The sequence below is a fragment of the Pseudomonas sp. WC2 genome (assembly GCF_050586545.1).
Taxonomy (GTDB): Bacteria; Pseudomonadota; Gammaproteobacteria; order Pseudomonadales; family Pseudomonadaceae; genus Aquipseudomonas.
The window spans coordinates 229856-284870 of record NZ_JBOBDR010000004.1; the positions used below are offsets into that span (position 1 = coordinate 229856).

A 55015-nucleotide genomic window follows, 5' to 3' on the forward strand; every position below is an offset into this window, starting at 1 on the left:
GCTGGCTCGATGAAAACACTGCATTGTTTGAATCCTGACAAGCGCTTCGGCGCTTTTCTTTTGAGTGAAAAACCGAGTCGTGTCCAAGGATCCGACTCGCCCCCAACAAGGAGCAACCATGAGCCTGCCAAATCCCGCCGATCTGATCAGCCAGATGGCAACCCGCCTCAAGGCGCACCTTGCCCAGCGTGAAATCACTGAACCGCGTTACATCGGCATCCGCACTGGCGGCATCTGGGTCGCGCAGGCTCTGCTCAAGGAATTGGGCAGCGATGCGCCACTGGGCACGCTCGACGTGTCCTTCTACCGCGACGACTTCAGCCAGAACGGCCTGCACCCGCAAGTGCGCCCGTCCGCCCTGCCCTTCGAGATCGAAGGCCAGCATCTGGTGCTGATAGACGACGTCCTGATGAGCGGTCGCACCATCCGCGCCGCCATGAACGAATTGTTCGACTACGGCCGCCCGGCCAGCGTGACCCTGGTCTGCCTGCTCGACCTGGACGCCGGCGAGCTGCCGATCCGCCCCAACGTGGTCGGCGCGACGCTGTCGCTGGCCGCTCACGAACGGGTGAAGCTGTCCGGCCCCGAGCCGCTGACGCTCGAACTGCAAGACTTCAACCTTTAATCCGCCCTATTGAGAGTCCCCTTCGCGATGACGCCTCTAGATACCAAGCGCCCGCTGCAGCTCAATGATCAGGGCCAGCTGCGCCACTTCCTCTCGCTCGACGGCCTGCGCCGCGAGTTGTTGACGGAAATCCTCGACACTGCCGACTCGTTCCTCGAAGTCGGTGCCCGGGCGGTGAAGAAGGTCCCGTTGCTGCGCGGCAAGACCGTGTGCAACGTGTTCTTCGAAAACTCCACACGCACCCGCACCACCTTCGAACTGGCGGCCCAGCGGTTGTCGGCGGACGTGATCACCCTGAACGTGTCGACGTCGTCGGCGAGCAAGGGTGAAACGCTGCTCGACACCCTGCGCAACCTCGAAGCCATGGCCGCCGACATGTTCGTCGTGCGCCACGGTGATTCCGGTGCCGCGCACTTCATCGCCGAACATGTTTGCCCGCAAGTGGCGATCATCAACGGCGGCGACGGCCGTCACGCGCACCCGACGCAAGGCATGCTCGACATGCTCACGATCCGTCGGCACAAGGGCGGTTTTGAAAACCTCTCGGTGGCCATCGTTGGCGACATCCTGCACTCGCGGGTTGCACGCTCGAACATGCTCGCGCTGAAAACCCTCGGTTGCCCGGACATCCGCGTGATCGCGCCGAAAACCCTGCTGCCGATCGGCATCGAGCAATACGGCGTTAAGGTGTACACCGACATGACCGAAGGCCTGAAAGACGTCGACGTGGTGATCATGTTGCGCTTGCAGCGTGAACGCATGACCGGCGGTCTGCTGCCGAGCGAGGGCGAGTTCTACCGCCTGTTCGGCCTGACCACCGCGCGCCTGGCCGGGGCCAAACCCGATTGCATCGTCATGCACCCGGGGCCGATCAACCGTGGCGTGGAGATCGAGTCGGCAGTGGCCGACGGCCCGCACTCGGTAATTCTCAACCAGGTCACCTACGGCATCGCGATTCGTATGGCGGTGTTGTCCATGGCCATGAGCGGACAGACCGCGCAGCGTCAATTCGAGCAGGAGAACGCCCAGTGAAGCTCAGCATTCTCGGCGCACGCGTCATCGACCCAAGCAGCGGCCTGGATCAAATCACCGACATTCACGTTGAAGCCTGCAAGATCGTCGCCCTCGGCGCCGCTCCAGCGGGTTTCACGGCAGTGGAAACCATCGACGCCCAAGGCCTTGTCGCCGCTCCGGGCCTCGTCGACCTCAACGTTGCCCTGCGCGAGCCGGGCTACAGCCGCAAAGGCTCGATCATCAGCGAAACCCGTGCCGCCGCCGCCGGCGGTGTGACCAGCCTGTGCTGCCCGCCGAAAACCAAACCGGTGCTCGACACCTCCGCCGTGGCCGAGCTGATCCTCGACCGCGCTCGCGAAGCCGGCAACACCAAAGTCTTCCCGATTGGCGCACTGAGCAAAGGTCTGGACGGCGAGCAACTGGCTGAACTGGTGGCGTTGCGCGACGCCGGTTGTGTGGCGTTCGGCAATGGTCTGGAGAGCTTCCGCAACACCCGCACCCTGTGCCGGGCGCTGGAATACGCGGCGACGTTTGATCTGACGGTGATTTTCAACTCGCAGGATCACGATCTGGCTGAAGGTGGTTTGGCCCACGAAGGCGCGGTTGCCAGCTTCCTCGGTCTGCCGGGCATTCCGGAAACCGCGGAAACTGTGGCGCTGGCCCGGGATCTGCTGCTGGTCGAACAGACCGGCGTGCGGGCGCACTTCAGCCAGTTGACCAGCGCTCGCGGCGTTGCCCTGATCGCTCAGGCCCAGGCTCGCGGTTTGAAGGTAACGGCGGATGTCGCGTTGTATCAGCTGATTCTGACCGACGAAGCGCTGATCGATTTCAGCAGCCTTTATCACGTGCAGCCGCCGCTGCGCACCCGCGCGGATCGCGATGGTCTGCGTGAAGCGGTGAAGTCCGGTGTAGTGTCGGCGATTTCCAGCCATCACCAGCCACACGAACGCGATGCCAAACTGGCACCGTTCGGCGCGACCGAGCCGGGCATCAGCAGTGTTGAACTGCTGCTGCCATTGGCGATGACGCTGGTGGAGGACGGTTTGCTCGATCTGCCGACCTTGCTCGCGCGTCTGAGTGCCGGGCCGGCTGAGGCGCTGCGCTTGCCGGCGGGCAAACTGGCGGTGGGTGGCGCTGCGGATATCGTCCTGTTCGATCCGAAGGCATCGACGGTGGCCGGTGAAAACTGGTTGTCGAAGGGTGAGAACTGCCCGTTCCTGGGGCACAGTTTGCCGGGTGTGGTTCGCTATACCCTGGTGGATGGGCGGATCAGTCACCAGGCTTGATACCGCGTCGCCCCATTCGCGAGCAAGCTCGCTCCCACAAGGATCACCGCGAACCCTGTGGGAGCGAGCTTGCTCGCGAAGCTTTACTGGAAGGCGCCCCTGCCTTCGGCATTGCGCACGGACACCTGATCATTCAGCGTCCAGAAGTCATACAGCACCCCCAGAAAGAACAACCCGCCCGTCAGCAGATAGATCAACCCACTGATCCACTTGCCCTGATACATCCGGTGCACGCCCAGAGCGCCGAGGAACGTCAGCAGAATCCACGCCACGTTGTATTCGATCGGCCCGGCGGTAAAACGCAGATCCGCCTCGCGATCCATTGCCGGGATCAGGAACAGGTCGATCAACCAGCCAATGCCCAGCAGACCGAAGGTGAAGAACCAGATCGTCCCGGTCACCGGTTTGCCGTAATAGAAGCGGTGAGCGCCGGTAAATCCGAAAATCCACAGCAGATAACCGATGATTTTGCTGTGTGTATCTTGCGGCTGACCAATTTGTTGATAGCGGTTCATGAAGACCTCGATTCACACGATAGATAAATATTCTTGAATTCTTTGTGACTTTTTTACAGGTAGCCGACGTACGGCAAATGTTACCGTTGCCACCGTCAAAGCCTTATAGCACCTGACTTCTGTCCGACAATTGCGTCCATTTCCCGCTTATTTGGTTCCGTTGGCTGCCAACTGAATCGACCAACGGACTCGGAATGAAAAAAAACTCTGTTATAAAGTTGCGCGCTATCACTGAAGAGCCACGCCTAATGCGACCATTTTTCAAGACATGGCTGACCATCTGCCTATTAATGCCACTGGCCGCCCACGCCACCAATCGTGAGCAACGTCTTCCTAACGTTAACGGCTTTACCCCTAAATCCCATGCTTCGGCTCCGTCGAGCAAAAGCAGCAAAAGCAAAACCACCACGCTGAGCAGCAAGAGCCACAGCAAGCTGGTGCCACCGATGGCGAGCAAGGAAAGCAGCAATGTGCTGAGCCGTGCGGTGAACGTCCTCGGTACTCCTTATCGTTGGGGCGGCAGCAGCCCAAGTAAAGGCTTCGATTGCAGCGGTCTGGTGAAATACGCCTTCAACGACGCCACGTTCGACCTGCCACGCACCTCGAATGCCATGGCCAGCGGCCACGGCGAGAAAGTCGAGCGCAAGGATCTGAAGCCGGGCGACTTGATCTTTTTCAACATCAAGAGCCGTCGGGTCAACCACGTTGCCATCTACCTGGGCAACGACCGCTTCATCCACGCACCGCGTCGTGGCAAAGCGGTGAGCATCGACACGCTGAACAAGCCGTATTGGGAACAGCATTACGTGGTTGCCAAGCGTGTGTTGCCTAAAGAGCCTGCGGGCAAGCAGCTGCGCGTGGTTCAGCGCTAACAGCGCCGACCGATCGTTCCCACGCTCTGCGTGGGAACGATCAAACACAACTCCCCCTCAGAAGTTATCCGGCGTCCGCGCCTTCTCCCGCGCATGCTCGCGACTGATCAAACCCTTGGTCACCAGATCCTTCAGACACATGTCCAGTGTCTGCATGCCCAACGACCCACCCGTCTGAATCGCTGAATACATCTGCGCCACCTTGTCCTCGCGGATCAGGTTACGGATCGCCGACGTGCCCAGCATGATCTCGTGCGCCGCCACCCGCCCGCCTCCGATCTTCTTGATCAACGTCTGCGAGACCACCGCCAGCAACGACTCCGACAACATCGAACGCACCATCGACTTCTCGTCACCCGGGAACACATCCACGACACGGTCGATGGTTTTCGCCGCTGAAGTGGTGTGCAGCGTGCCGAACACCAGATGCCCGGTTTCCGCCGCGGTCAGTGCCAGGCGAATGGTTTCCAGATCGCGCATCTCGCCCACCAGAATCACGTCCGGGTCTTCACGCAGCGCCGAGCGCAACGCGGTGGCGAAACTGCGAGTATCACGGTGAACTTCACGCTGATTGATCAGGCATTTGCGCGATTCGTGCACAAACTCGATCGGATCCTCGATGGTGAGGATGTGGTGATGGCGATGGGTATTGAGGTAATCGATCATCGCCGCCAGCGTGGTCGACTTGCCTGAACCGGTCGGCCCGGTGACCAGCACCAGCCCGCGCGGGGCATCGGTAATCTTGCGGAAGACATCACCCATGCCGAGGTCTTCCATGCTCAGCACTTTCGACGGAATGGTACGAAAAACCGCCCCTGCACCACGGTTCTGGTTAAACGCGTTAACCCGAAACCGCGCGACACCGGGGACTTCGAAGGAAAAGTCGGTTTCCAGATGTTTCTCGAAGTCGACCCGCTGGGTGTCGTTCATGATGTCGTAGATCAGTTCGTGCACTTGCTTGTGATCCAGCGCCGGCAGATTGATCCGCCGCACATCGCCGTCGACGCGGATCATTGGCGGCAGACCGGCCGACAGGTGCAGGTCGGAAGCGCCTTGTTTGGCGCTGAAGGCCAGCAGTTCAGTGATATCCATAGCGTTCCTCAATTCCAGTAGAATGCCGCGAACCTTCAGACCGCCGGCGCCTCTTGATGTCCACGATAGCAGACAACATTTTCCACGTTGGTTCGCGCATCCAGACCGCGACCCAGGCCGCACACCGTCCTGAAAACAGTGTCCAGTTGCTCGCCGTGAGCAAGACCAAGCCCGCCGAGGCCCTGCGCGAAGCGTATGCAGCCGGCCTGCGTGACTTTGGCGAGAATTACCTGCAGGAAGCCTTGGGCAAACAGCTCGAACTGGCCGACCTGCCCTTGATCTGGCACTTCATCGGCCCCATTCAATCGAACAAGACTCGCGCGATTGCCGAGCATTTCGACTGGGTGCACTCCGTGGATCGCCTGAAAATCGCTCAACGTCTGTCCGAACAGCGCCCGGCCGAGCTGCCGCCGCTGAATATCTGCATTCAGGTCAACGTCAGCGGGGAAGCCAGTAAATCCGGCTGCACGCCTGACGATCTGCCGGCGCTGGCCGCTGCGATCAGCGCTTTGCCGCGTTTGAAACTGCGCGGCTTGATGGCAATTCCCGAGCCGACCGACGATCGTACCGAGCAAGACGCGGCGTTCGCTGCCGTGCAGAAGTTGCAGGCGAGCCTCGATCTGCCGCTCGACACACTGTCCATGGGCATGAGCCACGACCTCGAGTCGGCCATTGCCCAAGGCGCCACTTGGGTGCGTATCGGTACGGCCCTGTTTGGCGCCCGCGATTATTCCCAATCTTGAACGTTTCCAGATAAGGACCACACATGAGCAACACACGTATTGCGTTTATCGGTGCGGGCAACATGGCGGCCAGTTTGATCGGCGGCTTGCGCGCCAAGGGTCTGGAAGCGGCGCAGATCCGCGCCAGCGACCCGGGTGAAGAAACCCGCGCCAAGGTCAGCGCCGAACACGGCATAGAAACCTTTGCCGACAACGCTCAGGCCATCGACGGCGTCGATGTCATCGTACTGGCGGTCAAACCGCAGGCGATGAAAGCCGTGTGCGAAGCGATTCGCCCAAGCCTGAAACCGAATCAACTGGTGGTCTCCATCGCAGCGGGCATCACTTGCGCCAGCATGACCGCCTGGCTCGGCGAGCAGCCAATCGTGCGCTGCATGCCGAACACCCCGGCGCTGCTGCGTCAGGGTGTCAGCGGTCTGTATGCAACCAGCGAAGTGACCGCCGAACAGCGTCAGCAAGCCGAAGAACTGCTGTCCGCCGTCGGCATTGCCCTGTGGCTCAACGAAGAACAGCAACTGGACGCGGTGACCGCCGTTTCCGGCTCTGGCCCGGCGTATTTCTTCCTGTTGATCGAAGCCATGACCGCCGCTGGCGTCAAACTCGGTCTGCCGAAGGACATCGCTGAACAACTGACCCTGCAAACCGCACTGGGCGCCGCGCACATGGCCGTCTCCAGCGATGTCGACGCCGCCGAACTGCGCCGCCGCGTGACGTCGCCAAACGGCACCACGGAAGCTGCAATCAAATCATTCCAGGCCAATGGCTTCGAAGCCCTGGTCGAAACCGCACTCGGCGCCGCCGCGCACCGCTCGGCCGAAATGGCCGAACAACTGGGCAAATAAGGAGCCTTACATGATTGGATTGAACACCGCAGCGGTTTACGTGCTGCAAACCCTCGGCAGTCTGTACCTGCTGATCGTGCTGCTGCGCTTCGTCCTGCAACTGGTACGGGCAAACTTCTACAATCCGCTGTGCCAGTTCATCGTCAAAGCGACCCAGCCACTGCTCAAGCCGCTGCGCCGGATTATCCCGAGCGTGTTCGGTCTGGACATGTCGTCGCTGGTGCTGGCGATTCTGGTGCAACTGGCGCTGATGGCGCTGACCCTGCTGCTGACTTACGGCACCACCGGTAACCCGCTGCAACTGTTTATCTGGTCGCTGATCGGCGTGACCGCGCTGTTCCTGAAGATCTTCTTCTTCGCTCTGATCATCAGCGTGATTCTGTCGTGGGTCGCACCGGGCAGCCACAACCCGGGCGCTGAGCTGGTTAATCAGATCTGCGAGCCGGCACTGGCGCCGTTCCGCAAAATCCTGCCAAACCTCGGCGGCCTGGACCTGTCGCCGGTCTTCGCCTTCCTCGCGCTGAAGCTGATCGACATGCTGGTGATCAACAATCTGGCGGCGATGACGATGATGCCGGAAATCCTCCGTTTGCTGATGTGAGCTGGTTTCGATGGGACGGTGACGACTTGATCCTCGAGTGTCACCTGCAACCGGCAGCCCGTAGCGATGATTTCGCCGGGCTGCACGGTGATCGTTTGAAGATTCGCCTGACCGCACCGCCGGTCGAGGGCAAGGCCAATGCTTATCTGATGGGCTTTCTGGCCAAGGCGTTTGGAGTTTCCAAGAGTCAGGTCAGTTTGCTCAGTGGCGAGTTGAGCCGGCAGAAGCGGGTGAAGATTTGCTCGCCGAAGAAGTTGCCGGATTTGCCCGGACTAGTGCGCTGATCGTTCCCACGCTCCGCGTGGGAATGCATCCCGGGACGCTCCGCGCCCCCCGCCGAAGCGGACGCGGAGCGTCCAATGAGGCGTTCCCACGCAGAGCGTGGGAACGAGCGCAGGTAGTTGCTTGCCGCTAACCCCCCTGGTCTTTAGACTTACGCCTCATTTCAACGAGAGCAGGGTCGATGCCAACTGCCTTTCCCCCCGATTCTGTTGGTCTGGTGACGCCGCAAACCGCGCACTTCAGCGAACCGCTGGCGCTGGCCTGCGGCCGGTCGCTGGTCGCCTATGACCTGATCTACGAAACCTACGGCACGCTGAACGCGCAAGCGAGCAACGCCGTGCTGATTTGCCACGCCTTGTCCGGCCATCACCACGCTGCCGGCTATCACAGCGTCGACGACCGTAAACCCGGTTGGTGGGACAGCTGCATCGGCCCCGGCAAACCGATCGACACCAACAAATTCTTCGTAGTCAGCCTGAATAATCTCGGCGGCTGCAACGGCTCCACCGGCCCGAGCAGCATCAACCCGGAGACCGGCAAACCGTTCGGCGCCGACTTTCCGGTACTCACCGTGGAAGATTGGGTGCACAGCCAGGCGCGTTTGGCTGACCTGCTCGGCATCGGCCAGTGGGCGGCAGTGATCGGCGGCAGCCTCGGCGGCATGCAAGCACTGCAATGGACCATCACTTACCCGGACCGCGTGCGTCACTGTCTGGCCATCGCCTCGGCACCAAAACTGTCGGCGCAGAACATCGCCTTCAACGAAGTCGCGCGCCAGGCAATCCTGACCGATCCGGAATTCCACGGCGGTTCGTTCCAGGAAGCGGGCGTGATCCCCAAGCGCGGGCTGATGCTGGCGCGGATGGTCGGGCACATCACTTACCTGTCCGACGACTCCATGGGCGAGAAATTCGGCCGGGGCCTGAAGAGCGAAAAGCTCAACTACGACTTCCACAGCGTGGAGTTCCAGGTCGAAAGCTACCTGCGTTATCAGGGCGAAGAGTTCTCCGGACGCTTCGATGCCAACACCTATCTGTTGATGACCAAGGCGCTGGATTATTTCGATCCGGCGGCGAACTTCGACGATAACCTGGCGAAAACCTTTGAAAACGCCACGGCCAAGTTCTGCGTGATGTCGTTCACCACCGACTGGCGCTTCTCCCCGGCCCGCTCGCGGGAACTGGTGGATGCGTTGATGGCGGCGCGTAAAGACGTCAGCTATCTGGAAATCGATGCACCGCAGGGCCACGACGCCTTCCTGATTCCGATCCCGCGCTACTTGCAGGCGTTCGGCAATTACATGAACCGCATCACGTTGTGAGAAAGCCATGAGAGCTGATCTGGAAATCATCCAGGAATGGATCCCCGCCGGCAGCCGCGTCCTCGACCTCGGTTGCGGTGACGGCGAGCTGCTGACCTGGCTGCGCGACAACAAGAACGTCACAGGTTATGGCCTGGAGAACGACGCCGACAACATCGCCCAGTGCGTGGCCAAAGGCGTCAACGTTATCGAGCAGGATCTGGACAAGGGGCTGGGCAACTTCGCCAGCAACAGTTTCGACATCGTCGTCATGACCCAGGCCCTGCAAGCTGTGCACTACCCGGACAAGATCCTCGACGAAATGCTGCGGGTAGGCCGTCAGTGCATCATCACCTTCCCGAACTTCGGTCACTGGCGCTGCCGCTGGTACCTGGCGAGCAAGGGACGCATGCCGGTCTCCGAGTTTCTGCCGTACACCTGGTACAACACGCCGAACATCCACTTCTGCACCTTCGAAGATTTTGAAGAACTGTGTCGCGAACGTGATGCGAAGGTCATTGATCGGCTTGCCGTGGATCAACAGCACCGTCACGGGTGGGCCAGTAAGCTATGGCCTAATCTGTTAGGTGAGATCGGTATCTACCGCGTCAGCAGCCCGCAGCTTGCAGACCACAAAGTCGCGGTCTGAATCCCGTCATTTCGAGGAGACGATCATGGGTCGTTTAGCGTTGTTGTTATTGACTGCCTGCCTGAGCGCCAGCGCTCTGGCGGCCGACGTCATCAAAGGTGAGCGCAAGGAAACCTTTGGCGACGTGACGGTGCACTACAACACTTTCAACTCGACGTACCTGCAACCGGACATCGCCAAGGCCGCGGAGCTGATCCGCAGCAAGAACCAAGGCGTGATCAATGTCTCGGTGATCAAGGACGGCAAACCGCTGATTGCCAACGTCACCGGCACGGTCAAAGACCTGACCAGCCAGAGCGTGCCGCTGAATTTCCGTCAGGTTACTGAACAAGGCGCGATCTACTACATCGCCCAGTACCCGGTGGAACAGCAGGAGACCCGCACCTTTGAAATCAAGGTGCAGAACGGCGACAAGATCAACACCATCAATTTCAACCAAGAACTCTTTCCCGGCGAATGATGAACATCAAGCAGCTCGTACTGGCCAGCCATAACGCCGGCAAACTCAAAGAACTCCAGGCCATGCTCGGCGAATCGGTGCAACTGCGCTCGATTGGCGAGTGGAGCAAGGTCGAGCCGGAAGAAACCGGCCTGTCGTTCGTCGAGAACGCGATTCTCAAGGCACGTAATGCCGCGCGCATTTCCGGTTTGCCGGCACTGGCCGATGATTCCGGTCTGGCAGTGGATTTCCTCGGCGGTGCGCCGGGCATCTATTCGGCGCGTTACGCCGACGGCAAGGGCGATGCGGCGAATAACGCCAAACTGCTCGACGCCTTGAAAGACGTACCGGAAGCCGAACGCGGTGCGCAATTCGTTTGTGTGCTGGCGCTGGTGCGTCATGCCGACGATCCGTTGCCGATCCTCTGCGAAGGTCTGTGGCACGGACGCATCCTCACCGCTGCCAGCGGCGAGCACGGTTTCGGTTATGACCCGTTGTTCTGGGTGCCGGAGCGTGACGTGTCCAGCGCCGAACTGAGCCCGGCCGACAAGAACCAGATCAGCCACCGCGCCCGCGCAATGGATCTGCTGCGCCAGCGTCTGGGCTTGAAATGACCCGTGACTCTTCTGAGTCGTCGCTGATCGTCGGCGGCGCCGCTTCTTCGCCTCGGGCACCGCTGCCAACGCTGCCGCCCCTGGCGCTGTACATCCACATCCCGTGGTGTGTGCGCAAATGCCCGTATTGCGACTTCAACTCGCACACCGCCAGCCCGGTTTTGCCGGAGCAGGAATACGTCGACGCCCTGCTGGCCGATCTCGATCAGGATCTGCACGCGGTTTACGGGCGCGAAATCAGCTCGATCTTCTTCGGTGGCGGTACGCCGAGTCTGTTCAGCGCCGAGGCCCTTGGGCGGCTGCTTGAAGGCGTCGAGCAGCGTATCCCGTTCGCCCACGACATCGAAATCACTCTGGAAGCCAATCCGGGCACGTTCGAACAAGAGAAGTTCGTCGCCTACCGCAAGCTGGGGATCAATCGCCTGTCGATCGGCATCCAGAGCTTTCAGCAGGAAAAGCTCAAGGCCCTGGGCCGCATTCACAACGGTGACGAAGCGGTGCGCGCGGCCGGTATGGCGCGGCAGGCCGGGTTCGATAACTTCAACCTCGACTTGATGCACGGTTTGCCCGATCAGTCGCTGGACGATGCCTTGAGCGATCTGCGCCAGGCCATCGCGCTGAATCCGACGCACATCTCCTGGTATCAGCTGACGCTGGAGCCGAACACCGTGTTCTGGAATCAGCCGCCAGTGCTGCCGGAAGACGACACGCTGTGGGATATTCAAGAGGCCGGGCAGGCGCTGCTGGCCGAGCATGGTTACGCGCAATACGAAGTGTCAGCGTATGCACAGGCTGGGCGACCGGCGCGGCATAACCTCAATTACTGGAGTTTCGGCGACTTCATCGGGATTGGTGCGGGTGCGCATGGCAAGTTGAGTCATCCTGACGGACGCATCGTTCGTACTTGGAAAACCCGTTTGCCGAAGGACTATCTCAACCCGGCGAAAAGCTTTCAGGCCGGCGAGAAAGCGCTGACTAACGACGAGATGCCGTTCGAGTTTCTGATGAATGCGCTGCGCCTCACCGAAGGCGTCGAATCGCGTCTGTATCCGGAGCGTACCGGCCTGTCGCTGGAAAGCCTCGCCGAAGGCCGGGCAGCGGCAGAACAAAGCGGTCTGTTGCAGGTCGAACCGTCACGTCTGGCGGCCACCGAGCGCGGACAGCTGTTTCTCAACGACTTGCTGCAACAATTTCTGAACTGATTTCAGTGCTAAGGGAAAACGCATGGATTTGATACTCGACCTGCTCGCTACCGTCTCCCGCTGGAGCCGCAGCAACCTCTCGGAAATCGCCCTGGCGCTGGTCGGTTGCCTGCTGGTGCTGTTCGGCGCCGACTTCAAAGGCTGGGTCGAGCAACGCCTGGGCAGCATCGCAGGCGCCTTGCGCGTGCCGCTGATGTCGCTGCTGTGCGTGATCGGCAGCGGCGCGGCGCTGATCTACGCCACACCGTGGGTGGTCAAGGGTTTGAGCCAGTTCAACAACTACAGTTTGGCGCCGGTGCTGTTGGTGGTTCTCGTGCTCATCGGCGTAGTTGCCGATCGTCGCTGATCCCGCAAACACACCAAAACAAATGTGGGAGCGGGCCTGCTCGCGAATACGGTGTGTCAGTCAACATCAGTGTTGAATGAACATCCGCTTTCGCGAGCAGGCTCGTTCCCACAGTTTTTTATTGCGTGATGCTTAAGCCTGTTTTTCGAACTTCAGATCCCACACGCCATGGCCAAGACGTTCGCCGCGGCGTTCGAACTTGGTGATCGGGCGTTCGGCCGGGCGTGGGACGCACTTGCCGTCTTCGGCGAGGTTGCGATAGCCCGGGGCGACGTTCATCACTTCCAGCATGTATTCGGCATACGGTTCCCAGTCGGTGGCCATGTGCAGAATACCGCCGACCTTCAACTTGCTGCGCACCAGTTCAGCGAACGACGCCTGAACGATGCGACGCTTGTGGTGACGGCTCTTGTGCCACGGATCCGGGAAAAACAGCATCAGGCGATCGAGGCTGTTATCGGCGATGCAGCGGTTGAGCACTTCGATCGCATCGCAATCGTAGACGCGCAGGTTGGTCAGGCCCTGGGTCAGCACGCCATTGAGCAGCGCACCAACACCCGGACGGTGAACTTCCACGCCGATGAAGTCCTGATCCGGCGCGGCTGCGGCCATTTCCAGCAGCGAGTGGCCCATGCCGAAACCGATCTCCAGCGAGCGCGGTGCCGAACGGCCGAACACTTGATCGTAATCCACCGGTGCGTCAGCCAAGGGCAGCACATACAGCGGCGCACCCTGATCCAGACCGCGCTGCTGGCCTTCGGTCATGCGCCCGGCGCGCATCACGAAACTCTTGATGCGGCGGTGTTGGCGCTCATCGCCTTCTTCCGTCTGGATAGGCGTGTCGTTCGATTCAGTCATCAATGGCTCTTACTTGATCAGACCATCCAGCGGCGAAGAGGCGCTGGCATAGAGTTTTTTCGGCATACGGCCAGCGAGGTAGGCCAGACGGCCTGCGACGATGGCGTGTTTCATGGCTTCGGCCATCATCACTGGCTGCTGGGCGTGGGCGATGGCCGAGTTCATCAGCACCGCATCGCAACCCAGTTCCATGGCGATGGTTGCGTCGGACGCAGTGCCGACACCGGCATCGACCAACACAGGAATCTTGGCTTCTTCAAGGATGATCTGCAGGTTGTACGGATTGCAGATCCCCAGACCGGAACCGATCAGACCGGCCAGCGGCATCACCGCGATGCAGCCGATTTCCGCCAGTTGACGGGCGATGATCGGGTCATCGCTGGTGTAGACCATCACGTCGAAACCTTCCTTGACCAGCGTTTCGGCGGCCTTGAGGGTTTCAATCACGTTAGGAAACAGGGTCTTCTGGTCGGCCAGCACTTCCAGCTTCACCAGGTTGTGGCCGTCGAGCAGCTCACGGGCCAGGCGACAGGTGCGCACGGCTTCGATGGCGTCGTAGCAGCCAGCGGTGTTCGGCAGAAAGGTGTAGCGCTCCGGCGACAGCACGTCGAGCAGGTTCGGCTCGCCTTCGATCTGGCCCAGGTTGGTGCGGCGCACGGCGAAGGTGACGATTTCGGCACCCGAGGCTTCGATGGCCTGACGGGTTTCTTCCATGTCACGGTACTTGCCGGTACCGACCAGCAAACGCGACTGGTAAGTACGACCGGCCAGCACAAAAGGCTTGTCGCTACGAACGATGCTCATGGGGAATCCTCTTTAGGGGTGAGGGTCTTGCAGAATTCTGTGCCCTCGCGGGCCGGGCGATCAGCCGCCGCCGATGGCGTGCACCACTTCAACGTTGTCGCCATCGTTGAGGGTGGTGTCGGCATGCTGGCTGCGCGGGACGATATCCAGATTGAGTTCGACTGCCACCCGGCGTCCGGTCAGTTCCAGACGGGTGATCAGGGCCGCAACGGTCTCGCCGTCGGGCAGTTCAAGGGATTCACCGTTCAACTGAATGCGCATGCGCAACGCCGCCATCATTTTTAGGGGCTGGCATTCTAGCCCGATCATGACCTAAAGGTCAGCACCAAGCGTCAAGCGGTTGGTTGCAAGCGCCAGGCGGCCAGGCCCAGGCACACCCATCCGACCAGAAACGCCAGGCCACCGAACGGCGTGATGATGCCGAGCTTGCTGATGCCGGTGGTGGTCAGCACGTACAGGCTGCCGGAGAACAACAGGATGCCGACCACGAAAGAAACGCCGGCCCACGCGACCAGTCGACCTTGAATCTGCGTGGCCAACAACGCAACACCGAACAACGCCAGGGTGTGCACCAGTTGATAAGTGACGCCGGTATGGAAAATCGCCAGATACTCCGGCGTCAGACGGTTTTTCAAGCCGTGGGCAGCGAAGGCGCCCAACGCGACACCGGTGAAACCAAAGAAAGCGGCCAGCATTAGAAAGCCACGCAACATGAAGAACTCCAGTCAGACTCGATCGGCAGGGTCTGTATAATGGCCCGCTCCACGGGTTCGGCCAAGCCATCTCTATGCTGCGTACTATTTTCCGTCGTCTCACGAAGGCCCTGCTCTGGTTCGCGGGCGGCAGCGTTTTGCTGGTGCTGGTGTTTCGCTTCGTGCCGCCGCCGGGCACGGCGCTGATGGTCGAACGCAAGGTCGAATCCTGGATCGACGGCGAGCCGATTGACCTGCAGCGCACGTGGAAACCGTGGGATGAAATCTCCGATGACCTCAAAGTGGCGGTCATGGCCGGTGAGGATCAGAAATTCCCGGAGCACTGGGGCTTTGACTTCAGTGCGATTCAGGCAGCGCTCGCCCATAACGAACTCGGCGGATCGATTCGCGGCGCCAGCACCCTGAGCCAACAGGTGTCGAAGAACCTGTTTCTGTGGGCCGGTCGCAGCTATCTACGTAAAGGCCTGGAGGCGTGGTTCACCGCGTTGATCGAGGTGTTCTGGCCCAAGCAGCGAATTCTTGAGGTGTACCTGAACAGCGTCGAGTGGGATGACGGGGTGTTTGGCGCCGAGGCTGCGGCCCGTCATCACTTTGGTGTGAGCGCGAAGTCGTTGTCGCGGCAGCAGGCCAGTTATCTGGCGGCTGTGTTGCCCAATCCGCGGGTATGGAGTGCGAGCCATCCGACCGCTTATGTGTCGCGCCGGGCCGGGTGGATTCGGCAGCAGATGAGTCAGTTGGGTGGGACGAGTTATCTGACGGGACTGAATGATTCGCGCCGGGCGCCGTGGGCTCGATAATTGGGCACGAGTCTTCCAAACCCTGAAGATCAAAGGTGGGACCGAGCCTGCTCGCGAAAGCGGTGTACCAGAAACATCAATACAAACTGACATTCAGCCTTCGCGAGCAGGCTCGCTCCCACAGGAAAGCTGTGTTGAAGTACAAATGAAAACGCCCCGATCATCGCTGATCGGGGCGTTTTTTATTGCCTGCTCGCCGGTTACGCGGCGATCGACAACTTGAGCTTGTTCATCGCGCTCTTCTCGAGCTGACGGATTCGCTCGGCCGACACGTTGTACTTCTGCGCCAGGTCGTGCAGCGTGGCTTTTTCTTCTGCCAGCCAGCGCTGGTAGAGGATGTCGCGGCTGCGTTCGTCCAGCACTTCCAGTGCTTCGTGCAGGTTGTTGTTGGAGTTGTCGCTCCAGTCGGCATCTTCCAGTTGACGCGCCGGGTCGTACCGGTGGTCTTCCAGGTAGTTGGCCGGCGACTGGAAAGCGCTGTCGTCGTCGGCTTCAGCAGCCGGGTCGAAGGCCATGTCATGGCCGGTCAGGCGACTTTCCATCTCGCGCACTTCACGCGGTTCAACGCCGAGGCTTTCCGCCACGCGGTGGACTTCCTCGTTGTTCAGCCACGCCAGACGTTTCTTCTGGCTGCGCAGGTTGAAGAACAGCTTGCGCTGGGCCTTGGTGGTCGCGACTTTCACAATGCGCCAGTTGCGCAGGATGAACTCGTGAATTTCCGCCTTGATCCAGTGCACGGCGAACGACACCAGACGCACACCCATTTCCGGGTTGAAGCGCTTCACGGCCTTCATCAGGCCGACGTTACCTTCCTGGATCAGGTCAGCCTGAGCCAGACCGTAGCCGGAATAGCTACGGGCAATGTGTACGACAAAACGCAGGTGGGCGAGCACCATCTGCCGAGCCGCCCCCAAATCCTGCTCATAGTAGAGACTCTCGGCCAGTTCACGCTCCTGCTCCGGCGTCAGCAATGGAATGCTGTTGACGGTGTGCACATAGGCTTCCAGGTTCGCACCCGGAACCAACGCATACGCAGGTTGCAAAGAATTGGTCATACGAAAAAACCTCCCACTTACATACTCGTGCTTCTCAGCACTGCGAAAAATTGACCGGGAACTCAAATACAAGTTCCCAAAAAACCGCGAGGTCAATCACGCGCAAAAAAGATTCTACTTCGGCGCCAGCTCCCTGAGATGGCGTGCGACTGCAATCCATGCACCGATATAACCCAACAGCACCGCGCCAAGCAAGAGCGACAGACCGTCGGCAACTGGCACTCCGGCCAGCGCGAAATCACTGCCGTACAAGCCGGCCAGCCCAACCACCGCATCGTTCAGCCAGTTCAGGCCGAACGCCAATACACCCCAGGACAGAAGCCCCGCACCGAAGCCATACAAAGCGCCCATATAAAGGAAGGGGCGACGCACATAACTGTCAGTGCCGCCGACGAGTTTAATCACTTCTATCTCTGTGCGGCGGTTTTCAATATGAAGACGGATGGTATTGCCTATCACCAAAAGTAATGCAGAAACCAGCAGCACCGTCAGACCGAAGACAAAACGGTCACCGAGCTTGAGGATGGCGGCCAGACGCTCGACCCAGACTAGATCAAGTTGCGCCTGTTGTACCTTGGGCAGCTCGGAAAGTTTTTGTCTTAATGCTTCCAGGGTCGGCTTGTCGACTTCGTTCGGGGTGACCAGCACCACGCCCGGCAACGGGTTTTCCGGCAGCTCGCGCAGGGCTTCGCCCAGTCCGGACTGCTGCTGGAACTCCTCCAGCGCCTGATCACGGCCGACATATTCAGCATCAGCTACGCCGGGCATGCCTTTGATCTGCTCGCGCAACGCCTCGCCCTGCTCCGGGCTGGCATCGAGTTGCAGATACAACGAGATCTGCGCCGCGCGCTGCCACGAACCGCCCAGACGTTCGACGTTGTTGAGCAACAGCGAAAGGCCCATTGGCAGGCTCAGTGCCACCGCCATCACCATGCAGGTGAAGAAGCTGCCGATCGGCTGTTTGCCCAAACGACGAAGGCTGTCGAGCAGACTGGCGCGATGGCTTTCGACCCAGGCACGGAACAGCGTGGCGAAATCCGGGCCATCGTCATCGTCGTGCTTTTTCTTCTTCGGCGGCTGCGGATCGGCGGCCTTCGGGGCCACGCGTTCGGAAACCTTTGGGCTACGTGTCGCACTCATACCCCGGCCTCCCCGTCGCCGATCAAGCGGCCACGTTGCAGGGTCAGCATGCGATGGCGCATGCGCGCGATCAGCGCCAGGTCGTGACTGGCGATCAGCACGCTGGTGCCGAGACGATTGATATCTTCAAACACGCCCATGATCTCAGCCGCCAGACGCGGGTCGAGGTTACCGGTCGGTTCGTCCGCCAGCAGCAAGGCCGGGCGGTGCACGATGGCGCGGGCAATGCCGACGCGCTGTTGCTGACCGGTGGACAGGTCGCCCGGGTACAGATCGGTTTTATCCGACAGCGCCACGCGCTCCAGTGCTGAATCGACACGCTTGGCGATTTCGGCCTTGGACAGCCCGAGAATCTGCAGCGGCAAGGCGACGTTGTTGAACACCGTGCGATCGAACAGCAACTGGTGATTCTGGAACACCACGCCGATCTGCCGGCGCAGGAACGGAATCTGCGCGTTGCTGATGGTGCTCAGGTCTTGCCCGGCCAGCAGCAACTTGCCGCTGGTCGGACGTTCCATCGCCAACAACAGGCGCAACAAGGTGGATTTACCGGCACCGGAGTGGCCGGTAACAAACAAGAACTCGCCACGACGGACTCGAAAGCTCAGCTCATGCAAGCCGACGTGACCGTTCGGGTAGCGTTTACCGACCTGTTCGAAACGAATCATGAACGCTCCCGCTCGGCAAACAGTGCCTGGACAAAGGGTTCGGCTTCAAAGGTGCGCAAATCGTCGATGCCTTCACCGACGCCGATGTAGCGGATCGGCAGACCAAACTGCTTGGCCAAGGCGAAGATGACCCCGCCCTTGGCAGTGCCGTCGAGCTTGGTCAGCGCCAGACCGGTCAGTTCGACGGTCTGGTTGAATTGCTTGGCCTGGTTGATGGCGTTCTGGCCAGTACCGGCGTCGAGCACCAGCAATACTTCGTGCGGCGCGTCGGCGTCGAGCTTGCCAATCACCCGGCGAACCTTCTTCAGTTCTTCCATCAGGTTGTCTTTGGTGTGCAGACGACCGGCGGTGTCGGCGATCAACACGTCGATGCCACGGGCCTTGGCGGCCTGCACGGCGTCAAAAATCACCGAAGCCGAGTCGGCGCCGGTGTGCTGGGCGATCACCGGGATCTTGTTGCGCTCGCCCCAGACCTGCAATTGCTCCACGGCAGCGGCGCGGAAGGTGTCACCGGCGGCGAGCATGACTTTCTTGCCTTCCAGTTGCAGCTTCTTCGCCAGTTTGCCGATGGTGGTGGTTTTGCCGGCGCCGTTGACGCCAACCACGAGAATCACGAACGGCTTGTTCTGCGAAGCGATTTTCAGCGGTTGTTCAACCGGTTTGAGCATCGCGGCCAGTTCGGCCTGCAGGGATTTGTACAGCGCATCGGCGTCGGCCAGTTCCTTGCGGGCGACCTTCTGAGTCAGGCGCTGGATGATCTGCGTGGTGGCTTCGACACCCACGTCGGCGGTGAGCAGACGGGTTTCGAGGTCGTCGAGCAAATCGTCGTCAATGGTTTTGCGGCCGAGGAACAGACTGGCCATGCCCTCGCCGATGCTGGCGCTGGTTTTCGACAGGCCTTGCTTGAGACGGGCGAAGAAGCCGGCTTTGGTTTCTTCGGTGCGCGGGGCTTCAACGGGGGTTTCGGCGATCACTTCAACCGGCAGGGCTGGAGCTGCAACAACGGGAGCAGGTGCCGGTGTTGGTTCGGGCGGTTGCACGACTGGAGCAACAGGCGCAACAACGACCGGAGCAACAGGCTCAGGAACAATAATTTCAGGAGCGGCTTCAGCAACAACCGGCACAGGCTCGATGACCGGCTCAACCACCGGCGCTGGAGCCATCTCTGGAACGAACGCAGCAGGCGCAGGAATCTCTGGGGTGATGTGCGGCGCGGCCTCTTCAACCAGTGCCACCGGCTCTTCCGCCACCGGCAAGGTCAGCCACGGCTCGACCGCCGGGGTCAGCGGCAATTCTGCAGCCACTGGCGCTTCCGGCTCTGGTTCCGGCTCAACCGGTTGCAACACCGGTTCGGCAATCGGCAGAACGATCGGTGCCGGCTCTTCTTCTATAACCGGAGCAGGTTGCGGCGCAGGCTCAGGAATCGCGGGCGGCTGTTCGACGACGGGTTCCTGCGGTTTCTTACGCAGCCATCCGAACAGGCTTTTCTTCTCGCCAGCCGCAGCTGGGGTCTTCTTGTCGTCGTTGGAACCAAACATGGAGGACGGCTATCTCACGGTAGCGACGCGCCATAAGGGCGCCCCGGCAAATAAATATTCGATGCAGAACAGACTGTGTTTCATCCAGCTTGTTCACGCGCAACATTTTGTCGAGGCGCCAGAGACACCTCAAAGGTCGATTAATACGAAGGACTGGAACGGCATCTTCGGCGAAAACGCAGAGTTTAGCTGACAAACTCAAAGCTTCTGCCGGGAACCCATACAACCTATCGACCGATCAGTGGCTTGATAGGCGTGGCCGCCAGTAAAACGGATCAGTATCCTAGCACCTCCTCGCCCGCCTAGGCTAAGACCAAGCGGGCAGCCCAACAGGTTAAAAAACGAATGAATGCTCTAGCCCGCCGCGCTGCAGGCCTGCTGCTCAGCACAGTCTGCCTGCCCCTTTCGGCCCTGGCGGCCGACCCGCAACCGACCCACGAATTCACCCTCGACAACGGCCTCAAGGTCGTCGTGCGCGAAGACCATCGCGCGCCCGTGGTGGTCTCGCAGGTCTGGTACAAGGTCGGGTCCAGCTACGAAACCCCGGGCCTGACCGGTCTGTCCCACGCGCTTGAGCACATGATGTTCAAAGGCAGCGAGAAAGTCGGCCCCGGCGAAGCGTCGTTGATCCTGCGTGATCTGGGCGCCGAAGAGAACGCTTTCACCAGCGACGACTTCACCGCTTATTACCAGGTTCTGGCGCGCGACCGCTTGGGCGTAGCCTTTGAACTGGAAGCCGACCGCATGGCCAATCTGCGCCTGCCGGCCGACGAGTTCGCCAAGGAAATCGAAGTCATCAAGGAAGAGCGCCGCTTGCGCACCGATGACAAGCCGATGTCCAAGGCCTACGAGCGCTACAAAGCCATGGCCTACCCGGCCAGCGGCTACCACACGCCGACCATCGGCTGGATGGCCGACCTCGACCGCATGAAAGTCGAAGAGCTGCGCCACTGGTACCAATCCTGGTACGTCCCGAACAACGCCACGCTGGTGGTGGTCGGCGACGTTACTCCGGACGAAGTGAAAACCCTCGCCCAGCGCTATTTCGGCCCGATCGCCAAACGCGACGTGCCACCGGCGAAAAAGCCGCTGGAACTGGCCGAACCCGGTGAACGCCAAATCACCCTGCGTGTGCAGACGCAATTGCCTAGCCTGATGCTCGGTTTCAACGTGCCAAGCATCGCCACCGCTGAAGACAAGCGCTCGGTCAACGCGCTGCGGCTTATCTCCGCGCTGCTCGACGGCGGTTACAGCGGTCGCATCCCGACACAACTGGAGCGCGGCGAAGAGCTGGTCTCCGGTGGTTCGTCGAACTACGACGCCTACACCCGTGGCGACAGCCTGTTCACCCTGTCGGCAACCCCGAATACTCAGAAGAAAAAGACCATTGCGCAAGCCGAGGCCGGTCTGTGGAAACTGCTGGAACAGCTGAAGACCACCGCGCCGTCCGCTGAAGAACTGGAGCGCGTGCGTGCGCAAGTGATTGCCGGTCTGGTCTTCGAACGTGATTCGATCACCAGCCAGGCCACCGCCATTGGCCAACTGGAAACCGTCGGCCTGTCGTGGAAACTGATGGACACCGAACTTGCCGATCTGGAAAGCGTGACCCCGCAAGACATCCAGAACGCCGCCAAGCTGTATTTCACCCGCGAACGTCTCAGCGTCGCCCACGTCCTGCCACTGGAGACGACCCATGAGTGAGCGCAAAACCCCACGCCTGTTGCTCGGCCTGATCGCCATTGCGGTGATCGGCTCTGCCGCGTTCTACCTGACGCCAAGCGCTGACAGCAAGGCCAGTGAAGCCCTCGACAACGCTAAAACCAGCCAGAAGCTGCAATCGCTGGCCGAACTCGACGGCAAGGCCCCGGCCAGCCGCAAGCTCGACGTACAAACCTGGACCACTGCCGAAGGCGCCAAGGTGCTGTTCGTCGAAGCCCACGAGCTGCCGATGTTCGACATGCGCCTGATCTTCGCCGCCGGCAGCAGCCAGGACGGCAGCGCGTCGGGTCTGGCGGTGCTGACCAACGCGATGCTCAACGAAGGTGTCGCCGGCAAAGACGTCGGCGCCATCGCCCAGGGTTTCGAAGGCCTGGGTGCGGATTTCGGCAACGGTGCTTTCAAGGACATGGCGCTGGCCTCGCTGCGCAGTCTGAGCGCGCCTGAGCAACGTGAACCGGCGCTGAAGCTGTTCTCGGAAGTGGTCGGCAAACCGACCTTCCCGGCCGATTCCTTCGCGCGCATCAAAAATCAGATGCTCGCCGGTTTCGAGTACCAGAAACAGAACCCCGGCAAACTCGCCAGCCTCGAGCTGATGAAGCGTTTGTATGGCGATCACCCGTACGCGCATTCGAGCGACGGCAATCCGCAAAGCGTGCCGAAGATCACCCTCGCGCAATTGCGTGAATTCCACGCCAAGGCTTACGCCGCTGGCAACGCGGTGATCGCGCTGGTCGGCGATTTGTCCCGCGCCGAAGCCGAGGCGATTGCCAATCAGGTGTCCTCTGCCCTGCCGAAAGGCCCGGCGTTGGCGAAGATTGCTCAGCCGCAGGAACCGAAGGCCAGCGTCAACCACATCGAGTTCCCGTCGAAGCAGACCAACCTGATGCTCGCGCAACTGGGCATCGACCGTGACGACCCGGATTATGCGGCGCTGTCGATGGGCAACCAGATCCTCGGTGGCGGTGGTTTTGGCACGCGCCTGATGAGCGAAGTGCGCGAGAAGCGGGGCCTGACCTACGGCGTGTATTCGGCATTCAGCCCGATGCAGGCCCGTGGCCCGTTCATGATCAACTTGCAGACCCGCGCGGAAATGAGCGAAGGCACCTTGAAACTGGTGCAGGACGTGCTCGCCGACTACCTGAAAACCGGGCCGACACAGAAAGAACTCGACGACGCCAAACGCGAGCTGGCCGGCAGCTTCCCGCTGTCCACCGCGAGCAATGCCGATATCGTCGGCCAACTCGGCGCCATGGGCTTCTATAATCTGCCGCTGAGCTATCTGGACGATTTCATGCGTCAGTCGCAAAGCCTGACCGTGGAACAAGTCCGCGATGCCCTGAACAAACACCTGAGCACGGACAAAATGGTCATCGTCACCGCTGGCCCGACCGTGCCGCAAAAGCCGTTACCGGCCCCATCTGATAAACCTGCCGAGCAACCGCTCGGGGTTCCGGAGCATTAATGGCGACTCGATCCCCCAAAAAACCTGCGCATAACGTCCACAACGGTGTGAACCAGTTGCGCATCATTGGCGGCCAATGGCGCAGCCGCAAGCTGAGTTTCCCCGACGCTCCGGGCCTGCGCCCGACGCCGGATCGCGTGCGTGAAACCCTGTTCAACTGGCTCGCGCCGTATGTTGAAGGGGCCAAAGTGCTCGATCCGTTCGCCGGCAGCGGCGCGCTGTTTCTCGAAGCGCTGTCCCGTGGTGCGGCCATGGGCCAGGCGCTGGATGCCAGCAACATCGCGGTCTCGAGCCTGAAAGAACATCTCGGCACGCTGCGTTGCACCAACGGTCAGGTGCAGACCGCTGACGCGCTGCGCTACCTGGAAACCCAGACCGCGACGCCGTTCGATCTGGTGTTCCTCGACCCGCCGTTCAACCAGAACCTGTTGCCTGCCGTGTGCACGTTGCTCGAAGAGCGCCAATGGCTGGCGCCAGACTCGTGGATCTACACGGAAAGCGAAACCGCACCGTCGATCCTCGGCCTGCCGGGCAACTGGCGCCTGCACCGCGAGCAGAAATCCGGGCGCGTGCACTATGCGTTGTGGCAACGTATGGCAGAGATCGCCGGTTAACCGACCGGCCTGAACACGCGGCGCGCTTCACAAGAGGCGCCGCCGCGCTGCATCGAGAACCATCGTGTCCGCCTCTTCAGAACGCTTCACCCCCGCCCTCGGCCTCGGCAATCCGCACCTGCAAACCTTGTGGGGGCCGCTGTGGCGCAAAACCGTGCACATCGAACGCGAGCGCGAGCGCTTGTGGCTTGAGGACGGTGACTTTCTCGATCTTGACTGGCATGGCCCGCACACGGCCGATGCGCCGTTGGTGCTGGTCTTGCACGGCCTGACCGGTTCGTCCAATTCACCCTATGTGGCCGGCGTACAAAAGGCGTTGGCCGACCAAGGTTGGGCCAGCGTGGCGCTGAACTGGCGCGGTTGTTCGGGCGAGCCGAATCTGCTGCCGCGCAGCTATCACTCCGGCGCCAGCGAAGACCTTGCGGAAACCATCAAGCATCTGCGCGCCAAGCGTCCGTTGGCGCCGTTGTATGCCGTCGGCTATTCGTTGGGCGGCAACGTGCTGCTCAAGCATCTGGGCGAAACCGGTAGCGCCAGTGGCGTACTGGGTGCGGTGGCGGTGTCGGTGCCGTTCCGTCTCGACCAATGCGCCGACCGTATCGGCCAGGGCTTTTCCAAGGTCTATCAGGCGCACTTCATGCGCGAGATGGTCGCCTACATCAAGAACAAGCAGCGGCAGTTTGAGCACGACGGGCGTGAAGACGGTCTGGCGGCACTGGCGGCGCTCGGCTCGCTGGAGAACATGCGCACATTCTGGGACTTCGATGGCCGGGTAACCGCGCCGCTGCACGGCTTTACCGATGCCGAGGATTACTACCGTCGCGCGTCGAGTCGTTATTATCTCGGTGAAATCCGTACGCCGACCCTGATCATTCAAGCGGCGGACGACCCGTTTGTGTTCCCGCACAGTTTGCCTCTGGCGAGCGAACTGTCGGACTCAACCACCTTTGAATTGCAGGCACGCGGCGGGCACGTAGGCTTCGTCGATGGCTCTGTGCGTCAACCCGGTTACTACCTCGAACGCCGCATCCCGCAATGGCTGGCCAGCGTGTCCGCATGAGCGCTCAGGGCGAATCGATCCATTTCTGGCAATCGGCGCCGTTGCCCGGTGTCGAGCTGTTGTCGGCACGCTACATCGAACAGCGTTTCGCCCCGCATGTGCACGACGGTTTTGTGATTGGGATGATCATGGCCGGCGCCCAGCGTTATCGCTATCGCGGCGCCGAGCATCTGGCCGGCAGCGGCACGCTGGTGCTGATCAACCCGGATGAGCTGCACACCGGGCACAAAGGCACCGAGGACGGTTGGCTGTATCGAGCGTTCTATCCGGACACTGGCAAGATTCTTTCATTGCTGGAGGAGCTGGAACTGTCCACCAGTAACCTGCCAGCGTTCGGCGCTACGCTTTACCGCGACCCGGATCTGGTCAGCGGCTTTGCACAATTGCATCGCTTGCTCGAAAGCCCCGCCACCGCGCTGCAACAGCAAACGGTCTGGCGCGAGATGATGTTGCTGCTGTTGCAGCGCCACGCGGCAGTGCGAGAAATCGGCAACCCCGGCAAGGAGCACCGCGCAGTGCTGACCGCCAAGGATCTGCTGCATACACACCTGGCAGCGCCGCCGTCGCTGGAGGAACTGGCGGCGGCGGTCAATCTGTCGCCGTTCCATTTCGCCCGGGTGTTCCGCCGTGCGACGGGCATGCCGCCGCACACCTGGCTGATGCAGCAACGCATCGCCCAGGCGCGGGCGCTGTTGCAACACGGCTGCCTGCCCGTGGAAGTCGCCACGCAGTTGGGTTTTGCCGATCAGAGCCATTTGAGCCGGCAGTTCAAACAGGCTTATGGCGTTGGCCCCGCTGCGTACCGTAGCGCCCGACAATTTCCTTCTGACAACGAATAACCAATCGTGGGAGCGAGCCTGCTCGCTCCCACAGGGTGGTACTTGTGGGGATTATTCGCCCGTGGCGATACCGCGAGAAGGCTCGTTGATCCACTCACTCCACGATCCGGCATACAACGAAGCCAACGGATAACCCGCCAGGCACAACGCAAACAGGTTATGGCACGCGGTCACCCCGGAGCCGCAGTAGGCGACCAGTTTCGACGGTGAACGCTGTCCGAGTTTTTCAGCGAAACGCTGTTTTAGCTGATCGGCCGGCAGGAAGCGTCCATCGCTGCCCAGGTTGTCAGTGAACGCAGCGCATTGCGCACCGGGAATATGCCCGGCCACGGGATCGATCGGCTCCACTTCACCCTTGAAGCGCGGCAAAGCGCGAGCGTCTAGCAGGGTCAGCGTCGGTTGCCCGAGACGTTGTTGCAATTGCTCGGCACTGAGTAGCAAAGCGTTATCCGCCTGACCACTGAAGTGCCCCGTCGTGCCCGTTGGGGCATCGAGGCTCAGCGGCAATCCCGCCGCATGCCAAGCCTTGAGCCCGCCATCGAGAATGAACACGCCGTCACGCTTGCCCAGCCACGCCAGCAACCACCATGCCCGCGCCGCGTAGGCGCCGGGGCCGTCGTCATACAAAACCACGTCGCTGTCGTTGTTGATGCCCCACGTCTGCAGGCGCTCAATCAATTCGGCCGGCTCAGGCAACGGGTGCCGACCGGTCACGCCTTTGATGATCTTGCCGCTCAAGTCACGTTCCAGATCGGCGAAGCTGGCCCCGGCAATGTGCCCTTCGGCATAACTGCGCTGGCCATAGTCCGGATCTTCGAGGGCGAAACGACAATCGAGAATCACCAGCCCCGGCTGATCCTTGCGGGCATCCAGCGTTTGCGGGCTGATCAGTTGCGCAATCGGCATAACGGGCTCCTGTGGAGTTTCAACAGAACGGTTTATTTCACGTCTTCGAGGGCCTGAGCCAGCGGTACGTAGAACTCATCAAACAAGGCGTTGACCTGTTCTCGGGCCTCGTCGGTGACAAACCCGGCTTCGAGGACCAACACCTGGTACACGCCACGTTTAACAGCTTGCTCGCTGAGGTGGTTGGAGTTTTCCCGGGTGGTGCAGAGAAAGCGCACCCACGAGGTCAGGATGATCCACGCGTTGAGGGTCAGGGACTCGATCTGCACCCGATCCATTTTCAGAATCCCGGCGGCGACAAAGCCTTCGTAGATCGCCGCGCCTTGAATCACGCAACGCTGGGAAAAGCGCCGGTAACGCGCAGCCAATTCGGCATCGCTGTCGAGCAGATGCTCAAGGTCGCGGTGCAGAAAGCGGTAACGCCACATCGCCGAGAGCAGTTCCTTGAGATAGAAACGCTTGTCTTCGACCGTCGCGGCGCGCCCCTGCGGCGGACGCAGGAAGCTGTCGACCAAGGCTTCGTACTCACTGAACAACACGGCGATGATCGCCTGCTTGTTGGGGAAGTGGTAGTACAGGTTGCCCGGAGATATCTCCATGTGGGCGGCGATGTGATTGGTGCTGATGCTGCGCTCGCCCTGTTGATTGAACAGCTCGAGGCTGTTCTGCACGATGCGCTCGCTGGTTTTTATTCGAGGGGCCATGGCTTGAGCTTTAATTCAGAGTGCGATGGGGGAGCATCTTACGACCTATCCGGACACGGATAAAACAAAGCTGCGCACGGAAGTCATTTGACTTTATAGAGCATAGACTCTAAAAAGTTCATCACTACAATAAATCCGGAGCCTACGATGACTGCCGATATTGCCTACCTGCAAACACTGCAACAGCCACTCGACGCGCTCGACCGGCTGTTCAAAGCGCAACGGGCAGCCTACGCCGCCAACCCGATGCCACCTGCTGCCCAGCGCCAGCAATGGTTGAAGGCATTGCGCGACGTGTTGAGCAGTGAGCGTCAGGCATTGATCGAAGCCATCGGCACGGATTTCAGTCACCGCAGCGCCGATGAAACCCTGCTTGCCGAATTGATGCCAAGTCTGCACGGCATTCATTACGCCAGTCGCCGTCTCAAGGGCTGGATGAAACCCTCGCGACGTCACGTCGGTATGGCGTTCCAGCCCGCTGCAGCGAAAGTGGTGTATCAGCCGCTGGGCGTCATCGGCGTGATCGTACCGTGGAATTACCCGTTGTATCTGGCCATCGGGCCATTGGTCGGCGCGCTCGCGGCGGGCAATCGGGTGATGCTCAAACTCAGCGAATCGACCCCGGCCACCGGCCTGCTGCTCAAAGAACTGCTGGGGAGAATCTTTCCCGAAGATCTGGTGGGCGTGGTGCTCGGCGAGGCTGACGTCGGCGTGGCATTTTCGCGCCTGCCGTTTGATCACCTGCTGTTCACAGGCTCAACCAGCGTCGGCAAACATGTGATGCGCGCGGCGGCCGAAAACCTCACGCCGGTGACGCTGGAACTGGGCGGCAAATCCCCCGCCATCGTCTCCAGAGACGTGCCGCTGAAGGACGCCGCCGAACGCATCGCCTTCGGTAAAACCCTGAATGCCGGACAAACCTGCGTCGCCCCGGATTACGTGTTGGTGCCGGAAGACCGCGTCGGCGGCTTCGTCGAAGCCTATCGTCAGGCGGTGCAGAGCTTTTACCCGACCCTCACCGACAACCCGGATTACACGGCGATCATCAACGAACGCCAACTGGCGCGCCTCAACGGCTACGTCAGCGACGCGACCAGCAAAGGCGCGCTGCTGATTCCGCTGTTCGAGCAAGGCCAGGGCCGACGCATGCCACACAGCGTGCTGTTGAATGTCAGCGACGACATGACCGTGATGCAGGACGAAATCTTCGGCCCGCTGCTGCCGATCGTGCCGTACCGCGATGTGGAGCAGGCATTTGCTTACATCAATCAGCGCCCACGTCCTCTGGCTCTTTACTACTTCGGCTACGACAAACGTGAACAGAATCGCGTGCTGCACGAAACCCATTCCGGCGGCGTGTGCCTGAACGACACGCTGCTGCACGTGGCACAGGACGACATGCCGTTCGGCGGTGTCGGGCCATCGGGCATGGGGCATTACCACGGCCATGAAGGTTTTCTGACCTTCAGCAAGGCCAAAGGCGTGCTGGTTAAACAGCGCTTCAACGCGGCCCGGCTGATTTACCCGCCCTACGGCAAATCGATTCAGAAACTGATCCAGAAGCTGTTCATTCGCTAAACATTCGTCATTGCCGGGTAATAAAAATAATGCACCCAAGCCTGACCGAAACACCTGCCCTGTCGCGCCGTGGCCTGCTGAAATTCAGCCTCGGCGCCACGGCGTTCCTCGCCACCGCTGGCCTCGGCGCTAGCCTAAGTGGTTGCTCGTCGAGCGTTGCTGCCAATGGATTCATCGCGCTGCGCGACGGCGATCTGCTGTTCTTGCGCGCGCTGATTCCGGTGATGATCGAGGGCGCCGTGGCCACCGAGAAAATGCCCGCCGCGATTGATGGGACGCTGAAGTCGCTGGACTACAGCCTCGATCACCTGTCGCCGGAAATGCTCAAACTCACCCGGCAACTGTTCGACGTGCTAGGCATGGCCGTCACGCGCGGGCCGCTCACCGGGATCTGGGGCAGTTGGGAAAACGCCAGCCCCGAGGCGATGCGCCATTTCCTCGATCGCTGGGAAAACAGTTCGCTGAACCTGTTGCGCATGGGGCATAGCTCGTTGCAGCAGATGGTGCTGATGGCGTGGTACGCCCGCGCCGAGTCATGGGCGCATTGCGGTTATCCCGGCCCGCCCACCGTCTGAGATCGGCGTAGCGCCTTTCGCGAGCAGGCTCGCGCCCACAGGGGCCAGCCGCCACACCTTGCATCCAGAATAATAAAGAGAACCTGACCGATGCCCGTACCCGACCCGTTCCGTGAAGGCCTCGCCCGAGGCTGGAAAACCTACAACGGCGCACAACTGAGCGATGACCTGGCGCTGGAAGCCGATGTCGCCATCATCGGCAGCGGCGCGGGTGGCGGGACCACCGCTGAAATCCTCAGCGCCGCCGGCTACAAAGTCCTGCTGATCGAAGAAGGCCCGCTGAAGACCAGTTCCGACTTCAAGATGCTCGAAGATCAGGCTTACAGCAGCCTCTATCAGGAAGGCATCGGGCGTATGAGCAAGGACGGCGCGATCACCATCCTCCAGGGCCGAGCGGTCGGCGGCACGACGTTGATCAACTGGACATCGAGCTTTCGCACCCCCGAGCCGACCCTCGAACACTGGGCCAAGGAACACAACGTCATAGGCCATAGCCCAGCCGAAATGGCGCCGTGGTTCGAAAAAATGGAACAGCGCCTCGGCGTCGCCCCGTGGATGGTGCCACCCAACGCCAACAACGACGTGATCCGTAAAGGCTGTGAGCAACTCGGCTACAGCTGGCACGTGATCCCGCGCAACGTGCGCGGCTGCTGGAACCTCGGTTACTGCGGCATGGGCTGCCCGACCAACGCCAAGCAATCGATGATGGTCACCACCATTCCCGCCACACTGGAAAAGGGTGGCGAGCTGCTCTATCTGGCCCGCGCAGAGAAACTGCTGATCAACGGCGACACCGTCACCGGCGTGCAATGCGTGGCGATGGACGAGCGCTGCGTCGAACCTACCGGGCGCAAAATCACCGTCAAGGCGCGGCATTACGTATTGGCCGGCGGCGGCATCAACAGCCCGGCGCTGCTGCTGCGTTCTGAGGCGCCGGATCCGCATAAAAACCTCGGCAAGCGCACCTTTCTGCACCCGGTGAATATGTCCGCCGCGCGCTTCGACGAGGTGGTCAACCCGTTCTACGGCGCGCCGCAATCGATCTACTCCGACCATTTCCAATGGAAGGACGGCACCACCGGCCCGATGGCGTTCAAACTTGAAGTGCCGCCGCTGCATCCAGCGCTCGCAGCGACGCTGCTCGGTGGATTTGGCCAAGAGAACGCGCAACACATGGCCGATCTGCCGCACACCCACGCGATGCTCGCCCTGCTCCGCGATGGTTTTCACCCGGACAGCACTGGCGGCGCGGTCGAGCTACGCGGTGACGGCTCGCCGGTGCTCGATTACCAAGTCTCGGCGTACGCCTGGGAAGGCTTGCGCAAGGCGTTTCACGTCATGGCTGAAATCCAGTTCGCCGGCGGCGCGAAATCAGTGATGCCGATGCACGCCGACGCCCGTTACGTGAACACCCTGGCCGAAGCACGCGCGTTGATCGATGGCCTGAGCCTTGAGTTGTATCGAACGCGGCTCGGCAGTGCCCACGTCATGGGCGGCTGCGCGATGGGTGAAGACGCGAAAAGCGCGGTCACCGACAGCCTCGGTCGCCACCATCAATTGAGCAATCTGTCGATTCACGACGGCTCGCTGTTCCCCACCAGCATCGGCGCCAACCCGCAGCTGTCGGTGTATGGCCTGACCGCGCAACTGGCGAGCGCACTGGCCGACCGGCTGCAAAATCCGTGAATATGCGGATTATTGCCATCGTCTATAGTGCTTTCTTACCCAACAGGCGACTTGGCCGACCGGGACGGCTGCGATACCATCCGACTCCCCAACGGACTCCCGCCAGGACGACGCGATGAACCGAGTGTTGTACCCAGGTACCTTCGACCCTATTACCAAGGGCCATGGCGATCTGGTCGAACGCGCCTCGCGCCTGTTCGATCACGTGATCATTGCGGTCGCCGCCAGCCCGAAAAAGAACCCGCTGTTCCCGCTGGAGCAACGGGTTGAACTGGCTCGCGAGGTCACCAAACACCTGCCGAACGTGGAAGTCGTCGGTTTCTCGACGCTGCTCGCGCATTTCGCCAAAGAGCAGAACGCCAACGTGTTCCTGCGTGGTTTGCGTGCGGTGTCGGACTTCGAATACGAATTCCAGCTGGCCAACATGAATCGCCAGTTGGCGCCGGATGTCGAGAGCCTGTTTCTCACCCCGTCCGAGCGTTATTCGTTCATTTCTTCAACGCTGGTGCGGGAAATTGCTGCGCTGGGCGGCGATATCAGCAAGTTCGTGCATCCGGCCGTGGCCGACGCGTTGACCCTGCGCTTCAAGAAGTAACGACCGTTCAAACGGCGCCCGCGTGCACTACGGGCGCCAATGCGGCACAATTGCGCGCATTGATTTATAGCGCCCGGGCCTGCCGCCCCGGCTGGAGTTAGCATGTCCCTGATCATCACCGACGATTGCATCAACTGCGACGTCTGCGAACCCGAGTGCCCGAACGCTGCAATTTCCCAAGGCGAAGAGATCTACGTGATCGACCCGAACCTGTGCACCCAGTGCGTCGGCCACTACGACGAACCGCAGTGTCAGCAGGTCTGCCCGGTGGATTGCATTCCGCTGGACGAGGCGCATCCGGAGACTGAAGAGCAGTTGATGGACAAGTATCGCAAGATTACCGGCAAGGCCTGATCCGCCGGATTTGTAGCGCTCTCTCGGGCCTCTTCGCGAGCAGGCTCGCTCCCACATTGGAATGCATTTCAAATTGTGGGAGCGAGCCTGCTCGCGAAAGGGCCATCAGCAACAGCGCAAAACCAGGATCAGCTCACTCACGCTGCTCAAACCCCTCCCCAATACACCCCAGACACCGCACAAAAGCCGCCTTCGCCGGATCCACCACCAGCGCCTGCCCCGCATCGCCAATCCCGCCGCCCAGCGCGGTAAACGGCAACGATACGACAAACGCCCCCGCACCGATCACCGTTGCCACTACCAATAACGGTCGGGCAATCAGCAAGTCGCCGAGCATGGCGTAGGCCGGGGGATTCTGGATGGTGTAGCGCGGATCACCGCTGCCGTTTTCCGTGGCCTGAACGGCCAGGCTGGAACTCAGCAGCAGCGAGATGAGCAAGACTTGCAAGGCTTTCATGGCACGATCCTTCGGGCTGAACGGTGAGACAACTCACTATAGACCGTAAGACTTTTTCAGCTGTTTGCCTCAGGTCTGGCAGCGCGGGCAGAACACACTGGCCCGCTGGCCGAGCTTCACTTCGCGCAGGCCGGTGCCGCAGACCTTGCAGTGCTCACCGCCACGGCCGTAGACAAACAATTCCTGCTGGAAATACCCCGGTTGACCGTCGCCACCAATAAAGTCACGCAGCGTAGTGCCGCCGCGCTCGATGGCAGCGGCGAGGATGCGTTTGATCTCGATCGCCAGCTTCAGATAGCGCCCCCGGGAAATGCCCCCGGCCTCGCGACGCGGGTCGATCCCGGCGGCGAACAATGCTTCGGTCGCGTAAATATTGCCGACCCCGACCACCACTGCGTTGTCCATGATGAACGGCTTCACCGCCATCGAACGTCCGCGCGATATCTGAAACAAACGCTCGCCATCGAACAGATCGGTCAGCGGCTCCGGCCCGAGTCGAATCAGCAATTCGTGATTGAGTGGATCGGTACTCCACAGCATCGCGCCGAAACGCCGTGGATCGGTGTAGCGCAGGGCCAGGCCCGACTCCAGCTCGATATCGACATGCTCATGCTTCAACGCCGGCAGGCCTGCTTCAACCAGACGCAAATTACCCGACATGCCCAAATGGCTGATCAACGTGCCGACTTCGGCATTGATCAACAAATACTTGGCACGGCGCTCGACCAACACGATGCGCTGCCCCGACAGGCGCACATCAAGGTCGTCCGGGATCGGCCAGCGCAGGCGCCGGTCACGCACGATCACCCGGCTGACACGTTGACCTTCCAGGTGCGGAGCAATGCCCCGGCGGGTGGTTTCGACTTCCGGCAATTCAGGCATGGGCTTCTCGAATCAATGCGCGCCGAGGTCGCGGATCGTTTGTTTGAGGGTTTCGAAGTCGTAATCCGACAGCCCTACGTAATCGAGTACCAGCGGCCCGACTGCGTTCCATTCGAAATCTTCGGTCTGGTTGCCGAGCACGCGATACGAGGCGCAAATATGCTCGGCCATCTTCAGGATCGCCAGCAGGTTTTTCACCTGACTGTTGCGCGACGATTCATCGCTGAAGATTGCCAAAGCATTGTGGTGATTGGCGATGGCGGCGCTGACGTGCTCCGGCAGGCGCCACGACTTGGCGGTGTAATAACCGACCACGGCGTGGTTGGTGTTGAACTCACGGTTCTCGGTGTCGACCACCCGGCATTCCGGGCTGGCGTTGGCGTAAGCCTGTTCCAGCACCGTCATGTAATTGGGAAAACGCTGCAACATCAACGGCACGCCGCAATCGTGGAACAGGCCCAAGGCGTACGCCTCGTCACCGGCCTGAGTGCCAATACGCTTGGCCAGGGTCAGGCAGGTCATCGCCACATCCTGGGCGGTGTCCCAGAAACGGTTGAGGGTCACGATGGTGTCGTCGTTCATCTCGCCTTTGATCGACTGCGCGTTGATCAGGTTGATGATCGAACGGCTGCCCAACAGGTTCACCGCGCGCTGAATCGAGGTGATCTTGTTGCTCAAGCCGTAATACGGCGAGTTGACGATTTTCAACAGCGAGCCAGACAGGCCGGGATCCTGAGCGATCAGCTTGGCGATCACCTCAAGGTCCGGATCGGGCATGTACTGCTCCATTTGCAGATCCACCATGATCTGCGGTTGCGCCGGCACACTGATGCCTTGCAGCGATTGTTGAATCTGTTCGGTGGTCAGCTCTTGGGACATAAGTACACACTCTGGGACAGGCGGCGATTCTAACCGCTGAAACAGTGAGACGACACACCGATGGGCATATCGGAGGAACTTTCATTCAAGCTCAGGCTTCGGACTTTGTAAGGCCCAGCGGATTTTTTCTGTCCGGTGCGGCAACAAATCCCTACAGACTCAGGAGCTTATCGATGGCCACCTCCCTCAACGGCAAGCGCGTCGCTTTTTTGGTAACCGATGGTTTCGAACAGGTTGAATTGACAGGCCCCAAGCAGGCCCTCGAGCAGGCTGGCGCTCAGGTCGACATCCTTTCGGCCGAGGCCGGCAAGGTCAAAGGCTGGAATCACGACAAACCGGCGGATGACTTCAAGGTTGACCAGACCTTTCAGGGCGCCAGCAGCGAGCAGTACGACGCAATCGTCCTGCCGGGCGGCGTGCAGAATTCCGACACCATCCGCATTGACGAGGATGCCCAGCATCTGGTCAAGACCGGCGCCTCCGCTGGCAAACCGATTGCGGTGATCTGTCATGGCGGCTGGTTGCTGATCTCGGCCGGGCTGGTCAACGGCAAGACCATGACCAGCTACAAGACACTCAAGGATGACCTGGTGAATGCCGGGGCCAACTGGGTCGATAAAGAAGTGGTCAGGGACGGTCACCTGATCAGCAGCCGTCAGCCGGACGATATTCCGGCGTTCAACAAAGAGTTGATCGACGCGCTGTCGGCGTAATAGTCAAAACCGCCTTCGCGAGCAAGCTCGCTCCCACACTGGTCTTGTGTCAGTCACCAATTCCATGTGGGAGCGAGCCTACTCGCGAAGAGGCCATCAGCGTTTCATCGCTCATCAAACCCGACACAAGTCCCAACACGCTATACTCCCGCTCTTTTTTCCGGAGCGACGTCATGTCCCTGCCTAGCTTGCGCCTCAAAGCCAACGCCGACCGTCGCCTGCGCGCCGGTCACCTGTGGGTCTACAGCAACGAAATCGATGTAGCCGCCACCCCTCTGCACGGCTTTCAGGCCGGCGATCAAGCCATCCTCGAAGCCGCCGGCGGCAAGCCCCTGGGCGTCGTGGCGATGAGCCCGAACAACCTGATCTGCGCGCGTCTGCTGTCGCGCGACGTCAAGCTGTCGCTGGACAAATCCTTGCTGGTGCACCGTCTGAACGTTGCCCTGTCGCTGCGCGAGCGCCTCTTCGACAAGCCGTTCTACCGCCTGGTCTACGGCGATTCCGACCTGCTGCCAGGCCTGGTCGTCGACCGTTTCGGCGACATCCTGGTGGTGCAGATCGCCTCGGCGACCATGGAAGCACATAAGGAAGACGTGATCGCAGCGCTGACCCAAGTGCTCAAGCCGAGCGGCATCCTGTTCAAGAACGACTCCGCTGCCCGTGATGCCGAAGGCCTCAACCGTTACGTCGACACCGTGTTCGGTCTGGTGCCGGAGTGGGTTGCGCTGGAAGAGAACGGCGTGAAGTTCGAAGCCCCGGTCATCCAGGGTCAGAAAACCGGCTGGTTCTACGACCACCGCATGAACCGCGCACGTTTGGCGCCTTACGCAAAAGGCAAACGCGTGCTCGACCTCTATAGCTACATCGGTGGCTGGGGCGTGCAGGCTGCCGCTTTCGGCGCCAGCGAAGTGTTCTGCGTCGATGCTTCGGCTTTCGCCCTCGACGGCGTCGAGCGCAACGCAGCGCTGAACGGCTTCGCCGACAAGATGACCTGCATCGAAGGCGACGTTTTCGAAGCACTGAAAGAACTGAAAGCCAGCGAAGAGCGTTTCGACGTGATCGTTGCCGATCCGCCGGCGTTCATCAAACGCAAGAAAGACATGAAAAACGGCGAAGGCGCCTACCGTCGCCTGAACGAGCAAGCCATGCGCCTGCTCAACAAGGACGGCATCCTCGTCAGCGCTTCGTGCTCGATGCACCTGGCGGAAGACAGTCTGCAGAACATTCTGCTGACCAGCGCTCGTCACCTGGATCGCAACATCCAGTTGCTGGAGCGCGGCAGTCAGGGCCCGGATCACCCGGTGCACCCGGCGATTGATGAGACCCGCTACATCAAGAGCATCACCTGCCGCCTGCTGCCTAACAGCTGATAGGCGCATCGACGGGGAGCCCAACGGCTCCCCGTTTTACTGTGTACGCCGCCGATCCTCCGTCTTTTTAATTTTCGAGCCTTCTATTTCCCACACCGGCCTTCCGTTTGGAGTGCAGGAAATTTCCTTGCACCTTTTAATTATTTAAATTTTTCCCACAAGTTCTTTCCAGTCTAAAGATGCGTCCGACAAAATTACTGGAATATTCCTACTTAATATCCGCTTGCCAATAATCCATTACAAACTATTATTGAGTTGTCACCACGAGGTGGCACTTACCAAACATTGAACAAGGAGTTCACGTTATGAAAGTTATCTCTATGGAAGGCAACAAAATCGCAAACCTGGCTTTTCTGGTAGCGCCTAAAGCCCGCTAAGCAAGTCTAGACGCCGGAGTGTGCCGGCCATCCGGCGTCTTCCAGACCTTCAACCAGAGAACCCGTCAAATATGCACATCAATCCTCACTTATTCATTTTGCCGCGCACGCCTGCTCAAATTGTCTGGAACTATAAAGATCATATCCAACACGAACTTGATTACGACTATTCAAAACGTCTCGGCCAATTAATAAACAATCCCGACCTCTTCAATAGCGGCAACACTATAGACATACAGCTATTGAATGCGGGGATACTAACCGTTTCAAAAACCGACAATACAGAATGGGGTTGGGACGAACTGTCGAAGATCTATCACATCGGCACGCAAAACATTCCATGCAAACATATCCCGCAAAATATTCACGAGTGGACCAGAGAATATCTGGACCACTGCAACGAAGTATTGGCTGCACCTTTACCTCCAGCGCGACGCATGCTCGACAACGCCAGCACACGCATTGAACTGCCCACCCCTACAACGCCGGCTCACGACAACCTGACCCACGCCCTGACCCAACGCAAAACCTGCCGTTCCTTCACCGGAGCAGTCCTTTCACTCAACGATGTCAGCTCATTGCTGTACCTGTCCTTCGGCTACCTGCACGAACGCGACAGTTCTGCAGACGGCATTGCTGAAGGTCTCGCCGCGCGACGCAGCAGTCCCTCCGGGGGCGGGTTGAATGCTTGTGAGTGTTTTTTGCTGGCACAGAACATTGAGGGGCTGGAGCCCGGCGTTTATGCCTACCACCCTGCCGAACATGTCCTCACCCCTGTGAACCCCTGGCCGCAAGCTCCACTCGGTCAGTTGCTCGGCGGGCAGCATTTCATCAACAACCTGCCCCTCGGCCTGTTCATTACTGCCCGCTTCGACAAGTTGTGGTGGAAATACCAACATTCGCGTGCCTATCGCATGGCCTTCGTTGAGGCCGGTCATCTCTCGCAAACCTTCCAGTTGGTCGCCACCGCGCTAGGATTTAATACCTGGCTGACCGGGGCGTTCGCCGACGACCAGGTCGAATCCTTGCTCAAGATCGAAGGCAGCGCCGAGCAACCGCTGTTCTTTGTCGGTTGCGGTGAAAGCGATGGTCAGGCGATGTGCCAGGAAATGCTCGACCTGCTGCGCGAGGAGCAGTCATGAGCGCGACCACTGTCGAACAGGACGAGGCACCGGTTTCCTGGGCGCTACGCTTTACGCTCGCTGACTGGGACACCCGCGCCTCGGTGCGCAGCAGTCAGCACGACTATCTATTGCCCGATGATGTGCCGCAGCAGTTGCTGACCCGTTACTGGTTTCCCCCGGCCTTCCTGCCGTATCTGGCCCACCCGGCCATCGTCGCTGCAGGTCGGGAGGTCACCCACCGGCTGACAGCCAATCATCTGGTGCACTTTCTCGACTACACAACGCTGCTCGAACATCGCATCGTCAACCGTGCCGTCGAGGTGATTGTCCACGGCGAGCTGCCGGCCTTCGTGCCTGAGCGAATGAAAACCGGCGCGCTCCAGCTCTACACCGACGAGGGCTACCATGCCCTGTTCTCGCATCGCCTCGCGCAGCAGATCGCCAGCCTGTACGGGTTTGCCGACCGCCCGCAGATGCCGCTGCGCATCAGTCGATTGAATGCCCTGATCGCCCGCACTCCCGAACACAACCGCGCGCTGGCCTGGTTTCTGCTTGGCTTCGTTTCGGAAACCATCATTGCCCGCGAGCTGCTCGATGTCTGTCGCGACAGTCTGGTGTCCAGCGTGAATGACATGCTGCGCGATCACCTGACCGACGAGGCCCGCCACAGCCGTTATTTCGCTGAAGTGTTCCATTACCTGTGGCTGACCCTGAACACGCGTCAACGCACCTTCGCGGCCCGAACGCTGCTGCACGTCATCGATATTTTCTTTGAGGTCGATGAACGCTGGCTGCGGCAGAGTTTGCGCAGTAATGGCATCGCCGAAAACACCATTGAAGACATCCTCGGCAGCCTGACTCAACTGGAAGCGAAGCGTCTGCGCGCCAAAACAGGGGCGGTCGCCACCCTTGATGCACTGAAAAAGGCTGGTTTCTTCGCCTTGTCCACTAACCGCAAACTGTTTGTTAAGGCAGGACTGATCGATGAATGAAGGAACACCAGTAGTCTCCCCCCGGCAACGACGCGGCGCTGTCAGCCTGGTAATGGCCATGATCCTGCTCGGGGTGTTTCCGCTGGATGTCCTGCTGCCGTCGTTCCCGGCCCTGGCCGCGCACTTTCGCAGCAGCCCGGCGGATATCGCGCTGTCGATCAGCCTGTTTGCGGTCGGCATCGCCTTCGCGCAATTACTGATCGGCCCCCTGTCGGATGTGATCGGACGCAAAGGGCTGCTGCTCGCCGGTATGGCGGTGTCATTGCTCGGTGCGCTCGGTTGCACGGTGTCCAGCGATTACACGCTATTTCTGTTCTTTCGGCTGGTGCAGGCACTGGGCTGCGGCTGCTTCGTTCTCTCTCAGGCGCTGGTGCAGGATCTGTTCGAAGGCGAAGAACGTGATCGCCTGCGCATTTTGATGGTCACCGCGACGGGGGTTTTCATTTCGCTGTCACCCTTGGCCGGCACCGTTCTGCAAGCCAGTCTCGGCTGGCGCGGCAGCTTCTGGTTGTTCGCCGCACTGGCAGCGGCGGTGCTGATCAAGGCTTGGCTGTTTCTGGACAACGGGCGTGCTCAGGCCAGCGGCAGTCCCGTGCAGTTCCTCAAGGCATATCGACGGGTGCTGGGGGATCGCGACTTCGTTGGCCTTTGGCTGATTTCGGCCTTCGCCTTCGCCTGCCACTTTTCCTTCATCGTGATTTCGCCGCTGATCTTCATGGATCAACTGCAGCTGTCGGCTTACGACTTCTCTTTGATCCTGCTGATCTATGGCGCGGCCTACGTCATGGGTGGCATTGTCGCCACCGTGCTCAGCCGGCGGATCACGCCTGGCCAGCAGATCATTACCGGACTGAGCCTGATCCTCCTGTCGGGGCTGGTCATGCTAACGCTATCGGCCAATTTCGAACTGTCAGCCATCACCGTGCTGATTCCGATGCTGATCTGCACCGCCGGCACCACCATCGCTCGCCCGGCTGCCACCTCCCGGGCCATGGGCCTTTTTGCGGACATGGCCGGCACATCGGCCTCGGCGGGCAGCACAATCATCTTTATCTGCGGCGGATTGATCAGCGCAGTGATCAGCCTCAGCGCGGCCAATCTGCAGTCAACGCTGGGTTACTGTTTTGTGTTGCTCAGCGGCGTGGCGCTGGTGCTCAACAGCCGCATCAGCTTGCGTGGCAGAAACCTGGAGGCGGCCATCGTCCTGCGGCCAGGAGCCGATTGACGCTGCCGGTCGTCATCCCACAGACACCGTCGGCACTGGAACAACGCTTTGCGCCATTCCCTCCAGACGCCAGCGGTGTAGAATCGGCAGATTCATCGCCATTCATCCCCGGCGGGTTTATGAGCTCAGGCTGAGACCAGCGGCGATCCCGCAACGTCATCGGCAACTTCCGGACACACGGCCATTTCTGAGTGTTCCAGACGTCAATAGAAGCTCACTCCCATTTAGTACCTGATTAGCCGCCCGGAGTGCTCCATGCCAGATTACCGCTCGAAAACATCCACCCACGGCCGCAACATGGCCGGCGCCCGCGCACTGTGGCGCGCCACGGGGATGAAAGATGACGACTTCAAAAAGCCGATCATCGCCATTGCCAACTCGTTCACCCAGTTCGTTCCGGGCCACGTGCACCTGAAGGATCTGGGCCAACTGGTCGCCCGTGAAATCGAACGCGCCGGTGGCGTGGCGAAAGAATTCAACACCATCGCCGTCGATGACGGCATCGCCATGGGTCACGACGGCATGCTGTATTCGCTGCCGAGCCGCGAGATCATCGCCGACTCCGTCGAATACATGGTCAACGCCCACTGCGCCGACGCCATCGTCTGCATCTCCAACTGCGACAAGATCACCCCGGGCATGTTGATGGCTGCCTTGCGCCTGAACATTCCGGTGATCTTCGTTTCCGGCGGCCCGATGGAAGCCGGCAAGACCAAACTCGCTTCCCACGGCCTCGACCTCGTCGACGCCATGGTGATCGCCGCCGACGAAAGCGCTTCTGACGAGAAAGTCGCTGAGTACGAGCGCAGCGCCTGCCCGACCTGCGGTTCGTGCTCCGGCATGTTCACCGCCAACTCGATGAACTGCCTGACCGAGGCACTGGGTCTGGCATTGCCGGGCAACGGTTCGACCCTCGCCACCCACAGCGACCGCGAACAACTATTCCTGCAAGCTGGCCGTACCATCGTCGAACTGTGCAAGCGTTACTACGGCGAGAACGACGACTCGGTATTGCCGCGCAACATCGCCAACTTTAAGGCGTTCGAGAACGCGATGATGCTCGACATCGCCATGGGCGGATCGACCAACACGATCCTGCACTTGCTTGCCGCTGCCCAGGAAGCCGAGATCGATTTCGACCTGCGCGACATCGATCGTCTCTCGCGCACCGTTCCGCAGCTGTGCAAAGTGGCGCCGAACATCCAGAAGTACCACATGGAAGACGTGCACCGCGCCGGCGGCATCTTCAGCATCCTCGGTTCGCTGGCCCGTGGCGGTCTGCTGCACACCGACCTGCCGACCGTGCACAGCCGCAGCATGGAAGAAGCCATCGCCAAGTGGGACATCACCCAGACCACCGATGAAGCAGTGCATCACTTCTTCAAGGCCGGTCCTGCCGGTATCCCGACGCAGACCGCATTCAGCCAGTCGACTCGTTGGGAAACCCTGGATGACGACCGCGAAAACGGTTGTATCCGCAGCTTCGAACACGCCTATTCGCAGGAAGGTGGTCTGGCTGTGCTGTACGGCAACATCGCCCTCGACGGCTGTGTGGTGAAAACCGCCGGTGTCGACGAATCGATCCACGTCTTCGAAGGCAACGCGAAGATCTTCGAAAGCCAGGACAGCGCGGTGCGCGGCATCCTCGCTGACGAAGTGAAGGCTGGCGACATCGTGATCATTCGCTACGAAGGCCCGAAAGGCGGCCCGGGCATGCAGGAAATGCTCTACCCGACGTCGTACCTGAAATCCAAAGGCCTGGGCAAAGCCTGCGCCTTGCTGACTGACGGCCGCTTCTCCGGCGGTACGTCGGGTTTGTCCATCGGCCACGCTTCGCCTGAGGCTGCGGCCGGCGGCGCGATCGGTCTGGTGCAGGACGGCGACAAAGTGCTGATCGACATTCCGAACCGCTCGATCAACCTGTTGGTCAGCGATGAAGAACTGGCGGCACGCCGCGCCGAGCAGGACAAGAAAGGCTGGAAACCGGTCGAGATCCGTCCACGCAAAGTGACCACCGCCCTTAAGGCTTATGCCCTGCTGGCGACCAGCGCCGACAAAGGTGCTGTGCGTAACAAAGCGATGCTCGACGGGATCTGAAAAAGCTCAAAGCGGCGAGCTGCAAGCGGCAAGAAAGAGCAACGTGGCTCTTGCTTGCAGCTTGCGGCTCGCAGCTATCAGCTGCTTTTACTGGATTTCTTCAGGCTTGACGATCACCCAATTCTTGTCCGCCGTCACCGGTAACCCTTCCTTCGCCTGCGCCGCTGCATGCTTGGCCATCATGCCGTTCAACTGCGTCATGTACTTGTCCTTGCGGTTGATCCACAAGTGAATCCCGCCCTTGGCCACGTCAACATCGTGGAACAGCATGTAACCGTCGCTGGTCGGGGTATCGCCACCGACCAATACCGGTTTTTTCCATTCATCGATGTAGGTCAGGATCGCCGCGTGTTTACCGGCCATCCAGGTTGCCGGAGTCCACAGATAGGGCGTCAGCTCCAAACCCAGGTTGGCCTTCTCGTCATATTTTCCGGCGGTGATCTGCTTGCGCGCGGTGGTCAGTTCATTGGTCTCGCGGTTCTTCAGCAGCGTGGTCACGCCGATGACGTTCTGCGGTTTAACGTTGTAGCCGTACTTCGGATCCGCCGCGACCATGCGCACCAGTTCTTCAGAGGCGGCGGTCATCACGTAGACCTCGATGCCGTTCTCCATCAGCTTGTTGTACAGCTCTTGCTGGCCGGTGAAGATCTTCGGCGGATTGACGTCGAGCTTTTTCACCACATCGCCTTCGTAATAAGTCGCCGGCAACGGTTTGCCCGATGCCATCAGCTCATCGACGTAGCCCTTGAGTTCTTTGAGGGTGAAGCCGGAGAACACTTGCGCCACCCACGGGTAGCAAACCATGTCGTCGACTTCGCAGAGGCGATAGTAGTAACTGAACAGGCTTTCCTTATGGTCGGCGGTGTCCTTGAACGGCATCAGCTTCAGAGAGGGGTCGAGCTTGTCGCGGGTGATCAGGCCCTTGTTTTCCATGAACGGCAACAAGGACTCTTCGAGGTCGTAGCGGTAACTGGTGTTGTCCATGTCGAACACCGCGTAGTTACCTTTGTTGGCGTTGGCGGCGATCATCGCATCCAGCGCTTTGGCCTGATCGACGGGCCAGTGTTTCAGGTCGGTGGCGAACGCCTGAGTTGCCAGGCCCATGCCCACCGTCAGTGCGACAGCCAGAAATTTCGGTGCGAACTTCATAAGCCTCTTCTCCCTGATTCAAAGAGATCGACGCTAACAAATAAGTGTGACAGTCCCCGTCTGTCAGCGACCGCCCACGTCCCTGTTTGCGTCAAACGCATTGCCGAGAGCGACACTGGCTTATTCCAAAAACGACGGACACCCTGCGATTTCGGTATTAAATCATTGCAAATCAAACTGTTAGGCTTGCCGGTTCGCAGTTGCCCAAGAATGCGACTGGCACAAGTCTTATCGGAGTTTTCATGAATCTGCCGCTGATCCTCAATCTGCTGGTGTTCCTCGCCCTGCTCTTCGGTCTGGCGCAAACCCGCCACACCACGTGGAGCCTGGCGAAAAAAGTTCTGCTCGCCCTCGCGCTCGGCGTAGCTTTCGGCGTCGCCCTGCACACCGTTTACGGTGCCGGCAACCCGGTGCTGAAGGCCTCGATCGGCTGGTTCGATCTGGTCGGCAACGGCTACGTGCAGTTGCTGCAAATGATCGTCATCCCGCTGGTGTTCGCTTCGATCCTCAGCGCTGTGGCGCGTCTGCACAACGCCTCGTCGCTGGGCAAGATCAGCTTCCTGACCATCGGCACGCTGCTGTTCACCACCGCGATTGCGGCGCTGATCGGCATCGGCCTGACCAATCTGTTTGGCCTCACCGCCGAAGGTTTGGTCGCCGGCACCCAGGAAATGGCGCGTCTGCAAACCATTCAGACCGACTATGCCGGCAAGGTCGCCGACCTGAATGTGCCGCAACTGCTGCTGTCGTTCATCCCGCAAAACCCGTTCGCTGACCTGGCGCGGGCCAAGCCGACTTCAATCATCAGCGTGGTGATTTTCGCCGCGTTCCTCGGGGTTGCTGCGCTGCAATTGCTCAAGGATGACGTCGAGAAAGGTCAGAAAGTGATCAACGCCATCGACACCCTGCAAGCCTGGGTGATGCGTCTGGTGCGTCTGGTGATGAAGCTGACCCCATACGGCGTATTGGCGCTGATGACCAAAGTGGTCGCCGGTTCCAACCTGCAGGACATCATCAAGCTCGGCAGTTTCGTCGTGGTCTCGTACCTCGGTCTGGGCCTGATGTTTGTCGTGCACGGTTTGCTGGTGTCGGCGGCCGGGATCAACCCGCTGCGTTTCTTCCGCAAGATCTGGCCGGTGCTGACGTTCGCGTTCACCAGCCGTTCCAGTGCGGCGAGCATTCCGCTGAGCATTGAAGCGCAGACCCGTCGCCTAGGGATTCCGCAATCGGTGGCGAGTTTTGCTGCGTCGTTCGGTGCGACGATTGGCCAGAACGGTTGCGCCGGTTTGTACCCGGCGATGTTGGCAGTGATGGTTGCGCCGACCGTGGGCATCAACCCGCTGGACCCGCTGTGGATCGCGACGCTGGTGGCGATTGTGACGCTGAGTTCGGCGGGCGTGGCCGGTGTCGGTGGCGGCGCGACGTTCGCGGCGCTGATCGTGCTGCCGGCGATGGGTTTGCCGGTGTCACTGGTGGCGTTGCTGATTTCGGTGGAGCCGCTGATTGATATGGGCCGTACCGCGTTGAACGTGAGTGGTTCGATCACCGCTGGCGCGATTACCAGTCAGGTAATGCAGCAGACGGACAAAGAGTTGCTGGATGCGGATGAGCATGCGGAGTTGGCTCAGGCCTAAGCTCTTCTTTGCCTGATCCGGCCTCTTCGCGAGCAGGCTCGCTCCCACATTGGAATGCGTTTCCCCTGTAGGAGTGAGCCGGCTCCGGGCGGCGTTCCGACGATGCTTCTTAGGCTTTTTCCCAGACTTCAAAGTTGTACGCCGGCTTATCTTCAACCGCCGGGTTTTCAACGTTGGAAACCAGTTTCCACTGGTGCAAATCAAACTCCGGAAACCACGCATCCCCTTCCGGGCTCAACGCCACGCGAGTCAGATACAGACGATCCGCCTGCGCCAGCCCTTGCGCGTACAACTGCGCGCCGCCAATCAGCATCAGCTCATCGACGCCCTGTTCCTTCGCCCATTCCTCGGCGCGAACCACCGCGGCTTCCAGCGACGGATAAACTTCCGCGCCTTCCAAGACCAGATCGGCCTGACGGCTGACCACGATGTTCAAGCGCCCCGGCAATGGTCGACCGAGCGAATCCCAGGTCTTGCGACCCATGATGATCGGCTTGCCCAAGGTCGTGGCCTTGAAGTATTTGAAGTCCCCCGGCAGGTGCCAGGGCATGCTGTTGTCGACGCCGATCACGCGGTTTTCACCGAGGGCTGCGATCAGGCTGAGGGGGAGTGATTTAGTCATGCCGGCGAGGATACCAGAGCCGTGCTTACCCCGATAAGCGCCACAGCGGTTATGCTCAGCGCTCAATTGAGCGACGGAATGGCGCGTGACTGAACTGACTCCACTGCAAAACCTCTGGCTCACCGAGACCGTGCGCCTGCGCGAAGAACACGCAGGCCCGCTGGAAGATCTGGAAGCCAATCGACTGGCGCGCGTGGCCGGCGGCGATCTGCCGAGCCGCATTCAACGCCGGGCGTTATGGCTGGCCGAACGTGACGGGCTGACGGCGGCACTGAAACACTGGCTGCAAGGCGCGCGTCTGGCGCTGGTGTTGCTGATGATCTTCGCGGTCCTGAGCGGCGCCGGTCTGGCCTTCGCTGCGCTGGGGCAAGCCCCTGTCAATGTGTTCTGGGCCTTGGGCAGCCTGCTCGGGCTGAACCTGATTCTGCTGCTGAGCTGGCTGCTGGGATTGATCTTTGCCGGCGAACACGGCGCCACCCTCGGTCGATTTTGGCTGTGGCTTAGCGAAAAAATGGCCCGCGACGCCAAAGCCGCGCAACTGGCACCCGCCCTGCTACTGATGCTGCAACGCAAGAAACTCAATCGATGGGCGCTCGGTACGCTGGTCAACGGTTTGTGGTTGCTGGCGATGTTCAGCGCTCTGATCCTGCTGCTGACGTTGATGGCGACCCGGCGCTACGGCTTCGTCTGGGAAACCACGATTCTCAGCGCCGACACCTTTATCCACGTCACCCATGCCCTCGGTTATCTGCCGTCGCTGCTCGGCTTCAATGTGCCAACGGTGGAGATGATCCGCGCCAGCGGCGACGCTGCGCTCGACATCGAAAGCGCTCGTCAGGCCTGGGCGACCTGGCTGGTTGGGGTGTTGGTGGTGTACGGCGTGCTGCCGCGACTGCTGCTGACGCTGTTGTGTTTCTGGCGCTGGAACAGCGGCAAAGCCGCGCTGCGTCTGGACTTGAATCTGCCCGGCTACGCGCAATTGCGGGAACGTTTGATGCCGACCAGCGAACGCCTCGGCGTCAATGATCCGGAGCCTGCACAAATGCATCGTGTCGAAAGCGGTGTCGGCGAACTGGTTAGCGAAGGCGCATTGCTGGTCGCTATCGAACTCGACGAAAAGCGCCCATGGCCGCCCGCGCTGCCGAAAAATGTCAGCAACGCCGGCATCCTCGACAGCCGCGAATCGCGCCATAAACTTCTCGAACAACTCAGTCGCTTCCCTCCGGCACGTCTGGCGATTGCCTGCGACCCACGGCGCTCGCCGGATCGCGGCAGCCTCGCCTTGATCGCCGAACTGGCGCGCAGTGCGGGCGAGACTCGCGTCTGGCTGCTGCAAGCACCGCCCGGTGAAGCACTGGATGCCGAGCGCCTCGGCGACTGGCACGTTGCGCTGCAACAGCTTGATCTGAAGTTCGCCGATTGCGCGCCGTTGAACTGGCTGGAGACGGGTCATGACTGATGCCTGGAAAGCGCCGCTGAAACTCGCGGTGGTCGGCCACACCAACGTCGGCAAAACCTCGCTGCTGCGCACGCTGACCCGCGATGTCGGCTTCGGCGAAGTCTCCCATCGCCCGAGCACCACGCGGCATGTCGAAGGCGCGCGTTTGTCGGTGGACGGCGAGCCGTTGCTAGACCTCTACGACACGCCCGGCCTGGAAGACGCCATCGCCCTGCTGGATTTTCTCGAACGTCTGGAACGCCCCGGCGAACGCCTCGATGGTCCGGCGCGACTGGCGCGGTTTCTCGACGGCAGCGAGGCGCGCCAGCGCTTTGAGCAAGAAGCCAAAGTGCTGCGACAACTGCTCGCCTCCGACGCCGGTTTGTATGTGATCGACGCCCGCGAACCAGTGTTGGCAAAGTACCGCGATGAACTGGAAGTGCTCGCCAGTTGCGGCAAACCGCTGCTGCCGGTGTTGAATTTTGTCAGCAGCGCCAACCATCGCGAACCGGATTGGCGGGAGGCGTTGGCGCGGCTCGGGCTGCATGCGCTGGTGCGCTTCGACAGCGTGGCGCCGCCCGAGGATGGCGAGCGGCGGCTGTATGAAAGCCTTGCGCTGCTGCTGGAAAACGCTCGTCCGCAACTGGAACGGTTGATTGCCGATCAACAGGCTCAACGCCTGGCGCGTCAGCAAAGTGCGGCGCGATTGATTGCTGAATTGTTGATCGATTGTGCCGCGTGCCGGCGCAGTGTGGTCAGCGAAGCCGCGCAGGAACAGCAAGCCATCAGCGAATTGCGCAAGGCTGTGCGTCAGCGCGAGCAGAAGTGTGTTGAGGCGTTGCTCAAGCTGTATGCGTTTCGCCCGCAGGATGCGGCGGCAAGTGATTTGCCGTTGCTCGATGGGCGTTGGGGCGATGATTTGTTCAACCCGGAAACCTTGAAGCAACTCGGTGTGCGCGTCGGCGGTGGGATTGCTGCGGGGGCGGCCGCTGGGGCTGGTGTGGACTTGCTGGTTGGCGGGATTACGCTTGGCGCGGCGGCATTGGCGGGTGCGATTGCCGGTGGTGCCCTGCAGACCGCGCGCAGTTATGGCAGTCGCTTGCTGGGCAAGATCAAAGGCCAGCGCGAACTGACCGTGGATGATGGGGTGTTGCGGCTGTTGGCGTTGCGCCAGCGGCAGTTGGTGTTGGCGCTGGATCAGCGTGGGCATGCGGCGATGGATGCGGTCCAGGTGGCGACCCCGCAGGATAAAACCTGGCGTGAGGGCAAGTTGCCTGAGGAGCTGAACAAGGCGCGGGCGCATCCGCAGTGGTCGTCGTTGAATCCGCAGGCGAAGTTGAATCAGGCGGAAAGGCAGGAGCAGATTGAGGCGTTGGTTGATCGGGTGCTTGAGCTCTAGATCGCTACCCCCTCACCCCAGCCCTCCCGAAACGTCGGACCGCCCCCAAGGGGTAGAGGGGGAAGGGAGCAGATCTCCAGGCTTTTCAAAACCTGAGTTCGGCTGGATATTTCAGGTCGATGTATCACCTGAGAACAACACCGTAGGCTCCCTCTCCCTCCGGGAGAGGGCTGGGCGCGCGGCGATCCGATGAGGGTTGCAATCACCCGGCCGACAACAAAACCTCAGCCTTGCGCTTGAGAACCGCCAAATCCATCACCGGCACCGCCCTCTCCTTGGCCAATTCATCCCACTGCCTCATCCGCAGGCTGACGGCACACAACGGATCCCGCTCAAACCCATCAGCCTCAGCCTCGCTCATCACCCCACCCTGATACTCCAGCGTCCGCCGACTCGCCTCACTCAACCGCTCGAAATACCCCGGCTCACGCAACGTCAGATACCGCTTGGCCTGCACGTGATATTCCACCAGCCGCGCCATCCGCTCGCTGAAACCGGCCTCACGCAAATAATCCGCGCCCAGCCGTTCATGGCTGACCACGCCATACCCGCCCATGTTCTCCGCGCCTTCGGCACACAAATGTCCGATGTCATGGAAGAACGCCGCCAGCACCACTTCATCATCAAAACCCTCGGCCATCGCCAGTTCAGCAGCCTGGGACATGTGCTCGATCTGCGACACCGGTTCGCCGATGTAATCACTGGTGCCGAAGCGTTCATACAACCCGAACACGCGGGCAATCACTCGCTCGTGACTTGTCATCAAATCTCCTCCAGCAACTGCGCAATGTTGCGCTCGGCCATCGCCGGGCCGACGCTCATGCCGACGCCGGTGTGCATCAGCGCCACGCTCAACCCTGCTGCCGGACGCAAAAACGAAAACGGCCCAGGCCCCCGGGAACCATAGACGCCCTGCCAGCGCTCGACCACTTGCACCTTGCAGCCCAGCGTTTGCTCGGCGAGTTCGAGCATCCAGTCATCGACCTGCTCGGCGTTGAACGGAGAAGGGTCGCTGCCGTAGTGGTGCGAGTCGCCGATGATCAGTTCGCCGTACGGCGTCGGGCTGATCAGCAGGTGGATGCCGTTGTCGTGCAGGTGCGGTTGTTCACGGAGGATCTGCGCCTGCACCGCCGCCGCTTCCGGCAGATCGGCGAAGGCGCCGTAGTGCACGCAACTCAGGCCAGTGAGCAAGGCGTGTTGCAGATTCAGATTGATCTGCGGTTTGGCTCGAAGCATTTGCAGGCGGCAGATTTGCGGGTCGAGCGCAGCGATTGGCTCGGCGAGCAGGGTCTGATAATCGTGGCCGGAACAGACGATGATCTGCTTGGCGGTAAAGCTGCCGGCGGTGCTGTGCAGGCACCCTGGTTCGATGTCGCGCACCAGCGTGGAGAAGTGAAACTCGACGCCGAGGTCGCGACGCAGGTAATCGATAAGCGCCGGGATCGCTTCGCGCGAGTACAGCTGTTGATCGTCGATGCCGTGGAGGGCGGCGCGGTGGTGGCTGAACTGGCCGTTGTACAGATCGCGCAACGCAGCGCCGCGCAGCAGGTCGACGTTGTAGCCATGTTCAATGGCGCGGCCGGTGCAGAACGTTTCGAGCAGATGTTCTTCGGCTTCGGTGCGGGCGAACAAATAGGAGCCGTTGCGTTTGATTTGCAGGCCGGCGAGTTGCGCCCAGTCGCCCCAGATTTCGCGGCTGGCCTTGGCCAGTTCGAGCATGGGGCCGGGGGGTTGGCCGGTGACCAAGGCCTGACCGAAGTTGCGCACCGAGGCGCCGAGGGGCGTGGCGGTGCGTTCGAAAACGGCGACTTTGAGGCCGCGTTTGGCGGCGGCGTAGGCGTGGGACAGGCCGAGGATGCCGGCGCCGACGATGAGCAGGTCTTTGTGTTGTGTCATGAAGCTACCTCAATGATCGTTCCCACGCTCCGCGTGGGAATGCAGCCAAGGACGCTCTGCGTCCATAGTGACGCGGAGCGTCACGGGATTCATTCCCACGCGGAGCGTGGGAACGATCAGCAGAGCGTGGGAACGATCGGCAAAGGTTACTTGGCAGCCACTTTCTCGGACTTGCCGTCATAACGCTTGCGCCACTCAGTCAGGATCTCGTCGCGATTCTTCGAAGCCCAGGCAAAGTCGTTCTTGATCAGACGCTGCTCGTAATCCGCCGGCAATTCGGTCTGCGGCTTGGCAATCCCCGGCTGGGCGAGGACAGCGAAGTTCTCCTTGTACAGATCCATCGCCTCAGCACTCGCCGAGAAGTCCGCCAGTTTCTTCGCCGCTTCTTCATGCGGCGTACCTTTGATCACGGCTGTCGCTTCGATCTCCCAGCCCAGACCTTCCTTCGGCAGGATGATGTCCAGCGGCGCGCCCTGACGCTTCAGCTGTACGGCCGGGTATTCAAAGGAAATCCCGATCGGAAACTCACCCGCCGCCGCCAGTTTGCAAGGCTTGGAACCGGAGTGAACGTACTGACCAATGTTCTGATGCAGACCGTCCATGTAGGCCCAGCCCTGCTTCTCGCCGAAGGTTTGCAGCCATGCGCTGACGTCGAGGAAGCCAGTGCCGGACGACGCCGGATTGGGCATAACGATCTTGCCTTTGTACTCAGGCTTGGTCAGATCCTGCCAGCTTACTGGCTTGCTCAGACCCTGCTTCTCGGCTTCGACGGTGTTGAAGCAAATGGTCGCGGCCCAGACGTCCATGCCGACCCAGGCTGGCGGGTTGGCGGCGTCGCGGTAGTTCGCGCCGATCTTGCCGAGGTCCTTCGGCGCATAGCTTTGCAGCATGCCTTGCTGATCGAGGATCGCCAGACTGGAAGCGGCGAGGCCCCACACCGCATCAGCCTGCGGGCGAGCCTTCTCGGCAAGCAGTTTGGCGGTGATGATCCCGGTGGAATCGCGCACCCATTTGATCTCGACGTCCGGGTTGGCCTTTTCGAACGCTTCTTTATAGGACTTCAGTTGCTCGGCTTCGAGGGCGGTGTACACCGTCAACTCGGTTTTTGCCGCAAAGGCATTCAGGCTGAAAGTAGCGAGCACAGCAGCGGCCAGGGCCATAGGCTTGAACATGATCGTTTTCCTGTAGGTGAGTTGAATCAGTGACCGGGCGCGGTTTGCCGCCAGGCTTGAGAACGGCGCAGCAAGCCGCGCGACGCCCACGCCAGCAGCAAGGACACGCCCGCCGAGGTGAACAGAATCAGGGTCGACATCGCCGCCGCGCCGCCGACGTTGCCGGCGTCATCCATGTTCAGCACCGCGACTGCCGCGAGGATGGTGTCGGGGCTGTAGAGGAAGATCGCGGCGGACACGGTGGTCATCGCCGAGACGAACAGGTAGCGCACGATGTCCAGCAGCGCCGGCAGGCAGATCGGCACGGTGACGCGCAGGTAGTGGCGGTACAGCGGCGCCTTCAGCGACAGCGCAGCGGCTTCGAACTCGGCGTCGAGTTGGCGCAATGCGGTGGTCGCGGTCATTTGTGCGGTGGTCAGGTAGTGCGCGATGGTGCAGACGATCAACAGCGTCATCGTCCCGTAGAGCACGTGCAGCGGGTTACCCGTGAGGTTGAAGAAGAAGACATAACCCAGACCGAGCACCAGACCCGGCACCGCCATCGGCACAAAACTGAGCATGCGCAACGCCAGATTGAGGCCGCGCTGCTCGCGGGTTTTCTCCATCAGGTAAGCGCCGGTAAAAATCAGCACGCTGCCGATCAACGCCGTGCCCACGGCCATCTTCAAACTGTTGCTGTAAGCCAGCCAGCCACCGCCGGCGGTTTCGTTGAACTGATAGTGGTTGAGCGACAGCGACAGGTTGTACGGCCAGAACTTCACCAGCGACGAGAACACCGCCATGCCGAACACCAGAATCAATGCCGCACTGATCAACAAGACAATCACCAGATAGCAGCCATCGCGCAGCTTCGACGGCGCGGGTTTGAATACCTGCGCCCGACCGCTCATGGAGTCACCGTGACGGCGACGCAGCCAGGCATCGACGCCGAAGCTGAACAGCGCAGGCAGCAACAGCACCATGCCGATCAAGGCGCCGCGACCGAATTGCTGCTGGCCAACCACAGCTTTGTAGGCTTCCAGCGCCAGCACTTGGTAGTCGCCACCGACCACCACCGGCACGCCGAAATCGGTGATGGTCAGGGTGAACACCAGACAGAACGCGGCGAACACAGCCTGCCGCGTCGCCGGCCAGGTAATGCTGCGAAACGCCTTGGCCGGACTGGCACCCATGCTCGACGCGGCATCGAACAGCCGCGCATCGGCCAGCGACAACGCCGAGAGCAAAATCATCAGCGCATGCGGGAAGGTGTAAATCACCTCGCCCAACACAATCCCCCAGAAGCCATAGATGTTGTCCGACAGCAGCCCGCGCAACATGCCCTGGTTGCCGAACAGATAAACCAGCGCAATGCCCGGCAGCATCGACGGCGCCATCAGCGGCAACAACGAAATCCCGCGCCAGATGCCCTTCGCCGGAATCATTGTGCGTTGCAGCGCGTAGGCAAACAGGTAGGCCAGCGGTACGACGATGGCCGCAACGCTGAGGGACACTTTCAGGCTGTTGCCGAGCAGCCAGTGGAAATTCTCGCTGCTCACAAGCTCTTTCGCCGCGAGCCAGCCACCGCCCTGCCCGGCTTCACTGCTGAAGCCGCGCCAGAAGATCGCCAGCAACGGCAGCAACACCGCGATACCAAGCAGCACCAGCAAGAGGACTTTGCCGCCGACAACAAAAATGCGGTCGCCAATCTCGGCTCTTGAGGACTGGCGCACCTGCTTGTGCGGTAGCGGCAGCGCGAGGTTGCTGTTCATCAGGCAAACACCTGCAGGCTGCGCGGCGGCAAGGCGACCATGATCTGCTGGGCGCCGAGGCGCGGCATGGCTTCCGGGGCGAGTTCGGCGAGCAGCGCGTGGCCCGGCAGTTGATCGAGTTCGAAGCTCATGCGGCAGCGGTTGCCGAGGAAGGTGATCTCGCGGACTTTGGCCGGGAACAGGTTCTCTTCGTGCACCGGCGGATTGACGTTGATCGCTTCCGGACGGCAGAACAAACGGCCCGACGCACGCTGAACGCTGCCGTCGCTGAGGCGCAGGTTCATTCCGCCAACTTGTGCATGGCTGTCACTGCTGCGCTGGAATGGGAGCCAGTTGCCCTGGCCGACAAACTCGGCCACGAACGGCGTGGCCGGGCGGTTGTAGATTTCCTGCGGGGTGGCGTACTGCTCGACGCGACCGTTGTTCATCACCGCGATGCGGTCGGCCATCAACATGGCTTCGTCCTGATTGTGCGTGACCATCAGGGTGGTGATGCCGAGGTTGCGTTGCAGTTGGCGCAGTTCGGTGCACAGATGCTCGCGGACGCGGGCGTCGAGGGCGGACATCGGTTCGTCGAGCAATAGCAGAGATGGTGCCGGTGCAAGAGCGCGGGCCAGCGCGACGCGCTGTTGCTGGCCGCCGGACAATTGTCCGGGATACTTTTTCTCGCTGCCAATGAGGCCGACCAGTTCCAGCATCTGCCCGACGCGGCGGCGCACTTCGTCGCGACCACTGCCGGCGAGGCCGTAGGCGATGTTCGCTTCGACGGTCAGGTTGGGAAACAGCGCGTAGGACTGGAACAAAATCCCGTAGTCGCGGGCTTGCGGGGCGAGGTGCGAGACGTCGCGATCACCGAGGTACAACTCGCCGCTGTCCTGTTTCTCCAGACCGGCGATGCAGCGCAGCAACGTGGTCTTGCCGCAGCCCGACGGGCCGAGCAGGCACACCAGCTCACCGGCGGCGACGTCGAGGGACACATTATCCAGTGCGGTGAACGCGCCGAAGCGTTTCTGCACGCCGCGCACTTTCATCGGCGCACCGGGGTTGGTCAGGGCAGTTGCGATGGCAGGATTCATGGACAGACCTCATCAAGCAGATGGGGCCAATCCTAGAGTTGTAATGCGTCCGTCATGTGGCAACGAGGCAAAAACCGCCGATAGTGGTATTCGGGGATTTTGGTTCACTACCGATCGTTCCCACGCTCTGCGTGGGAATGCCTCATCGGACGCTCCGCGTTCGGCTCTTGGGACGCAGAGCGTCCCGGGCTGCATTCCCACGCGGAGCGTGGGAACGATCATTACGCAGGGGACATTTCCTGCGCCAACCCAAGGAACGCCGCCGGCAACCGCGCGCCCTTGCGCTCTTTCAGGCAATACAGATACTCAGGAATCTGCGGCGCATTCTCGATCGTCAGCACGCGCAATTGCGGATCATGCGGCACTTCCTGCCGGGCAATGATGCTAATGCCGATATTGCGCAGCACCGCCTCACGGATCGACTCGCGGCTGCCAATCTCTAGCAGTGGCCCGAAGCTCACCCCGGCAGTCGCCAACAACTCTTCGGTCAGCCGCCGCGTGGTCGAACCGGACTCACGCATCAACAACGTATGCCCGGCCAGCGCGCTCAACGACACGTGCTCCTGCACAGCTAGCGGATGATTGCGATGCACCGCCAGCACCAGCGGATCAGTCCCGAGCACCCGACGAATCAACCGCGCGTCATCGAGCAATTGCGACGACGCGGCGATGTCC

The 55015-nt window shown here is 60.7% G+C and carries 58 protein-coding genes (2 of these 58 cut by a window edge); 35 read left to right on the forward strand and 23 right to left on the reverse strand.

Annotated elements, in window-relative coordinates; all coding sequences use genetic code 11:
- The 4 genes from ruvX to ACQ4OE_RS06680 all read left to right on the forward strand — a co-directional run.
- Positions 1–38, forward strand: the 3' portion of a protein-coding gene (gene ruvX, locus ACQ4OE_RS06665; RefSeq protein ID WP_064589634.1) for a Holliday junction resolvase RuvX. Its footprint begins 400 nt before the window's first position; 38 of the gene's 438 nt are visible here — the last part of the coding sequence; the start codon falls outside the window, past its left edge; it ends in the stop codon at positions 36–38.
- Between the two features lie 80 nt (positions 39–118).
- Positions 119–625, forward strand: a complete 507-nt coding sequence (gene pyrR, locus ACQ4OE_RS06670) for a bifunctional pyr operon transcriptional regulator/uracil phosphoribosyltransferase PyrR (protein WP_034153653.1) — start codon at positions 119–121, stop codon at positions 623–625.
- Positions 626–652: 27 nt separating this feature from the next.
- Positions 653–1657: an aspartate carbamoyltransferase catalytic subunit gene (locus ACQ4OE_RS06675; RefSeq protein WP_007913665.1), complete on the forward strand. Its 1005-nt coding sequence runs from the start codon at positions 653–655 to the stop codon at positions 1655–1657.
- Entirely contained in the window at positions 1654–2925 is a 1272-nt protein-coding gene (locus ACQ4OE_RS06680) for a dihydroorotase (protein ID WP_122594685.1), read from the forward strand. Before ACQ4OE_RS06675 ends, ACQ4OE_RS06680 begins: the two co-directional genes overlap by 4 nt.
- Before the next feature lie 83 nt (positions 2926–3008).
- Here the strand turns inward: ACQ4OE_RS06680 and ACQ4OE_RS06685 are convergent, their stop codons facing one another.
- Positions 3009–3440: a TM2 domain-containing protein gene (locus tag ACQ4OE_RS06685; RefSeq protein WP_122594684.1), complete on the reverse strand. Its 432-nt coding sequence runs from the start codon at positions 3438–3440 to the stop codon at positions 3009–3011.
- A gap of 248 nt (positions 3441–3688) precedes the next feature.
- Between ACQ4OE_RS06685 and ACQ4OE_RS06690 the strand changes: the two genes are divergently transcribed.
- On the forward strand, positions 3689–4312 hold the full coding sequence (locus ACQ4OE_RS06690) for a C40 family peptidase (RefSeq protein WP_430946164.1): 624 nt from the start codon (positions 3689–3691) through the stop codon (positions 4310–4312).
- Between the two features lie 57 nt (positions 4313–4369).
- Here ACQ4OE_RS06690 and ACQ4OE_RS06695 read toward each other — a convergent pair whose 3' ends face one another.
- Positions 4370–5404 carry a type IV pilus twitching motility protein PilT gene (locus ACQ4OE_RS06695; protein WP_422610248.1) on the reverse strand — a complete coding sequence of 345 codons (1035 nt, stop codon included), beginning with the start codon at positions 5402–5404 and terminating at the stop codon, positions 4370–4372.
- Between the two features lie 56 nt (positions 5405–5460).
- Between ACQ4OE_RS06695 and ACQ4OE_RS06700 the strand changes: the two genes are divergently transcribed.
- The 10 genes from ACQ4OE_RS06700 (at position 5461) to ACQ4OE_RS06745 (ending at position 12422) form a co-directional block, all read left to right on the forward strand.
- A complete protein-coding gene (locus ACQ4OE_RS06700; RefSeq protein WP_430946165.1) occupies positions 5461–6147 on the forward strand; it encodes a YggS family pyridoxal phosphate-dependent enzyme in 687 nt (228 codons plus the stop codon).
- A 23-nt stretch (positions 6148–6170) separates the two neighbouring features.
- A complete protein-coding gene (gene proC / locus ACQ4OE_RS06705; protein WP_093429835.1) occupies positions 6171–6989 on the forward strand; it encodes a pyrroline-5-carboxylate reductase in 819 nt (272 codons plus the stop codon).
- 10 nt (positions 6990–6999) lie between these two features.
- Complete coding sequence (locus tag ACQ4OE_RS06710; protein ID WP_430946166.1) at positions 7000–7590, forward strand: YggT family protein; 591 nt, start codon at positions 7000–7002, stop codon at positions 7588–7590.
- Positions 7587–7874 (forward strand): DUF167 domain-containing protein, encoded by a 288-nt coding sequence (locus ACQ4OE_RS06715; protein WP_430946167.1) that lies wholly within the window; start codon positions 7587–7589, stop codon positions 7872–7874. The genes ACQ4OE_RS06710 and ACQ4OE_RS06715 overlap by 4 nt, the downstream gene beginning before the upstream one ends.
- A gap of 179 nt (positions 7875–8053) precedes the next feature.
- Positions 8054–9193, forward strand: coding sequence for a homoserine O-succinyltransferase MetX (gene metX, locus ACQ4OE_RS06720; protein WP_430946168.1), 1140 nt, complete (start codon positions 8054–8056; stop codon positions 9191–9193).
- 7 nt (positions 9194–9200) lie between these two features.
- A complete protein-coding gene (gene metW / locus ACQ4OE_RS06725) occupies positions 9201–9821 on the forward strand; it encodes a methionine biosynthesis protein MetW (protein ID WP_007913638.1) in 621 nt (206 codons plus the stop codon).
- Between the two features lie 25 nt (positions 9822–9846).
- Positions 9847–10281, forward strand: coding sequence for a DUF4426 domain-containing protein (locus ACQ4OE_RS06730; protein ID WP_430946169.1), 435 nt, complete (start codon positions 9847–9849; stop codon positions 10279–10281).
- Positions 10278–10874: an RdgB/HAM1 family non-canonical purine NTP pyrophosphatase gene (gene rdgB / locus ACQ4OE_RS06735; protein WP_008083802.1), complete on the forward strand. Its 597-nt coding sequence runs from the start codon at positions 10278–10280 to the stop codon at positions 10872–10874. The genes ACQ4OE_RS06730 and rdgB overlap by 4 nt, the downstream gene beginning before the upstream one ends.
- Complete coding sequence (gene hemW, locus ACQ4OE_RS06740; protein ID WP_430946170.1) at positions 10871–12076, forward strand: radical SAM family heme chaperone HemW; 1206 nt, start codon at positions 10871–10873, stop codon at positions 12074–12076. The genes rdgB and hemW overlap by 4 nt, the downstream gene beginning before the upstream one ends.
- A gap of 22 nt (positions 12077–12098) precedes the next feature.
- Entirely contained in the window at positions 12099–12422 is a 324-nt protein-coding gene (locus ACQ4OE_RS06745; protein ID WP_064116274.1) for a DUF3392 domain-containing protein, read from the forward strand.
- A 132-nt stretch (positions 12423–12554) separates the two neighbouring features.
- Here ACQ4OE_RS06745 and trmB read toward each other — a convergent pair whose 3' ends face one another.
- The 4 genes from trmB to ACQ4OE_RS06765 all read right to left on the reverse strand — a co-directional run bounded on the left by trmB (position 12555) and on the right by ACQ4OE_RS06765 (position 14797).
- Positions 12555–13280 (reverse strand): tRNA (guanosine(46)-N7)-methyltransferase TrmB, encoded by a 726-nt coding sequence (trmB, locus tag ACQ4OE_RS06750; protein ID WP_430946171.1) that lies wholly within the window; start codon positions 13278–13280, stop codon positions 12555–12557.
- 9 nt (positions 13281–13289) lie between these two features.
- Positions 13290–14084 (reverse strand): thiazole synthase, encoded by a 795-nt coding sequence (locus ACQ4OE_RS06755; RefSeq protein ID WP_007913621.1) that lies wholly within the window; start codon positions 14082–14084, stop codon positions 13290–13292.
- Positions 14085–14144: 60 nt separating this feature from the next.
- Positions 14145–14345 (reverse strand): sulfur carrier protein ThiS, encoded by a 201-nt coding sequence (gene thiS / locus ACQ4OE_RS06760; RefSeq protein ID WP_122604433.1) that lies wholly within the window; start codon positions 14343–14345, stop codon positions 14145–14147.
- 71 nt (positions 14346–14416) lie between these two features.
- Complete coding sequence (locus ACQ4OE_RS06765; RefSeq protein ID WP_122594675.1) at positions 14417–14797, reverse strand: DUF423 domain-containing protein; 381 nt, start codon at positions 14795–14797, stop codon at positions 14417–14419.
- 74 nt (positions 14798–14871) lie between these two features.
- Between ACQ4OE_RS06765 and mtgA the strand changes: the two genes are divergently transcribed.
- The gene (mtgA, locus tag ACQ4OE_RS06770; RefSeq protein WP_122594674.1) at positions 14872–15594 is read left to right on the forward strand and encodes a monofunctional biosynthetic peptidoglycan transglycosylase; all 723 of its coding nucleotides are present in this window, start codon (positions 14872–14874) and stop codon (positions 15592–15594) included.
- A 200-nt stretch (positions 15595–15794) separates the two neighbouring features.
- On the opposite strand, the gene rpoH is transcribed toward mtgA, so the two are convergent.
- The 4 genes from rpoH to ftsY all read right to left on the reverse strand — a co-directional run bounded on the left by rpoH (position 15795) and on the right by ftsY (position 19995).
- Positions 15795–16649: an RNA polymerase sigma factor RpoH gene (gene rpoH, locus ACQ4OE_RS06775; protein WP_042561557.1), complete on the reverse strand. Its 855-nt coding sequence runs from the start codon at positions 16647–16649 to the stop codon at positions 15795–15797.
- A 114-nt stretch (positions 16650–16763) separates the two neighbouring features.
- A complete protein-coding gene (ftsX, locus tag ACQ4OE_RS06780) occupies positions 16764–17789 on the reverse strand; it encodes a permease-like cell division protein FtsX (protein WP_122594673.1) in 1026 nt (341 codons plus the stop codon).
- A complete protein-coding gene (gene ftsE, locus ACQ4OE_RS06785; RefSeq protein ID WP_003229148.1) occupies positions 17786–18457 on the reverse strand; it encodes a cell division ATP-binding protein FtsE in 672 nt (223 codons plus the stop codon). The genes ftsX and ftsE overlap by 4 nt, the downstream gene beginning before the upstream one ends.
- Positions 18454–19995: a signal recognition particle-docking protein FtsY gene (gene ftsY / locus ACQ4OE_RS06790; RefSeq protein ID WP_430946172.1), complete on the reverse strand. Its 1542-nt coding sequence runs from the start codon at positions 19993–19995 to the stop codon at positions 18454–18456. The genes ftsE and ftsY overlap by 4 nt, the downstream gene beginning before the upstream one ends.
- 345 nt (positions 19996–20340) lie before the next feature.
- Between ftsY and ACQ4OE_RS06795 the strand changes: the two genes are divergently transcribed.
- The 5 genes from ACQ4OE_RS06795 to ACQ4OE_RS06815 all read left to right on the forward strand — a co-directional run bounded on the left by ACQ4OE_RS06795 (position 20341) and on the right by ACQ4OE_RS06815 (position 25689).
- Positions 20341–21696 (forward strand): M16 family metallopeptidase, encoded by a 1356-nt coding sequence (locus tag ACQ4OE_RS06795; RefSeq protein ID WP_430946173.1) that lies wholly within the window; start codon positions 20341–20343, stop codon positions 21694–21696.
- Positions 21689–23176 carry a M16 family metallopeptidase gene (locus ACQ4OE_RS06800; protein ID WP_430946174.1) on the forward strand — a complete coding sequence of 496 codons (1488 nt, stop codon included), beginning with the start codon at positions 21689–21691 and terminating at the stop codon, positions 23174–23176. Before ACQ4OE_RS06795 ends, ACQ4OE_RS06800 begins: the two co-directional genes overlap by 8 nt.
- Positions 23176–23790 (forward strand): 16S rRNA (guanine(966)-N(2))-methyltransferase RsmD, encoded by a 615-nt coding sequence (gene rsmD / locus ACQ4OE_RS06805; protein ID WP_105704581.1) that lies wholly within the window; start codon positions 23176–23178, stop codon positions 23788–23790. Before ACQ4OE_RS06800 ends, rsmD begins: the two co-directional genes overlap by 1 nt.
- A gap of 64 nt (positions 23791–23854) precedes the next feature.
- Positions 23855–24850 carry a hydrolase gene (locus ACQ4OE_RS06810; RefSeq protein WP_430946175.1) on the forward strand — a complete coding sequence of 332 codons (996 nt, stop codon included), beginning with the start codon at positions 23855–23857 and terminating at the stop codon, positions 24848–24850.
- Positions 24847–25689, forward strand: a complete 843-nt coding sequence (locus tag ACQ4OE_RS06815; protein ID WP_122594852.1) for an AraC family transcriptional regulator — start codon at positions 24847–24849, stop codon at positions 25687–25689. Before ACQ4OE_RS06810 ends, ACQ4OE_RS06815 begins: the two co-directional genes overlap by 4 nt.
- Before the next feature lie 51 nt (positions 25690–25740).
- Here ACQ4OE_RS06815 and ACQ4OE_RS06820 read toward each other — a convergent pair whose 3' ends face one another.
- Positions 25741–26595, reverse strand: coding sequence for a sulfurtransferase (locus ACQ4OE_RS06820; RefSeq protein ID WP_430946176.1), 855 nt, complete (start codon positions 26593–26595; stop codon positions 25741–25743).
- Positions 26596–26627: 32 nt separating this feature from the next.
- The gene (locus tag ACQ4OE_RS06825; protein ID WP_122594665.1) at positions 26628–27299 is read right to left on the reverse strand and encodes a TetR/AcrR family transcriptional regulator; all 672 of its coding nucleotides are present in this window, start codon (positions 27297–27299) and stop codon (positions 26628–26630) included.
- A 147-nt stretch (positions 27300–27446) separates the two neighbouring features.
- On the opposite strand from ACQ4OE_RS06825, the gene ACQ4OE_RS06830 reads away from it, so the two are divergent.
- The 5 genes from ACQ4OE_RS06830 to ACQ4OE_RS06850 all read left to right on the forward strand — a co-directional run bounded on the left by ACQ4OE_RS06830 (position 27447) and on the right by ACQ4OE_RS06850 (position 32087).
- Positions 27447–28877 (forward strand): coniferyl aldehyde dehydrogenase, encoded by a 1431-nt coding sequence (locus ACQ4OE_RS06830; RefSeq protein ID WP_430946177.1) that lies wholly within the window; start codon positions 27447–27449, stop codon positions 28875–28877.
- Between the two features lie 29 nt (positions 28878–28906).
- Positions 28907–29452, forward strand: coding sequence for a twin-arginine translocation pathway signal protein (locus ACQ4OE_RS06835; RefSeq protein WP_430946178.1), 546 nt, complete (start codon positions 28907–28909; stop codon positions 29450–29452).
- A 90-nt stretch (positions 29453–29542) separates the two neighbouring features.
- Positions 29543–31138 carry a GMC family oxidoreductase N-terminal domain-containing protein gene (locus ACQ4OE_RS06840; RefSeq protein WP_430946179.1) on the forward strand — a complete coding sequence of 532 codons (1596 nt, stop codon included), beginning with the start codon at positions 29543–29545 and terminating at the stop codon, positions 31136–31138.
- A 115-nt stretch (positions 31139–31253) separates the two neighbouring features.
- Complete coding sequence (coaD, locus tag ACQ4OE_RS06845; RefSeq protein WP_003229157.1) at positions 31254–31733, forward strand: pantetheine-phosphate adenylyltransferase; 480 nt, start codon at positions 31254–31256, stop codon at positions 31731–31733.
- Between the two features lie 102 nt (positions 31734–31835).
- Positions 31836–32087, forward strand: a complete 252-nt coding sequence (locus ACQ4OE_RS06850; protein WP_017734768.1) for a YfhL family 4Fe-4S dicluster ferredoxin — start codon at positions 31836–31838, stop codon at positions 32085–32087.
- 133 nt (positions 32088–32220) lie between these two features.
- On the opposite strand, the gene ACQ4OE_RS06855 is transcribed toward ACQ4OE_RS06850, so the two are convergent.
- The 3 genes from ACQ4OE_RS06855 to ACQ4OE_RS06865 form a co-directional block, all read right to left on the reverse strand.
- On the reverse strand, positions 32221–32544 hold the full coding sequence (locus ACQ4OE_RS06855; protein ID WP_430946180.1) for a multidrug transporter: 324 nt from the start codon (positions 32542–32544) through the stop codon (positions 32221–32223).
- 69 nt (positions 32545–32613) lie between these two features.
- Positions 32614–33426, reverse strand: a complete 813-nt coding sequence (mutM, locus tag ACQ4OE_RS06860; RefSeq protein WP_122594660.1) for a bifunctional DNA-formamidopyrimidine glycosylase/DNA-(apurinic or apyrimidinic site) lyase — start codon at positions 33424–33426, stop codon at positions 32614–32616.
- A 12-nt stretch (positions 33427–33438) separates the two neighbouring features.
- Complete coding sequence (locus ACQ4OE_RS06865) at positions 33439–34251, reverse strand: HDOD domain-containing protein (protein ID WP_430946220.1); 813 nt, start codon at positions 34249–34251, stop codon at positions 33439–33441.
- Positions 34252–34478: 227 nt separating this feature from the next.
- On the opposite strand from ACQ4OE_RS06865, the gene ACQ4OE_RS06870 reads away from it, so the two are divergent.
- The 6 genes from ACQ4OE_RS06870 (at position 34479) to ilvD (ending at position 42203) form a co-directional block, all read left to right on the forward strand.
- Positions 34479–35018: a type 1 glutamine amidotransferase domain-containing protein gene (locus ACQ4OE_RS06870; RefSeq protein WP_430946181.1), complete on the forward strand. Its 540-nt coding sequence runs from the start codon at positions 34479–34481 to the stop codon at positions 35016–35018.
- Positions 35019–35191: 173 nt separating this feature from the next.
- Complete coding sequence (locus tag ACQ4OE_RS06875; protein ID WP_430946182.1) at positions 35192–36388, forward strand: class I SAM-dependent rRNA methyltransferase; 1197 nt, start codon at positions 35192–35194, stop codon at positions 36386–36388.
- 448 nt (positions 36389–36836) lie between these two features.
- Entirely contained in the window at positions 36837–37907 is a 1071-nt protein-coding gene (locus tag ACQ4OE_RS06880) for a SagB family peptide dehydrogenase (protein WP_430946183.1), read from the forward strand.
- Positions 37904–38881: a diiron oxygenase gene (locus tag ACQ4OE_RS06885; RefSeq protein ID WP_430946184.1), complete on the forward strand. Its 978-nt coding sequence runs from the start codon at positions 37904–37906 to the stop codon at positions 38879–38881. Before ACQ4OE_RS06880 ends, ACQ4OE_RS06885 begins: the two co-directional genes overlap by 4 nt.
- On the forward strand, positions 38874–40106 hold the full coding sequence (locus ACQ4OE_RS06890) for an MFS transporter (protein WP_430946185.1): 1233 nt from the start codon (positions 38874–38876) through the stop codon (positions 40104–40106). The genes ACQ4OE_RS06885 and ACQ4OE_RS06890 overlap by 8 nt, the downstream gene beginning before the upstream one ends.
- 255 nt (positions 40107–40361) lie before the next feature.
- Complete coding sequence (ilvD, locus tag ACQ4OE_RS06895) at positions 40362–42203, forward strand: dihydroxy-acid dehydratase (protein WP_430946186.1); 1842 nt, start codon at positions 40362–40364, stop codon at positions 42201–42203.
- Positions 42204–42290: 87 nt separating this feature from the next.
- Here the strand turns inward: ilvD and ACQ4OE_RS06900 are convergent, their stop codons facing one another.
- The gene (locus tag ACQ4OE_RS06900; RefSeq protein ID WP_430946187.1) at positions 42291–43352 is read right to left on the reverse strand and encodes a haloacid dehalogenase-like hydrolase; all 1062 of its coding nucleotides are present in this window, start codon (positions 43350–43352) and stop codon (positions 42291–42293) included.
- 242 nt (positions 43353–43594) lie between these two features.
- Between ACQ4OE_RS06900 and ACQ4OE_RS06905 the strand changes: the two genes are divergently transcribed.
- Entirely contained in the window at positions 43595–44986 is a 1392-nt protein-coding gene (locus ACQ4OE_RS06905; RefSeq protein WP_105704593.1) for an L-cystine transporter, read from the forward strand.
- A 109-nt stretch (positions 44987–45095) separates the two neighbouring features.
- Here the strand turns inward: ACQ4OE_RS06905 and ACQ4OE_RS06910 are convergent, their stop codons facing one another.
- Positions 45096–45608: a dihydrofolate reductase gene (locus ACQ4OE_RS06910; RefSeq protein ID WP_016983213.1), complete on the reverse strand. Its 513-nt coding sequence runs from the start codon at positions 45606–45608 to the stop codon at positions 45096–45098.
- Between the two features lie 85 nt (positions 45609–45693).
- Here ACQ4OE_RS06910 and ACQ4OE_RS06915 point away from each other — a divergent pair, with 85 nt between their 5' ends.
- Both ACQ4OE_RS06915 and ACQ4OE_RS06920 read left to right on the forward strand, forming a co-directional pair.
- Entirely contained in the window at positions 45694–47067 is a 1374-nt protein-coding gene (locus tag ACQ4OE_RS06915) for a DUF2868 domain-containing protein (protein WP_430946188.1), read from the forward strand.
- Complete coding sequence (locus ACQ4OE_RS06920) at positions 47060–48445, forward strand: GTPase/DUF3482 domain-containing protein (RefSeq protein ID WP_430946189.1); 1386 nt, start codon at positions 47060–47062, stop codon at positions 48443–48445. The genes ACQ4OE_RS06915 and ACQ4OE_RS06920 overlap by 8 nt, the downstream gene beginning before the upstream one ends.
- Positions 48446–48647: 202 nt before the next feature.
- On the opposite strand, the gene ACQ4OE_RS06925 is transcribed toward ACQ4OE_RS06920, so the two are convergent.
- From ACQ4OE_RS06925 to ACQ4OE_RS06950, 6 genes are all read right to left on the reverse strand, one after another.
- A complete protein-coding gene (locus ACQ4OE_RS06925; RefSeq protein WP_430946190.1) occupies positions 48648–49208 on the reverse strand; it encodes a phosphonate degradation HD-domain oxygenase in 561 nt (186 codons plus the stop codon).
- Positions 49208–50341, reverse strand: coding sequence for a TIGR03364 family FAD-dependent oxidoreductase (locus ACQ4OE_RS06930; RefSeq protein ID WP_430946191.1), 1134 nt, complete (start codon positions 50339–50341; stop codon positions 49208–49210). Before ACQ4OE_RS06930 ends, ACQ4OE_RS06925 begins: the two co-directional genes overlap by 1 nt.
- Positions 50342–50487: 146 nt before the next feature.
- Complete coding sequence (locus tag ACQ4OE_RS06935) at positions 50488–51513, reverse strand: putative 2-aminoethylphosphonate ABC transporter substrate-binding protein (RefSeq protein WP_034153698.1); 1026 nt, start codon at positions 51511–51513, stop codon at positions 50488–50490.
- 26 nt (positions 51514–51539) lie between these two features.
- Positions 51540–53264 (reverse strand): putative 2-aminoethylphosphonate ABC transporter permease subunit, encoded by a 1725-nt coding sequence (locus ACQ4OE_RS06940; RefSeq protein ID WP_430946192.1) that lies wholly within the window; start codon positions 53262–53264, stop codon positions 51540–51542.
- On the reverse strand, positions 53264–54340 hold the full coding sequence (locus ACQ4OE_RS06945; RefSeq protein ID WP_158833592.1) for a putative 2-aminoethylphosphonate ABC transporter ATP-binding protein: 1077 nt from the start codon (positions 54338–54340) through the stop codon (positions 53264–53266). Before ACQ4OE_RS06945 ends, ACQ4OE_RS06940 begins: the two co-directional genes overlap by 1 nt.
- A gap of 221 nt (positions 54341–54561) precedes the next feature.
- Positions 54562–55015, reverse strand: the 3' portion of a protein-coding gene (locus ACQ4OE_RS06950; RefSeq protein ID WP_430946193.1) for a LysR family transcriptional regulator. 410 nt of this gene lie beyond the right edge of the window; the window shows 454 of its 864 coding nt (coding positions 411–864); its start codon lies off the right edge, out of view; the stop codon is at positions 54562–54564.

Excerpts from the sequence above, each read along its gene's own strand:
- pyrR (WP_034153653.1), top strand. The coding sequence starts at position 119 with ATGAGCCTGCCAAATCCCGCCGATCTGATCAGCCAGATGGCAACCCGC.
- ACQ4OE_RS06675 (WP_007913665.1), top strand. The coding sequence starts at position 653 with ATGACGCCTCTAGATACCAAGCGCCCGCTGCAGCTCAATGATCAGGGC.
- ACQ4OE_RS06685 (WP_122594684.1), bottom strand. The coding sequence starts at position 3,440 with ATGAACCGCTATCAACAAATTGGTCAGCCGCAAGATACACACAGCAAA.
- ACQ4OE_RS06690 (WP_430946164.1), top strand. The coding sequence starts at position 3,689 with ATGCGACCATTTTTCAAGACATGGCTGACCATCTGCCTATTAATGCCA.
- ACQ4OE_RS06695 (WP_422610248.1), bottom strand. The coding sequence starts at position 5,404 with ATGGATATCACTGAACTGCTGGCCTTCAGCGCCAAACAAGGCGCTTCC.
- ACQ4OE_RS06700 (WP_430946165.1), top strand. The coding sequence starts at position 5,461 with ATGTCCACGATAGCAGACAACATTTTCCACGTTGGTTCGCGCATCCAG.
- proC (WP_093429835.1), top strand. The coding sequence starts at position 6,171 with ATGAGCAACACACGTATTGCGTTTATCGGTGCGGGCAACATGGCGGCC.
- ACQ4OE_RS06710 (WP_430946166.1), top strand. The coding sequence starts at position 7,000 with ATGATTGGATTGAACACCGCAGCGGTTTACGTGCTGCAAACCCTCGGC.
- metX (WP_430946168.1), top strand. The coding sequence starts at position 8,054 with ATGCCAACTGCCTTTCCCCCCGATTCTGTTGGTCTGGTGACGCCGCAA.
- metW (WP_007913638.1), top strand. The coding sequence starts at position 9,201 with ATGAGAGCTGATCTGGAAATCATCCAGGAATGGATCCCCGCCGGCAGC.
- ACQ4OE_RS06730 (WP_430946169.1), top strand. The coding sequence starts at position 9,847 with ATGGGTCGTTTAGCGTTGTTGTTATTGACTGCCTGCCTGAGCGCCAGC.
- rdgB (WP_008083802.1), top strand. The coding sequence starts at position 10,278 with ATGATGAACATCAAGCAGCTCGTACTGGCCAGCCATAACGCCGGCAAA.
- hemW (WP_430946170.1), top strand. The coding sequence starts at position 10,871 with ATGACCCGTGACTCTTCTGAGTCGTCGCTGATCGTCGGCGGCGCCGCT.
- ACQ4OE_RS06745 (WP_064116274.1), top strand. The coding sequence starts at position 12,099 with ATGGATTTGATACTCGACCTGCTCGCTACCGTCTCCCGCTGGAGCCGC.
- trmB (WP_430946171.1), bottom strand. The coding sequence starts at position 13,280 with ATGACTGAATCGAACGACACGCCTATCCAGACGGAAGAAGGCGATGAG.
- ACQ4OE_RS06755 (WP_007913621.1), bottom strand. The coding sequence starts at position 14,084 with ATGAGCATCGTTCGTAGCGACAAGCCTTTTGTGCTGGCCGGTCGTACT.
- thiS (WP_122604433.1), bottom strand. The coding sequence starts at position 14,345 with ATGCGCATTCAGTTGAACGGTGAATCCCTTGAACTGCCCGACGGCGAG.
- ACQ4OE_RS06765 (WP_122594675.1), bottom strand. The coding sequence starts at position 14,797 with ATGTTGCGTGGCTTTCTAATGCTGGCCGCTTTCTTTGGTTTCACCGGT.
- mtgA (WP_122594674.1), top strand. The coding sequence starts at position 14,872 with ATGCTGCGTACTATTTTCCGTCGTCTCACGAAGGCCCTGCTCTGGTTC.
- rpoH (WP_042561557.1), bottom strand. The coding sequence starts at position 16,649 with ATGACCAATTCTTTGCAACCTGCGTATGCGTTGGTTCCGGGTGCGAAC.
- ftsX (WP_122594673.1), bottom strand. The coding sequence starts at position 17,789 with ATGAGTGCGACACGTAGCCCAAAGGTTTCCGAACGCGTGGCCCCGAAG.
- ftsE (WP_003229148.1), bottom strand. The coding sequence starts at position 18,457 with ATGATTCGTTTCGAACAGGTCGGTAAACGCTACCCGAACGGTCACGTC.
- ftsY (WP_430946172.1), bottom strand. The coding sequence starts at position 19,995 with ATGTTTGGTTCCAACGACGACAAGAAGACCCCAGCTGCGGCTGGCGAG.
- ACQ4OE_RS06795 (WP_430946173.1), top strand. The coding sequence starts at position 20,341 with ATGAATGCTCTAGCCCGCCGCGCTGCAGGCCTGCTGCTCAGCACAGTC.
- ACQ4OE_RS06800 (WP_430946174.1), top strand. The coding sequence starts at position 21,689 with ATGAGTGAGCGCAAAACCCCACGCCTGTTGCTCGGCCTGATCGCCATT.
- rsmD (WP_105704581.1), top strand. The coding sequence starts at position 23,176 with ATGGCGACTCGATCCCCCAAAAAACCTGCGCATAACGTCCACAACGGT.
- ACQ4OE_RS06815 (WP_122594852.1), top strand. The coding sequence starts at position 24,847 with ATGAGCGCTCAGGGCGAATCGATCCATTTCTGGCAATCGGCGCCGTTG.
- ACQ4OE_RS06820 (WP_430946176.1), bottom strand. The coding sequence starts at position 26,595 with ATGCCGATTGCGCAACTGATCAGCCCGCAAACGCTGGATGCCCGCAAG.
- ACQ4OE_RS06825 (WP_122594665.1), bottom strand. The coding sequence starts at position 27,299 with ATGGCCCCTCGAATAAAAACCAGCGAGCGCATCGTGCAGAACAGCCTC.
- ACQ4OE_RS06830 (WP_430946177.1), top strand. The coding sequence starts at position 27,447 with ATGACTGCCGATATTGCCTACCTGCAAACACTGCAACAGCCACTCGAC.
- ACQ4OE_RS06835 (WP_430946178.1), top strand. The coding sequence starts at position 28,907 with ATGCACCCAAGCCTGACCGAAACACCTGCCCTGTCGCGCCGTGGCCTG.
- ACQ4OE_RS06840 (WP_430946179.1), top strand. The coding sequence starts at position 29,543 with ATGCCCGTACCCGACCCGTTCCGTGAAGGCCTCGCCCGAGGCTGGAAA.
- coaD (WP_003229157.1), top strand. The coding sequence starts at position 31,254 with ATGAACCGAGTGTTGTACCCAGGTACCTTCGACCCTATTACCAAGGGC.
- ACQ4OE_RS06850 (WP_017734768.1), top strand. The coding sequence starts at position 31,836 with ATGTCCCTGATCATCACCGACGATTGCATCAACTGCGACGTCTGCGAA.
- ACQ4OE_RS06855 (WP_430946180.1), bottom strand. The coding sequence starts at position 32,544 with ATGAAAGCCTTGCAAGTCTTGCTCATCTCGCTGCTGCTGAGTTCCAGC.
- mutM (WP_122594660.1), bottom strand. The coding sequence starts at position 33,426 with ATGCCTGAATTGCCGGAAGTCGAAACCACCCGCCGGGGCATTGCTCCG.
- ACQ4OE_RS06870 (WP_430946181.1), top strand. The coding sequence starts at position 34,479 with ATGGCCACCTCCCTCAACGGCAAGCGCGTCGCTTTTTTGGTAACCGAT.
- ACQ4OE_RS06875 (WP_430946182.1), top strand. The coding sequence starts at position 35,192 with ATGTCCCTGCCTAGCTTGCGCCTCAAAGCCAACGCCGACCGTCGCCTG.
- ACQ4OE_RS06880 (WP_430946183.1), top strand. The coding sequence starts at position 36,837 with ATGCACATCAATCCTCACTTATTCATTTTGCCGCGCACGCCTGCTCAA.
- ACQ4OE_RS06885 (WP_430946184.1), top strand. The coding sequence starts at position 37,904 with ATGAGCGCGACCACTGTCGAACAGGACGAGGCACCGGTTTCCTGGGCG.
- ACQ4OE_RS06890 (WP_430946185.1), top strand. The coding sequence starts at position 38,874 with ATGAATGAAGGAACACCAGTAGTCTCCCCCCGGCAACGACGCGGCGCT.
- ilvD (WP_430946186.1), top strand. The coding sequence starts at position 40,362 with ATGCCAGATTACCGCTCGAAAACATCCACCCACGGCCGCAACATGGCC.
- ACQ4OE_RS06900 (WP_430946187.1), bottom strand. The coding sequence starts at position 43,352 with ATGAAGTTCGCACCGAAATTTCTGGCTGTCGCACTGACGGTGGGCATG.
- ACQ4OE_RS06905 (WP_105704593.1), top strand. The coding sequence starts at position 43,595 with ATGAATCTGCCGCTGATCCTCAATCTGCTGGTGTTCCTCGCCCTGCTC.
- ACQ4OE_RS06910 (WP_016983213.1), bottom strand. The coding sequence starts at position 45,608 with ATGACTAAATCACTCCCCCTCAGCCTGATCGCAGCCCTCGGTGAAAAC.
- ACQ4OE_RS06920 (WP_430946189.1), top strand. The coding sequence starts at position 47,060 with ATGACTGATGCCTGGAAAGCGCCGCTGAAACTCGCGGTGGTCGGCCAC.
- ACQ4OE_RS06925 (WP_430946190.1), bottom strand. The coding sequence starts at position 49,208 with ATGACAAGTCACGAGCGAGTGATTGCCCGCGTGTTCGGGTTGTATGAA.
- ACQ4OE_RS06930 (WP_430946191.1), bottom strand. The coding sequence starts at position 50,341 with ATGACACAACACAAAGACCTGCTCATCGTCGGCGCCGGCATCCTCGGC.
- ACQ4OE_RS06935 (WP_034153698.1), bottom strand. The coding sequence starts at position 51,513 with ATGTTCAAGCCTATGGCCCTGGCCGCTGCTGTGCTCGCTACTTTCAGC.
- ACQ4OE_RS06940 (WP_430946192.1), bottom strand. The coding sequence starts at position 53,264 with ATGAACAGCAACCTCGCGCTGCCGCTACCGCACAAGCAGGTGCGCCAG.
- ACQ4OE_RS06945 (WP_158833592.1), bottom strand. The coding sequence starts at position 54,340 with ATGAATCCTGCCATCGCAACTGCCCTGACCAACCCCGGTGCGCCGATG.